Source organism: Gammaproteobacteria bacterium (assembly GCA_029882975.1).
In the GTDB taxonomy this organism is placed as follows: domain Bacteria; phylum Pseudomonadota; class Gammaproteobacteria; order SZUA-152; family SZUA-152; genus JAJDNG01.
This window is the reverse complement of sequence record JAOUJW010000027.1, coordinates 1-57,671: the sequence shown is the minus strand read 5'-3', so window position 1 is coordinate 57,671 and position 57,671 is coordinate 1. Positions and strand designations below refer to the sequence as shown.

At 47.7% G+C, this 57,671-nt stretch carries 47 protein-coding genes and 1 pseudogene; 31 read left to right on the top strand and 17 right to left on the bottom strand.

The genetic code is table 11. The annotated features are described in order from the left end of the window. The first annotated feature begins 329 nt into the window (after positions 1-329). Positions 330-2,744, top strand: coding sequence for a hypothetical protein (locus OEY58_17205; GenBank protein MDH5327198.1), 2,415 nt, complete (start codon positions 330-332; stop codon positions 2,742-2,744). 261 nt (positions 2,745-3,005) lie between these two features. Here the strand turns inward: OEY58_17205 and OEY58_17200 are convergent, their stop codons facing one another. The 8 genes from OEY58_17200 to OEY58_17165 form a co-directional block, all read right to left on the bottom strand. Then, entirely contained in the window at positions 3,006-4,103 is a 1,098-nt protein-coding gene (locus OEY58_17200; protein MDH5327197.1) for a hypothetical protein, read from the bottom strand. A gap of 389 nt (positions 4,104-4,492) precedes the next feature. Next, complete coding sequence (locus OEY58_17195) at positions 4,493-8,305, bottom strand: VCBS repeat-containing protein (GenBank protein MDH5327196.1); 3,813 nt, start codon at positions 8,303-8,305, stop codon at positions 4,493-4,495. 304 nt (positions 8,306-8,609) lie between these two features. After that, the gene (locus OEY58_17190) at positions 8,610-9,944 is read right to left on the bottom strand and encodes a hypothetical protein (protein MDH5327195.1); all 1,335 of its coding nucleotides are present in this window, start codon (positions 9,942-9,944) and stop codon (positions 8,610-8,612) included. 195 nt (positions 9,945-10,139) lie between these two features. Next, positions 10,140-11,582: an FG-GAP repeat protein gene (locus OEY58_17185; protein MDH5327194.1), complete on the bottom strand. Its 1,443-nt coding sequence runs from the start codon at positions 11,580-11,582 to the stop codon at positions 10,140-10,142. Between the two features lie 510 nt (positions 11,583-12,092). Next, entirely contained in the window at positions 12,093-13,385 is a 1,293-nt protein-coding gene (locus tag OEY58_17180) for a hypothetical protein (protein MDH5327193.1), read from the bottom strand. A 277-nt stretch (positions 13,386-13,662) separates the two neighbouring features. Continuing rightward, positions 13,663-14,349, bottom strand: a complete 687-nt coding sequence (locus OEY58_17175; GenBank protein MDH5327192.1) for an alpha/beta fold hydrolase — start codon at positions 14,347-14,349, stop codon at positions 13,663-13,665. 269 nt (positions 14,350-14,618) lie between these two features. Continuing rightward, on the bottom strand, positions 14,619-15,764 hold the full coding sequence (locus OEY58_17170; GenBank protein ID MDH5327191.1) for a glycosyltransferase: 1,146 nt from the start codon (positions 15,762-15,764) through the stop codon (positions 14,619-14,621). Between the two features lie 73 nt (positions 15,765-15,837). Further along, on the bottom strand, positions 15,838-16,374 hold the full coding sequence (locus OEY58_17165; protein ID MDH5327190.1) for a phosphatase PAP2 family protein: 537 nt from the start codon (positions 16,372-16,374) through the stop codon (positions 15,838-15,840). A 193-nt stretch (positions 16,375-16,567) separates the two neighbouring features. Between OEY58_17165 and OEY58_17160 the strand changes: the two genes are divergently transcribed. From OEY58_17160 to OEY58_17085, 16 genes are all read left to right on the top strand, one after another. Beyond that, the gene (locus tag OEY58_17160) at positions 16,568-17,128 is read left to right on the top strand and encodes a sigma-70 family RNA polymerase sigma factor (GenBank protein MDH5327189.1); all 561 of its coding nucleotides are present in this window, start codon (positions 16,568-16,570) and stop codon (positions 17,126-17,128) included. Further along, on the top strand, positions 17,125-17,886 hold the full coding sequence (locus OEY58_17155) for a hypothetical protein (GenBank protein MDH5327188.1): 762 nt from the start codon (positions 17,125-17,127) through the stop codon (positions 17,884-17,886). Before OEY58_17160 ends, OEY58_17155 begins: the two co-directional genes overlap by 4 nt. Before the next feature lie 365 nt (positions 17,887-18,251). Further along, positions 18,252-18,677: a hypothetical protein gene (locus OEY58_17150; GenBank protein MDH5327187.1), complete on the top strand. Its 426-nt coding sequence runs from the start codon at positions 18,252-18,254 to the stop codon at positions 18,675-18,677. Positions 18,678-19,134: 457 nt separating this feature from the next. Then, on the top strand, positions 19,135-19,710 hold the full coding sequence (locus tag OEY58_17145) for a YdeI/OmpD-associated family protein (protein ID MDH5327186.1): 576 nt from the start codon (positions 19,135-19,137) through the stop codon (positions 19,708-19,710). A 300-nt stretch (positions 19,711-20,010) separates the two neighbouring features. Further along, positions 20,011-20,778 carry a cytochrome c gene (locus OEY58_17140; GenBank protein MDH5327185.1) on the top strand — a complete coding sequence of 256 codons (768 nt, stop codon included), beginning with the start codon at positions 20,011-20,013 and terminating at the stop codon, positions 20,776-20,778. A 679-nt stretch (positions 20,779-21,457) separates the two neighbouring features. Then, on the top strand, positions 21,458-22,678 hold the full coding sequence (locus OEY58_17135; protein ID MDH5327184.1) for a hypothetical protein: 1,221 nt from the start codon (positions 21,458-21,460) through the stop codon (positions 22,676-22,678). A 273-nt stretch (positions 22,679-22,951) separates the two neighbouring features. Further along, positions 22,952-23,533 (top strand): hypothetical protein, encoded by a 582-nt coding sequence (locus OEY58_17130; GenBank protein MDH5327183.1) that lies wholly within the window; start codon positions 22,952-22,954, stop codon positions 23,531-23,533. Between the two features lie 220 nt (positions 23,534-23,753). After that, positions 23,754-24,737, top strand: a complete 984-nt coding sequence (locus OEY58_17125) for an HD domain-containing protein (protein ID MDH5327182.1) — start codon at positions 23,754-23,756, stop codon at positions 24,735-24,737. 400 nt (positions 24,738-25,137) lie between these two features. Continuing rightward, positions 25,138-26,154 carry a metallophosphoesterase gene (locus tag OEY58_17120; protein ID MDH5327181.1) on the top strand — a complete coding sequence of 339 codons (1,017 nt, stop codon included), beginning with the start codon at positions 25,138-25,140 and terminating at the stop codon, positions 26,152-26,154. Positions 26,155-26,166: 12 nt separating this feature from the next. Continuing rightward, positions 26,167-26,640 carry a cytochrome C gene (locus OEY58_17115; GenBank protein MDH5327180.1) on the top strand — a complete coding sequence of 158 codons (474 nt, stop codon included), beginning with the start codon at positions 26,167-26,169 and terminating at the stop codon, positions 26,638-26,640. Positions 26,641-26,735: 95 nt separating this feature from the next. Next, a complete protein-coding gene (locus OEY58_17110) occupies positions 26,736-27,275 on the top strand; it encodes a DUF1566 domain-containing protein (protein ID MDH5327179.1) in 540 nt (179 codons plus the stop codon). A gap of 364 nt (positions 27,276-27,639) precedes the next feature. Next, the gene (locus tag OEY58_17105) at positions 27,640-28,038 is read left to right on the top strand and encodes a YbaN family protein (protein MDH5327178.1); all 399 of its coding nucleotides are present in this window, start codon (positions 27,640-27,642) and stop codon (positions 28,036-28,038) included. An 89-nt stretch (positions 28,039-28,127) separates the two neighbouring features. Then, a complete protein-coding gene (locus tag OEY58_17100) occupies positions 28,128-28,466 on the top strand; it encodes a zinc ribbon domain-containing protein YjdM (GenBank protein MDH5327177.1) in 339 nt (112 codons plus the stop codon). A 510-nt stretch (positions 28,467-28,976) separates the two neighbouring features. Continuing rightward, on the top strand, positions 28,977-29,708 hold the full coding sequence (locus OEY58_17095; GenBank protein ID MDH5327176.1) for a methyltransferase: 732 nt from the start codon (positions 28,977-28,979) through the stop codon (positions 29,706-29,708). 311 nt (positions 29,709-30,019) lie between these two features. After that, the gene (locus tag OEY58_17090) at positions 30,020-30,487 is read left to right on the top strand and encodes a hypothetical protein (GenBank protein ID MDH5327175.1); all 468 of its coding nucleotides are present in this window, start codon (positions 30,020-30,022) and stop codon (positions 30,485-30,487) included. Positions 30,488-30,737: 250 nt separating this feature from the next. Next, complete coding sequence (locus OEY58_17085) at positions 30,738-31,475, top strand: hypothetical protein (GenBank protein MDH5327174.1); 738 nt, start codon at positions 30,738-30,740, stop codon at positions 31,473-31,475. Positions 31,476-31,540: 65 nt separating this feature from the next. On the opposite strand, the gene OEY58_17080 is transcribed toward OEY58_17085, so the two are convergent. After that, a complete protein-coding gene (locus OEY58_17080; protein ID MDH5327173.1) occupies positions 31,541-32,317 on the bottom strand; it encodes a dioxygenase in 777 nt (258 codons plus the stop codon). Positions 32,318-32,516: 199 nt separating this feature from the next. On the opposite strand from OEY58_17080, the gene OEY58_17075 reads away from it, so the two are divergent. Continuing rightward, complete coding sequence (locus tag OEY58_17075; protein ID MDH5327172.1) at positions 32,517-33,149, top strand: hypothetical protein; 633 nt, start codon at positions 32,517-32,519, stop codon at positions 33,147-33,149. A 19-nt stretch (positions 33,150-33,168) separates the two neighbouring features. Here OEY58_17075 and OEY58_17070 read toward each other — a convergent pair whose 3' ends face one another. From OEY58_17070 to OEY58_17055, 4 genes are all read right to left on the bottom strand, one after another. After that, complete coding sequence (locus tag OEY58_17070; protein MDH5327171.1) at positions 33,169-34,302, bottom strand: TRAM domain-containing protein; 1,134 nt, start codon at positions 34,300-34,302, stop codon at positions 33,169-33,171. Positions 34,303-34,377: 75 nt separating this feature from the next. Then, on the bottom strand, positions 34,378-35,736 hold the full coding sequence (locus tag OEY58_17065; GenBank protein MDH5327170.1) for a hypothetical protein: 1,359 nt from the start codon (positions 35,734-35,736) through the stop codon (positions 34,378-34,380). 14 nt (positions 35,737-35,750) lie between these two features. Further along, positions 35,751-36,821 carry a hypothetical protein gene (locus OEY58_17060; protein MDH5327169.1) on the bottom strand — a complete coding sequence of 357 codons (1,071 nt, stop codon included), beginning with the start codon at positions 36,819-36,821 and terminating at the stop codon, positions 35,751-35,753. A gap of 292 nt (positions 36,822-37,113) precedes the next feature. After that, positions 37,114-39,252, bottom strand: a complete 2,139-nt coding sequence (locus tag OEY58_17055) for a cadherin-like domain-containing protein (GenBank protein ID MDH5327168.1) — start codon at positions 39,250-39,252, stop codon at positions 37,114-37,116. Positions 39,253-39,563: 311 nt separating this feature from the next. Between OEY58_17055 and OEY58_17050 the strand changes: the two genes are divergently transcribed. The 3 genes from OEY58_17050 to OEY58_17040 all read left to right on the top strand — a co-directional run bounded on the left by OEY58_17050 (position 39,564) and on the right by OEY58_17040 (position 43,737). Continuing rightward, complete coding sequence (locus tag OEY58_17050) at positions 39,564-40,004, top strand: GNAT family N-acetyltransferase (protein MDH5327167.1); 441 nt, start codon at positions 39,564-39,566, stop codon at positions 40,002-40,004. 206 nt (positions 40,005-40,210) lie between these two features. After that, complete coding sequence (locus tag OEY58_17045) at positions 40,211-43,057, top strand: response regulator (GenBank protein ID MDH5327166.1); 2,847 nt, start codon at positions 40,211-40,213, stop codon at positions 43,055-43,057. 116 nt (positions 43,058-43,173) lie between these two features. Beyond that, the gene (locus OEY58_17040; protein MDH5327165.1) at positions 43,174-43,737 is read left to right on the top strand and encodes a Spy/CpxP family protein refolding chaperone; all 564 of its coding nucleotides are present in this window, start codon (positions 43,174-43,176) and stop codon (positions 43,735-43,737) included. Between the two features lie 18 nt (positions 43,738-43,755). Here the strand turns inward: OEY58_17040 and OEY58_17035 are convergent, their stop codons facing one another. After that, a complete protein-coding gene (locus OEY58_17035; GenBank protein ID MDH5327164.1) occupies positions 43,756-44,196 on the bottom strand; it encodes a CZB domain-containing protein in 441 nt (146 codons plus the stop codon). 83 nt (positions 44,197-44,279) lie between these two features. After that, positions 44,280-45,173 (bottom strand): LysR family transcriptional regulator, encoded by an 894-nt coding sequence (locus OEY58_17030; protein MDH5327163.1) that lies wholly within the window; start codon positions 45,171-45,173, stop codon positions 44,280-44,282. A 188-nt stretch (positions 45,174-45,361) separates the two neighbouring features. On the opposite strand from OEY58_17030, the gene OEY58_17025 reads away from it, so the two are divergent. The 5 genes and pseudogenes from OEY58_17025 to OEY58_17005 all read left to right on the top strand — a co-directional run bounded on the left by OEY58_17025 (position 45,362) and on the right by OEY58_17005 (position 50,057). Next, positions 45,362-45,619: a hypothetical protein gene (locus OEY58_17025; GenBank protein MDH5327162.1), complete on the top strand. Its 258-nt coding sequence runs from the start codon at positions 45,362-45,364 to the stop codon at positions 45,617-45,619. 10 nt (positions 45,620-45,629) lie between these two features. Next, positions 45,630-46,658 (top strand): annotated as a pseudogene (locus tag OEY58_17020) (sulfite exporter TauE/SafE family protein). A 99-nt stretch (positions 46,659-46,757) separates the two neighbouring features. Next, positions 46,758-47,552, top strand: a complete 795-nt coding sequence (locus tag OEY58_17015) for a universal stress protein (protein MDH5327161.1) — start codon at positions 46,758-46,760, stop codon at positions 47,550-47,552. Between the two features lie 226 nt (positions 47,553-47,778). Then, on the top strand, positions 47,779-49,056 hold the full coding sequence (locus tag OEY58_17010) for an AAA family ATPase (protein ID MDH5327160.1): 1,278 nt from the start codon (positions 47,779-47,781) through the stop codon (positions 49,054-49,056). Next, a complete protein-coding gene (locus tag OEY58_17005; GenBank protein ID MDH5327159.1) occupies positions 49,053-50,057 on the top strand; it encodes a tetratricopeptide repeat protein in 1,005 nt (334 codons plus the stop codon). Before OEY58_17010 ends, OEY58_17005 begins: the two co-directional genes overlap by 4 nt. Here OEY58_17005 and OEY58_17000 read toward each other — a convergent pair. Continuing rightward, entirely contained in the window at positions 50,032-52,503 is a 2,472-nt protein-coding gene (locus OEY58_17000; protein MDH5327158.1) for a DUF4105 domain-containing protein, read from the bottom strand. The two genes, OEY58_17005 and OEY58_17000, sit on opposite strands and share 26 nt — an antisense overlap. A 97-nt stretch (positions 52,504-52,600) precedes the next feature. Then, on the bottom strand, positions 52,601-54,388 hold the full coding sequence (locus OEY58_16995; GenBank protein ID MDH5327157.1) for a hypothetical protein: 1,788 nt from the start codon (positions 54,386-54,388) through the stop codon (positions 52,601-52,603). A gap of 142 nt (positions 54,389-54,530) precedes the next feature. Between OEY58_16995 and OEY58_16990 the strand changes: the two genes are divergently transcribed. The 5 genes from OEY58_16990 to OEY58_16970 all read left to right on the top strand — a co-directional run bounded on the left by OEY58_16990 (position 54,531) and on the right by OEY58_16970 (position 57,541). After that, positions 54,531-55,010 carry a GNAT family N-acetyltransferase gene (locus OEY58_16990; GenBank protein ID MDH5327156.1) on the top strand — a complete coding sequence of 160 codons (480 nt, stop codon included), beginning with the start codon at positions 54,531-54,533 and terminating at the stop codon, positions 55,008-55,010. Positions 55,011-55,201: 191 nt separating this feature from the next. Next, positions 55,202-55,762, top strand: a complete 561-nt coding sequence (locus OEY58_16985) for a GNAT family N-acetyltransferase (GenBank protein MDH5327155.1) — start codon at positions 55,202-55,204, stop codon at positions 55,760-55,762. Positions 55,763-55,866: 104 nt separating this feature from the next. After that, positions 55,867-56,277 carry a VOC family protein gene (locus OEY58_16980; GenBank protein ID MDH5327154.1) on the top strand — a complete coding sequence of 137 codons (411 nt, stop codon included), beginning with the start codon at positions 55,867-55,869 and terminating at the stop codon, positions 56,275-56,277. A gap of 38 nt (positions 56,278-56,315) precedes the next feature. Beyond that, on the top strand, positions 56,316-56,912 hold the full coding sequence (locus OEY58_16975) for a hypothetical protein (GenBank protein MDH5327153.1): 597 nt from the start codon (positions 56,316-56,318) through the stop codon (positions 56,910-56,912). Continuing rightward, the gene (locus OEY58_16970; protein ID MDH5327152.1) at positions 56,909-57,541 is read left to right on the top strand and encodes a trimeric intracellular cation channel family protein; all 633 of its coding nucleotides are present in this window, start codon (positions 56,909-56,911) and stop codon (positions 57,539-57,541) included. Before OEY58_16975 ends, OEY58_16970 begins: the two co-directional genes overlap by 4 nt. Positions 57,542-57,671 lie beyond the last annotated feature (130 nt).

The following is a 57,671-nucleotide window of genomic DNA, read 5'->3' as shown; positions in this document are numbered from 1 at the left end:
CACACTGTTTTCTGAAGACTTCATACGGTGTTAGGTAATTCAGATTACGGGTCAAGGTCATTCGGGTCAGGTTCGTTGTTTCACAATATAGAGGATTCGTATGACCAGCATTATTAGGAAGCATTGTTAGGACACCCATGTTTTACAGCCCCGCCTCTGTTTTCTAACCTAGTTGATACCGCCAATGCCCATCAGAAAATGTGTTACACTATTTAGCAGATGCTCTGGAGCGATTTATATATAATAATACATCGTTTCACGGAGCCGGATTAAACGTCAGGTCAAATTATGACCATGTGCTTTCCAGCAGTTGAATTGTCAGAGGCCCCATGTTGAATATCGTAAATTCTTATATGCCGCGCACAGTAATTCTCATATTTATATTTTTGCTTAGTGAAAATGCTTTTTCACTCCAATGGTTAACACAAGATATTGAGCTTCCTAAACATCAGTTGCTGATCCCCGATTCATATCTGATCGATTCAAACAACAATCCACATCTATTTACTATCACCGGCGATTCCATACGCCATCTTTATAAACAGCAGAATCAATGGGTCAGTGAAGAATTAATGCCAGGTAGATTCACTTTTACCGGCAATATTCGCGTGGCTATGGATAACATAGGCAATATTCATGTTTTGGCACGAACAAATACCAACCCGGATCGCGTACATATGGTTTATCAAAATGGCAGTTGGCAAACCAAAACCTTCCCGACCGGTATGTTTAGTGGGGGCAGCAAAATAGTGAACAATGACGATGCCTTTAGCCTGGTTACTGCGGCAGGAAGTGAATTGGTCTACTATCGTTATCTCAATAGCACCTGGAATCCTCAATCAATTCCCTGGCCGTTGACCTTTACCTCCAAGTCGATGCTAAAAGCGAACATCAATTCTTCTCAGCAACTGGTCTTTTATTATCTTGACAACATTAGTTTCACCATAAATCGTGCAACTAGAGTGGCTAATGACTGGAATGTAGAGCCGATATTGACTATTGATATGTTAACAAGAACAAACCTCGTTAATGTAATAAATAATATCGAGGTTTCCTCCGAGAACACGGAAGTTATCTGTCATCCTGATCAAAAACCGGGTGATTTGCAGGTGGGTTTGTATTGTTATGAAGAATCCAATGGCAACTGGAACGAGATTTTCAGTGATACCGCCACAGTTCCTCCCGCGAACGCTAACTATGCGCCGCAATTAAAGACGGACGCTAACGGGACAGTACATCTGGCTTATCTTCATGGCGACGCACAAAACACGGTACGTTATCTCGTGCGCGCTAGTGGTATTTGGAGTTCAACGGATTCACCCGGTACTTCGCAAATCTACGATTCGTATTCCAGCCTTGATTTTGCAATCACCCCCTCGAGTCAAATTTCACTTTTTGCGGCAGCAAAAACAATTGAATCAAAAACGCATTTTTCTGATCTCGCTATCTTTTTGCCACAGTTGACAGACTGGCCTGTAGAAAAAATAGAGACGGTGTTATCAAATTTTGGATTCATCCATAACTCACGTGTTTTAAATGTAAACGCAGCCACCCATATTGTTTCTTTGGGCAATACATACCTGCTGCATACCGCCATTAATAATGAAGCGGGTGCCGCCCACACCATTGTGGATAGTCTTAACACTGCATTTACCAATGCATCTGATAGAAAGGTATTTATCAACAGTGGTCCAAATGGATTGCGGATGATGTACGAAGATGACAATCTGTATATTCTGCGACAAACAAACGGACAATGGCTATCGGAAACATTGCCCTATGGCGCGGATTTTGGTGAGTTTCGATATTACGAGCATCAACACGGTGTCGACAATCTCATTTTCACTACGGGCTTACCCGGCCCTTATGGAAGAACAGTTATTCTGGCATCCAATCGTACCGGTCAATGGAGTGAAAACCCCGGTTTATACATGAACTACAATCCGCCCCCAGGTTTTCTTCTAAATAAAAACAATGACCTGAAAGGGTTTGATCTGAACTATTCTGTTGACGGAAAAACGTCTTTATTTTTCGAATTCGATTTCAGTGCGAATTTAATAAACTATATTGATGACTCGGCCGCAACCCTCGATTTTTCGACGTCCTTGCCCAGATCCAACACCACGATTGTTGATGTCAAAATGGACAACGAAAAATATTACGTACTGTTCTATACCGCCAGCACCTATTATCTCAATGTCTACACGGTAAACCCAAGTGACAGTAAACAATATACAATAGGAACTGCGATAGATTCGGCAAAAATGTCGGTATACAACGGCCAGGCCATCATTAGTTATATGGGCAAATACGATGATACCCTCTACCTTGCTTATTATGAAAACTGCAATTATGTCAGCGACACCATCACTACTTTTCCAGCGTCACATACACTCGTTCAGGCCAACGTTCATCTAAATGAAGGAAATTTCGCCACCATCGTTTACGGATCAAGCAATCCTCAAACCTTTCTCAGTTCATTGTCCGTAGCAACAAGCCAGCTGGGCACACCTGTGACAGATTGCCAGGTGACTGATCCTGCCCCAAACCCAGATCCGAGCCCAGATCCGAGCCCAGATCCGAGCCCAGACCCAGGATCAGAGACCACTGACCCCGCACCCGGTGATGGTGGGTCTGGTGGAATCCATTTTGGGTGGTTAATGTTGATGTTATTTTTGTTACCAATACGATTCGCAACAATTAACCGATGCTTCCTCGCCAAGTCCGGCAGTATCAGGCAGTAAACTAGCCCTGTCGACTACAAAACCAAAGGGCTGCTTGTGTATAGCCCCGCCAGAGCTTACTACTTGGTTCACAACGTTTGGACGTTAAAAAAACTTGCGCCCTATTCTACAAAAAAGGGGCATCGAAAAAATGCCCGGTTTTCATCAGGGCTAAAATCTGTAAAACCTGCGAGTATCAGCTTGTGACAGACTCTTGCCTCAACCGAGGTGCTGTCGACGAGCGTTGGCTCTTTTAATTCGGCCTCTTTGACTAGTGGCCCGCTAAAACACTAAATCTTTATAATTATCTTTGCCGGACCCTGTTCTCGTAAGGGTGGCCACTGAGTCGTTATCATCGAATGGCAAAGTCGTGGTTGGAAAGACCGCTGGATTTGGCCGCCAATGACTCCCGGTATCGTCAAATGAGGAAAAAGAAGATGTTCGCGCGATATTTTTAGTGACACGCTGTACCAGATCGTGTGGTTCCGTGCCGATGAGAACAGGCAAAGACAAGTCACAACCCGTTTCCGATATCATGTACTTATTAATATCATCCGGCAGTGGATCCGTGTGGCTTCCTTTGTGACCTGGATCGTACCGAAGCCCGTCGTTGCCATGGCTGGGGTCCCAGTGACCCGGCACATCTCCCAGACTATCCCATGGGGGTGAAGGTGGGTTGCCTAGAAAATCCGAATATCGGGCTAATGCGTTGTATTGGGCTTTCATTTCAACAGATTTTAAACTGTAGTTGCCACGGACTTGCACCAAGGCATCGCGCGCATTTCTGGCCATTCCGGTACTCAGTAAATAGGCAGCAAGAAAACAGCCGGTGCGTCCCGTACCACCACTACAGTGTGTCACCACTTTACCGTACCTGCGTCGTTTTTTTACGGTTGTGCAATAAGCGTGTAAATGCTCCACCGATGGCGCATGCCAATCCGCCAGAAAACAGCTATACCATTCCATATCGGGAAAGCTTTTCACAGCCGCTTTTGTAACGCCTGATCCACCATATTCAATCGAAATAACCGTACGATAGCCTTCTTTATATAGCCAATAGGCGTATACCCAAAGAGGCTGTGTACGATTTTCGCAAAACTTTCTCATGCCGGCCATGTTTGTCTTAGCCAGCATTTTGTGGCCATCCGGTTTAGCAATAATTGTATCTAAGCCGCGGTAAAGCAGGGCCAGTGCATCTTTGTACTTGCAAACTTTGTCATTGTTGATACGCGATGCAGCTTCCACTATAGAAATAGTGTTGAGGTATGGCCTTTTTAGTTGGGCCTCTAACTTAAGACACAGATCTAACATTTGATAGTCATTCTTGTAATTGGGGTTACACTTTTTAACAAGTGCTTCAAATTGCGTATATAAAGACATGGTCCTTTCCTTTTTTTGTGCTTGAACTGTAAAGTTATGAAATCCTTGCCGGCCGCCAATGTTCACGGCTCTGTTACTGTCACTTACGTAACAATCCTTTGAACGGATTCAGAAATGATGAAAAAATTAAATTATTTGGATGTAAGGGGGGGATAAAACCTGTAGATCAGCCAATTAATGGGAAGCAGTGGACACACAGGTTTTAAGTAGCCTGGATGGAACCGGTGGAATCCGGGGGGACTTAAGATCTGGAACGGGTACCTTATGCTTTTTCAACAAGCTGCTAGGGGATTGTGTAGTCGGCGGTGAATTTATTCCGGAGTGAAATTTGTCATAAAAAAACCGGGCTGTGCCAGACAGCCCGGTTGGTTTGTGGTGTGAATAGCGAATTATAAATCCAGTGATGATTTACGTCGTCGAGTTAGCAACAGCGCAACTGCAAGTACCAGCAGCAGTAAACCAGGATCGAAGGCACCACCACCACCACCGCCACCACTACCACCGCCAGCAGCAGGGATATGCTCGATTTGTACCTGGCTCAATACGGGGGTGCGTACCGGCGACAGGGAATGCAGCACAGCCATCCAGCGTAAATCATTCGTGCCCGCATCCGGGAAGGTAAAAAATTCCCCGGATTTCACTTGATGCCATTTTGCACCACCGTTGTTAGACAGGTAGTAAGTGATCCCGGTATTTCGCGATGTTGGGGTGTTGCTGGTTTCCGTCGCGGTCAGTCGCACTACCGTGATATTGGTTTCGCTCGCATTAACCTGGCCTGAAACAACCTGCCCGCCGTGGGTCAGGAAGGCCACAGTGCGATAGAGTTTGTTGATCTGATTGTCATTCCCCACCACCAGGTCGAGGTCGCCATCGCGGTCCACATCGGCGAGGCTGACTGCATGGGTACTATCTGTGTCTGTGCCAATGTTGGTGCCGGCGGCAAAGCCGCCACTGCCATCATTCAGGTAGAGTTTATTGGTTTGACCACTATTGCCTGCCACCAGGTCGAGGTCACCGTCACCGTCCACATCGGCGAGGCTGACTGCACGGGTACTATCTGTGTCTGTGCCAATGTTGGTGCCGGCGGCAAAGCCGCCACTGCCATCATTCAGGTAGAGTTTATTGGTTTGGCCGACATTCCCCACTACCAGATCGAGGTCGCCGTCACCGTCCACGTCCCCAAGACTGACTGACGAGGTGACATCTGTCTCTGACCCAATGTTGCTGCCGGTGGCCGAAAAACCGCCGCTACCATTGTTCAGATAGAGTTTATTGGTTGTTATGTTGTTGCCAGCCACCAGGTCGAGGTCGCCGTCGCCGTCCACATCCCCCAGGCTGACCACGTTGGTGAGGTCTCTCTCTGTACCGATATCGGTGCCTGCGGCAAATCCGCCGCTGCCATCATTCAGATAGAGTTTATTGGTTTGACTATTATTGCTTGCCACCAGGTCGAGGTCACCGTCACCGTCCACATCGGCGAGGATGACTTCAGAAGTAAAGTCTAACTCTGTGCCAATGTTGGTGCCGGTGGCCGAAAAGCCGCCATGGCCGTCATTCAAGTAGAGTTTATTGGTTTGGTTGAAATTGCCCGCCACCAAATCGAGGTCGCCGTCGCCGTCCACATCGCCAAAACAGACTGACGTGGTGGCATCTGTCTCTGACCCAATGTTGCTACCGGTGGCGGAAAAGCCGCCGCTGCCATCATTTAAATAGAGTTTATTGGTTTGACCGTTATTGCCTACCACCAGGTCGAGGTCACCATCACCGTCCACATCCCCGAGACTGACCGCGAGAGCTCCATCTGTCTCTGTGCCAATGCCGGTGCTGGTAGCGGAAAAGCCGCCATGGCCGTCATTCAAGTAGAGTTTATTGGTTTGGTTGAAATTGCCCGCCACCAAATCGAGGTCGCCGTCACCGTCCACATCCCCGAGACGGACTGCCGTAGTGCCATCCGTTTCTGAGCCAATGTCGGTGCCGGTGGCCGAAAAGCCGCCGCTGCCATCATTCAAATAAAGCTTATTGGTTTGACCACTATTGCTTACCACCAGGTCGAGGTCGCCATCGCTATCTATATCGGCGAGGCTGGCTGCATGGGTGGAATCTGTATCTGTGCCAATGTCGATGGCGGTGGTAGCGGGAGAAAAGCCACTGCCATCATTCAAATAAAGTTTGTTGGTTTGACCCGTATTGCCCACCACCAGGTCGAGGTCGCCATCTCCGTCCACATCCCCGAGGATGACCGCGCGGGTGGAATCTGTGTCTGTGCCAATGTCGATGGCGGTGGTAGCAGGAGAAAAGCCACTGCCATCATTCAAATAGAGTCTATTGGGCGTGCCAATGCTATTATCAAGCCCCACCACCAGGTCGAGGTCACCATCTCCGTCCACATCCCCGAGGATGACTGTCCGGGTGAAATCAAAGCCAATGTCGATGCCGGTAACCGAAAAGCCGCCGTTGCCATCATTGAGATAGAGCTTGGTGGTTTGCCCGCCCGGCCCTGAAAAGTGATTGCCTGCCACCAGGTCAAGGTCGCCATCACCGTCCACATCCCCGAGGCTGATTGCGGAGGTCTCATCTGTCTCTGTGCCAATGTTGATGCCGGTGGCCGAATAACCACCGTTGCCATCATTCAGGTAGAGTTTATTGGTTTCACCCGCATTGCCCTCTACCAGGTCTAGGTCACCGTCGCCATCCACATCCCCGAGGCTCACCGCGAAGGTTCTATTTGCGTCTGTGTCAATGTCGATGCCAGCGGCAAAGCCGCCGCTACCATTGTTCAAATAGAGTTTGTTGGCTTGAAAGACATTCCCCACCACCAGGTCGAGGTCACCGTCACCGTCCACATCCCCGAGGGCGACTACGAGGGTGTTATCCGTCTCCGTGCCAATGGCGGCGCCGGTTGCCGAAAAGCCGCTGCTGCCAGCATTTAAATAGAGTTTATTGTTTACAATAGAATTCCCCACCACCAGGTCGAGGTCACCGTCACGGTCCACATCGGCGAGGCTGATCCCGAGGGTGTTATCCGACTCTGAGCCAATGATAGTGCCGTTGGTCGGAAAGCCACCGTTGCCATCGTTCAAATAGAGTTTATTGGTTTCACCAAAATTCCCCACCACCAGGTCGAGATCGCCATCGCGATCCACATCCCCGAGGCTGATTGCGAAGGTGCTATCGGTCTCTATGCCAATGTCGGTGCCAGTGGTGGAAAAACCGCCGCTACCATCATTGAGATAGAGTTTATTGGTTTGGGTGTTGTTGCCCACCAACAGGTCGAGGTCCCCGTCTCCGTCCACATCAGCAAGACTGACCGCATGGGTGGAATCTGCCACTGCGCCAATGGCAGTGCCGTTGGTCGGAAAGCCGCCACTGCCATCATTCAGATAGAGTTTATTAGTCTCATTTTCATTTCCCGCCACCAGGTCGAGGTGACCGTCACCGTCCACATCCCCAAAGCTGACTGCTCGGGTTAAATCACCGTCTGTGTCTATGTTGGTGCCGGCTTCAAAGCCGCCATTGCGATTATTCAAATAGAGTTTATTTAAGCCTCTATTCCCTACCACCAGGTCGAGGTGGCCGTCGCCGTTCACATCCCCGAGGGTGACCGCAAGGGTCTCATCTGTCTCTGTCACCTCGCCAATAACGATGCCGGCGTTCGGAAAGCCGCCACTGCCATCATTCAAATAGAGTTTATTGGTCTCATTTTCATTCCCTGCCACCAGGTCGAGGTGACCGTCACCGTTCACATCTCCGAGGGTGATCGCCAAGGTCGCATCTGCCTCTGTCACCGCGCCAATGATAGTGCCGTTGGTCGGAAAGCCGCCGCTGCCATCATTCAAATAGAGTTTATTGGCCTGGCCACGATTCCCCACCACCAGGTCGAGCTTGCCGTCGCCGTTCACATCCCCGATGCTAACCGTGAAGGTGCTATCCGTCTCTGAGCCAATATTGGTACCTGCGGTGCTGCCGTCCGGCAAATATGCCAGACGTTGCTTGCGCCAGGCCAGAAAAACCGCCCGTTCTTCCGTGGACCAGTTGGCCGTGGTTTTGGTCTCGTCCATCAGCGCCTGATCGCTAAAATCTTCCGTAAAAGGCAGGCCGGGGGTTGCTGCCTGCACCGCCATTGCAGGTAACAGCAAAAGACAAAAGAGGGTGCATATAAGTTGCACAATGCGGTCTGTGACCAGTTTTTTTGGGTAGTTCATCGAATTAGATCCTCATTATTAAAGTTATAAAGTCCTTACCGGCCGTTTAGGTTCACGACCGTTACTACCACATACGCAAACATCCTCTGAAAGGATTCAAAATTTGGAAACAAAAACCTGCGGAGATCAGTCAGTGAGCTGAGTTCCGCAGGGTGGAAGCCATAAGTCTATTACCCGACAATGTTAGTTTGGTTTTCCATGCCAGATCAATCGCTAAATACCCTTTGTTGGGTCAGAAACAATTACTCTCTGACACCGCTCTGACTACGATCGGCTAGGTGGCGATCTTGCAGCACCGCTCCGGCTAGAACCCGCGCGGCGTCTTCAATCCCGCAGCCTGTCGGGCAGCCAGCTGATCGGTTCGTTCCTGGGTGCAGAAGTGGGGTTCGTCGGGGGGCAGGTGCTCGCGCAGCGAGTCGAAGTCCACCACCTCTACACAAGGGGTGTCGGAGCACGACAATTTGTAGTCGTCGTCCAGCCCCTGCCATCGGGCAAAAACAAATGCTGTTGACGCACCTGCGGGATCCAGCCAATTAGCGACACCGGGATCTTTGCGGCTCAGCACTATCCGATAGCGGCCATCGCTACTGGGCCGCGCTTGTGCCATGGTGAGGCTGGTCTGGCGGTGGCAGTAATCCAGGCTGTTAAACCAAAGGTCACCCACCTGAATCGCCTGGTAGCGGGCGCAGGCTTTTTTCAACGTGATGATGACGGCCTGGTCCGCGCGCATCGGGAACACACCAAACGAGCTGTATTGGCCCCGAAGTTTCGTCTCGTCGGGTTTGCTCATGGCGCCTGTTTGTGACTTCCCTAGCAGCTTTTTAACCACGGCGATCCAGGCCACGACGGACTGAACGAGGTATTTCGATGCCATCCTGTATTGCTTTTCAACGAGGGCTGGAGTGGGGAGGGGGCTAGGCTCGCCGCGGTTGTCGACTCGCTCGATGTACCAGGTGCCACCCACTTCGTTTTCCCAATCCATGAAGCTCTCGCGTATCAGGATGTTCGCCGCCTTCGACTCCCCGTTGGTGTTATTGAGCCAGTTCCCATCACCAGGGTCTGTGTCACTGATTGTGATCATGAACTCGCCGTTCTTGTGGCACAGCTCCGGCAAGGAAAGAAAGCTTACGGGCTCGGGGTTGGGATTACCGGTGAACTCAGGGGCCAATTGGATCTGCAGGTCCGCGCTCGTGCCCAGTCGGCCACGAATAATGTAGGTGCCTGGGGTCTTTATGTTGGCGAGGTAATATCGGTTGTCAGGATTTATAAGACCAAACTGATTGTGCTGATTGATCAGGCGAAACTCCGGCTGATCTGTATTATGCAGGATGAACCCCTGGTCCAGGGCCGCCGACAGCTGGTGCTTCAGCTGCAGCTCCGCTGCCGCGCGTTCCTCCATAGGATTCGAACTCGCGGTCATCCAGGGTGCCTTAAACATGATCTTCCGCGCCATCTCAATGGCTTGAGCCAGCTGCGCAGCACCCCGGCCAACATCGGCGTCTTTGGTCTTGCTATGGATAGCCGTCTTTAAAAACCACGTACTGGCAGTGATCAATCGCATGATCAAATCAGCCAATAGCTCAAAGGCAGGTTTTGCCGTGGTGAAGTTTCCGGCGTGTAATTTGTCTTGGTATCTCATCGGTTTAAATCCTCTTTAAAGTGCTGTTACTACCACTTACGTAACCTTCATTCGCTGGGATTCAAAACCTTTGAAAATAATTTGAAAAAGCCGGCCTCTTTAATACTGAGATGAAAACAAAAAGCCCTACCGATGTCAGTCAGTGACTGATATCGGCAGGGCCGTTATGCCTAACACCATGAGACATGCAGTGCCCTATTGAAACACATACACCGCCCCGGCATTTTCGGTTCTACCATCGTCATCGCCGTCTTCATTGGGAGCCCCCACGGCTACAGTAGCGGTAGTCAGCGCAACGCTAGTGCCAAACTGGTCATCCGCCTGAGCATTATCGGCCTTGAGGTAGGACTGCTGGCTCCAGATAGCGCTATCACGGGTAAAGACATACACCGCTCCGGCATCCGTGGTGTTATCAGTGGGGCTATCTGCGGTGCTGCCGGCATCGCCGTCTTCAAAGGGCGCCCCGACGACCAGGGTATCGCCAGCCAAGGCCACACTGGTGCCAAAGCCGTCGTCTGCCTGCGCATTACTGGCTTTGACGTAGGCTTGCAGGTTCCAGCTTGTGCCACTGCGGGTAAAGACATACACTGCCCCGGCTTCATTGGCACCCTCGTTCAGGTTTGCTGCCGTACTGTTTGTATCACCGTCTTCACCGACTGCGCCCACTGCCAGGGTGTTGCCGGACAGGGCCACGCTGGAGCCAAACTGATCGTTGGCATCCGCATTGTCGACTTTTATACGCTGCTGCTCGGTCCACGTATTGTTATCACGGACAAAGACATACGCTGCCCCGGAATCATCTTCGCCACCCAGGTCATTGCCGTCTTCACCCACTGCTGCCACCGCCAGGGTGTCGCCGTCCAGCGCTACGCTAGTGCCAAACCGGTCACCCGCCTGGGCATTGCTGGCCTTGAGGTAGACCTGATCGCCCCAATTACCGTTAATACCAAGGGTATAGACATACACAGCCCCTGCCCCAGGGGCAGTATTGTTATTGGCGCCAATTCCGCTGCCGCTTCTGGCGGCTTCATCGGGCGCTCCCACCACCAGAGTGTCACCGAAGAGCGCGACGCTTTCGCCAAAATGGTCACGCCGGTCGGCATTGGTGGCCTTGAGCAGGGCGTCCGGTCTCCAAACACCGTCGGTACGGGTAAAAACATACACCGCCCCGGAGTCCGTGGCGTTGTTATTCGTATTACCTAAAGTGGAGCTTCTACCGCCGTCTTCGAAGGGCGCGCCTACTGCCAGGGTATCGCCGGACAGGGACACGCTGGCACCAAAATTATCGCCTGCCTCGGCATTATCTGCGGTAAGACGGTCCTCTAGAATCCAGGTAGAGCCACTTCGAATAAAGACATACACCGCCCCGGCATCGTCCGCCACACCGTCTTCATTAGCGACTCCCACAACCAGGGTATCGCCGGACAGGGACACGTTAGTGCCAAGCTGATCATCAAAGCTTGCGTTATTGACCTTGAGACGAATCTGATTTGCAACGTCTTCCGGGAGCACGGTAACACCATCACTACCATCACCGCCGCAAGCAGTAAGGGAAAGTATGATAAACGCCGCAAACAGCTTAAGGGCCGGTTTTAAAGCGGTTGACGTTTCTGCATTTACTTTTTCTGAATATTTCATTGTATTAATTCCTTTTTAAAAGTTGTAATGAATGTCTCGTAGGGCGTTGACGTTAACGTCACCGTTACTACCATTTACGTAACAATCCTTTGGATGGATTCAATTGGTTTCGATAAAATTTCAATATCTGCGATGCAAGGTACGTTTACGCGGATCAATCACACTTACTAACACATACGCAACAATCCCCAGAATCGATTCAATAGTTGTGAGAAAAGGAAAAGGAAAAGGAAAAGGAAAAGGAAAAGGAAAGGAAAAGAGAGGAACAAGTAGCCCGTATGTAGCGTAGAGACTGTGAAAGTAGTTTCACAGTCTGCTAGTGGTCCGTTTGGTAATAAGGTGACTTCAGAGGCCCCGGAGGGCCAAACAAAGGTTCTTGGCGGCGTTACACTCGCTTGAATTGGGCCCGCCAGTCCTGCGCTCCTGTGCCTTGCCAAGAACCCTTGTGTGGCGGCTGAAAGTTACCTTATTTACCAAACGGACCACTAGCGAAATACAGGTAGTGCGGACTTACTCGTTAAAGATCAGATAACGGTTATTGTTTCCATCAGCGACAATCAACTGATTCCCGCTTTGAGAAATACCGCTGGGACCATTCAGGGTCTGGGCACTGGCCTGACCATCTTCCGTTCCGTCCTGATCAAGATCATTCCGTGTTTTATGCGTAAAATCGCCCTGTCCCAGCACCACATCGGCCGGGGTGAAATTGGCGGTCGGGAAGCTGTTCCAGATTAATACGCGATTATTATCTGTATCGGCCACAAACAGTTGCTGGCCGTTTGAATAGACCCCGGTTCTGGGCCCACCCAGGGTACGGGCACTGGGCGTGCTATCTATGGCGTCATCCTGATTGTCATCATTGGCTGTACTATGCGTGAAATCTGACTGTCCCAGCACCACATCCGCCGGGGTAAAACTGGCTGTGGGAAAGCTGTTCCAGATCAATACACGGTTATTGAAAAAGTCCACGACCGCCAGGCGCTGACCGTCACTCCATACCGCTCTCGGAGAACGCAATGTCCTGGCACTGGGCGTGCTATCGGCAATACCATCCTGATTATCGTCATTAGATTGACACATAGTAAAACTATTCTGACCCAGCACGATATCGGCCTGTACATTATTCGTGGTCGGGATACTGTTCCAGATCAGGACACGATTACCTGAAGTATCAGCCACGATCAGCTTACCGTTCACGGCCCACATGCCTTCAGGGGTATCTAAACTCGTATTCTCACAAGGCCCGGTGAAGCTCGTAGTAAGATCTGCATGCCCGACAACAACGTCCGCCGGGATATTCCCGGCTGTGGGGATCGTGTTCCAGATCAACACGCGGTTGTTGTTATACTCGGCCATGAACATCTTGCCACCATCAAAGGCGACCGTCATCGGGTTATCGAACTCAGTCGCACTGGTGCCCGAATTATTCGATATCAGGTCAGTTTGTCCCAGAGCAAAATCCGCATTTTCATCATTCATGGTTGGAATCGTGTTAAAGCCCAACAGGCGATGATTAATTGTATCAGGAAGATACAAAATCCCGTTTGCGACCCCAGGATTACCTTCATTGGTGCTAGTGGTATTAGCATCCACCGTACCACCCTGATTCCCAGCGTTGTCGGTAAAATTGGCCTGACCGATCACTACCGAGGCGGCCTGGAAGTTGGTCAGATTAAGGAACGGCGTCTCATCGACGTTGGGTGCATCGTCACCACCGCCACCACAGGCAGTGAGGGATAACAGGGCAAAGGCAGCCAGCAGGTTCAGGGCCGGTTTGATGGCGTGTAAAGTTTGGTTTCTCATCGTATCAATCCTCATTAAAAACTTTCAAATTCTGACTCGCCGCTCATGTTCACGGCGCGGTTACTGCCACTAACGTCGAAACCCAAAGGAGGCTGGCAAAATGCATTGACCCACGATACTAGTCTGTAATCCCATGCCGGAGCAATCACAATATAATAAACACACCGCAGGAGCATAAACCTCAGGGTCGCGCACTATTTGAGTGCACTAATCGCGACTATAATTCGCTCCTATGATGGTGGATTTGTATGCATTCCCACGCAGGAGCGTGGGAACGTTACCCAAGGCTACACACTTGCTCTTTCCTCGCTTTATGAAAGACCTGTCCGGAAAAATTAAAATTTCCAGATTTCAGGTAATTCACGGTATGCTCAGCGACTCTTGGTGAGAACAAAAGCCCGGCGTGGCTTTCGTTCAGCACCAGGTGATCCTTTAGCCATGGTGCCTTTGTTTCGCTGACCGACACGCCACCATCATTGAGCTTCTCAAGCTTGGCTACCCGGCGTCCCAGCCCTTCTGCCTTGCAGCCGGCGATCTGGCTGATATCAAAGTCGCCGGTAACATTCACACCGCGACTCAAAATATCGAAACTATGGCCGAGCATAATCCGGCCTAAGCCAAATGAGCCGAACGATCTGGCGGCCTCACTCCCGGCGATGGGAGACCCCAACAGCACCAGGCGTTTGAAATGGCTTGGCTGGTATTGCTCCAGAGTGCGTAGCGCCAGTAGTCCACCCAGACTGTGCGCCACAATCGAAAAAGGCTGTCCCTCAAAGGTGTCGATGAGCCTGTGCAGGGCGTCCATATTGGATTCCACCGAACAGCGCACGTAGGGGCAAGAGAATATGGAGACTGCAAAACCCGCTTTTCGCATAGCGCGCGCCAGGAACGTCATAAAATAGCCGCTGGTCCATAGGCCCGGCATGAGTACTACTCTTTGCACTGCAGGTTCAGTTTTGTTCATCGAATTCATTCCTCTTTAAAGTGTTAAAATCCTTACCGGCCGCTATGTTCGCGGCCTTGTTACTAACACATACGCAACAATCCTCAGAATGGATTCAAGCGTTGCGAGAAAGTGAAAAGAAAAAGGGAAAGGAAAAGAGAGGACGCGTAGCCCGTATGTAGCGTAGAGACTGTGAAGAAATACGGGGACTCCCGGATTCCATTCGTTTCATCCAGGCTACAATATGGCAAACAAAAAACACGGTCGTAGGAGCGAATCAATAAACATGTTCAGATGTGCTCCCTCACCATATCGGTGGCGCAATGCGCCTCATGCTTGGCGATAACGTCACTATAAAAGCCAAGCATCTTTCGGGTGAAGCACTGTTCTGACCAGCCTTGTGAAAACTGCTGAGCATCTTCGGATAGCGATGCCAGAAGCTTCTCATCTTTAATAGTTGAAACGATCTTTGTACTGAAGTCGAAAACCTCCTCCAGCGCATGGATAGCACCCATTTCCGGTTCAATAATATCGCGGGTACCCATAACCGCCGTCGAAATCACCGGCACACCCAGGGCCATGGCTTCCAACAAGACCAGTCCCTGTGTTTCCGTTCTGGAAGCAAAGACGAAAATATCACCGGCGCAATAGCAGTCCTTCAATTCCGTGTCTCTGTCCAGGTAGCCGATAAAGCGGACATTCGCTTGCAAGCCCCGCTCCTTAACCAGCGCATGCAGATGTTTTTCGGCAGGTCCCTCGCCCACGATCACAAGCAGGATGTCGGGAATTGCCTTTGTAACCTCTTGCAGCGCATGAATCAGGAAATCGATGTTTTTTTCATGGGCCACCCGTCCTACATTAAGCAGCAGCGGTCGATCCTTTTCGATACCGTACTTGTTACGAAAGGCCGCGCCGTCACCGCCCTTGAATCGGCGCAGGTTCAGGCCGGTCGGAATAATCTCAGCTGTTGCCTCAACACCGTAGCCACGAAGGGCCTCTAACATGGCGCTTGATGGTACAACGATGGCATCAACACTGTTGCACTGTGACTTGGAAAAACGGCGAGCCACACTTTTCATCAAAGGTTTGGGGAGAAAAGGAACATAGTGGTACAGATATTCTTCAAAAAAGGTATGGTAGCTCTCGACCTTGGGCACGCCGAGAATGCGCGCCAGCTTCAATCCTGCGTAATGGGCAACAAACGGTGTCTGGATGTGAATAATATCGATGTCCATCCTTTGCAATTGCTTAACCAGACGATAGATATGGTGCGCCTTCATCATTCTGTCTTCTTTGTCCAGCGGTAGTCCGCGTGAGGGTATTCTGATGATCCCTGCTTCATCGTCGGTGGTCTTGCCATAGTCCGGTGCAATGACGGTAACTTTATGGCCCTTTGCCTGCAGTGCGGCTCTATAAGTCTTGATAGAGGTAGACACACCGTTTACCCGAGGAAAGTAGACGTCCGTTATCATTAAAATGTGCATGAGAATAAGTTCCTGTAAGGTCGGGTTAGAAGCAAAAGCTGAGCAAGGCGACGGCGGCCCCGATGATGGCACCAACGAGCACATCGCTAGGATAGTGCAGACCGAGAACCACTCGCGACAAGGCAATAAGCAGCGTCATGGAAACCAGTAATGGAGCAAGTAGCGGATAATAAGCCAGGGCAACCATGGTAAACGCGACCGCATGCAAGGTATGACCGGAGGGGAAGCTGTATAAGTCAAGCGGAGCTGTTCCGCGACGGATATTGTTCCACTTCAAATAAGGGCGTTGTCGTACCAGCTTATTTTTTAGTACCTTGTAAAACACCACGCAGACCAGCCCAACGGCCGCCATATGCAGACTGGCGATTGGGCCATTAACGGAATCGGCAATTGGAATAATTGTCATCAAAACATACCAGAACACGCCATTGCCAAGGCGACTGATTATTGCGAAGAACGGTTCGACATAAGGCCGGTCACCCATGTGATTAAAGAAGCAGCATAAGGTTTGCTCCAGTTCATCGAGTCGCTCAAAACGAGCATTGTATTTTTCGATAGCCATTGTTTTGATCTCATCCTGTGCGCGCTCGCTAGAGCGCGTGTGTTAAGTTTCTGCATGTCATTCCCACTTACGCAGAAACCCGCAGGATGGATTCAAAATTTTTAGGAATGAGCTGAATTCAACTGGAGCATCCGTTGAACCCCGTTGATCTGTCTGATAAAGTTCGGTGATTCACGTATCTATCTGGTACCCCATGCTTGATCAATCTATAGACAGTCAGGATCGCTTACTTCAGCTCATCGCCCAATGTGCGCTGAAGGATCAGGATGCCTTTAAAACACTCTACCAACTCACTTCCGCGAAACTTTTTGGCGTTGCCCTGCGTATATTGAAGCAAGAGGCCAGAGCCGAAGAGGCGCTGCAGGAAGCCTGCTTAAAGATCTGGCGCTACGCGGCGGATTACAATGTTCAGCGCGGCAGGCCCATGACCTGGCTGATCAATATCGTGCGTAATCAGTCACTTGATATGTTAAGAGCCAGTACCTCCAGGCAAGAAGCCGATCACACGGAATGGACGGATGAGTTGGAGGACACAGTCAGCCATAGCGGTGACTCGGAAGCCGACGATGAACTCAATCGATTGATGAATTGCATGGAGTTATTAAATGAAGATCAACAGAAGTGCCTGCTGATGGTTTATCACCAGGGCTTCACGGCATCCGAAGTTTCCCAACAGGGTAAATGGCCCTTGGGCACGGTGAAAACCTGGGTGCGTCGTGGGCTGGCCAGTATTCGGGAGTGCCTGAAGATATGAGCGATCAGGAAATGTCAGACATCGAAATGCTGGCCGCAGAATATGCGCTGGGCAGCCTATCCGGCACCGATCTCGAACGCTTTAAACAACTGATGAACGAAAACCCGGAGGCGCAACGCCTGGTGGTGAAGTGGCAGGAAGTGCTCGTACCGCTGAATGCGCAAACGCCTGAAATAGAACCGCCACCACGGGTGCTCGACACGCTTATGCAGAAAATTGCTGCCCCCGAGTCGCGATCCACGTCGCAACCTACGTCGCAAACAAAAACATCCTGGTGGCAGAACTTAAGTGTCTGGCGGCCCTTGGCTCTGGGTAATGGCATGTTGTCATTAGGTCTTGCCGTGTTTATCGGGTTCCAGGTGATGCAACCCACTACAGACACGGACGTCACGGCCGGCGATCTGGTCTATGTTGGTGTGCTCGAAGATGCCACACAGAAACCGAAGGTTGCCGTACTGGCTTACAACAAACCGTTCCGGCTGGAAATTAAAAGCAAGAATAAACTGGTACCGGAACAGGGGCGAGAGCTGCGACTGTGGATGGTTGACAAGAACAGCAATCAGACCGTTTTTCTGACCAGCGTGCAAGCAGGTCAGACGCGTATAGATGTAGACGAGCCGCTGTGGGAAAAGCTTAAAACGGCCAAGCAGCTGGTGGTCAGTGCTGATCCGGTCGCGTCTGAGAAATCGCAGCCTTCCGAGCTGATATTGTTCAAAGGTGCATGTGTCAATCTCAAGAATTGGTCTGCGGGTTCCTGATTCGCCACATTCAATCTGGAGCTTTTAAGATCTACGGCAATATAAATCTGGAAAACCGGGGTCAGTGTTCTGCCCCGGGTTTTGATGTAAACAAATATTCCTCAACCGGTATTGGATCGCAAGTTTTATTTTTGTGTCGACAATTCTTCCGCTAGAAGATCATATACAATTCTTACCCTTCGGTGGGTGTTCAGTTCCCGGTGGGTGGTAAACCAAATCGGGAACTCAAGAGGATCTAAGTCCGGCAATGCCTGTTTAACCAACGGTTCCGCGTCACCAACCTCCTCGGGCATGATGCCAATCCCCAGACCCGGTTTTCCACTCAACGTGTAGATGCTGACCGTCTACTGAATTAAGAGGAGCCAATGAAAAAGCCAGGATGCTCGAATATATCAATTATGCTAAAGCTGATCGGTGCTTCTCCATTTGTAGCGGGGTTGATAGCATTTTATATGGTATATGTAGACCTTGACGCGGGATTAAATACATCCTGGTTTGTTGGTTTGTTGGTTTGTTGGTTTGTTGGTTTGTTGGTTTGTTGGTTTGTTCAAGGCATAATGTTAACCTTATTTGGAGCGCTAACTTGGGGCTATAGGGCGTTCCTTTACTTTGACAAAGAAAAAATTTCTATCAACAAAAGACATTTATTTGTCTGGCAATCCATTAAAACTATATATTACTCTCACTTTCTTGATATTTTCGTTGACATGAGAACAGCTACACCTGCCATAGGCGGTAGCACTGAACCATATATATTGCGTGACTTTTCGAGGTATGTTCAAGGAGTTTGATTTAAGCTATCTTAATTTTGATAGGCGGGTTTTGTCTGAGCAGAGTTGGGATACATTAATGCAAACAGCTAGTAGTATCTCGGAAATATCAGGGCTTTCTATACAGCACAGTGATAAAGTAAAGAGTTATAAATCGCTAAGTTAAACTGTAAAATAGTTGCTATTAGTGCGGATTACATATCTAGGGGTGTTCTGAATATTATGAAATTAATAAACGGATAGTGGAAAGGAGTTGCCGGGTAGGATCCGGAGTCGATAAGTAACTGATCTAATTAACTATCTCGGTGTATATAATAACTCGATTGTTCAAGGAAGGTGCATTAGGTAACTAATCGGGTAGTCTTGGTTACGTGGACACAGAAACACCAAGGGTCAATATCGGTAGGTGCATACCCTGCCGGTTGTATCGTAACCAAAACTACGCAATGCCGAGACAAACACAGAAATAAGGTTTGCCATGCCTGAACCCGATTTAAAGAGACTCATGACCTTTACGTCACCGAAGGATCTCGGTCGGTGGCTCGAGGTGAATCACGCCACCGAAACTGAACTGTGGGTGAAGATATTTAAGAAAGGGACTGGTATTCCGAGTGTGACTTGGGAGGATGTCGTGATTGAGTCATTGTGCTGGGGTTGGATTGATAGTGTAAAAAAGTCGTTTGATAACCAAGCCTACATCCAAAGAATTACTCCAAGGAAAGCTCGAAGCAATTGGTCAAAAAGGAACAGAGAACATGCAGAGCGGTTGATAAGCGAGGGCCGAATGAAAGCGCCCGGGCTCGTCCATGTTAGTTCCGCCAAGGCGGATGGTCGATGGCAGAACGCCTATGTATCAAGTGAATTACAAGTACCTGCGGATTTCGTGGCGGTATTGGACAGTAATCCGAAGGCGAAACGGTTTTTCGAAACACTCAATAGATCGAGTCGTTATGTCATCGCTTACGGACTGACGAGCGCTAAGAAACCCGAAACCAGACAGAGGCGATTTGCCAGATTTATGGGCATGCTTGTCCGCGAAGAGAAACCCGTATAACAACCCAATACGGTGGGTCGGTGGTTCTATCTTGGGTAGTATTGAATCCTGTTCGTCGCCGCCTGCCGATTGCCAGAGCTAAGTGACTGGCTTTAGGGTGGCTCTCATTAGTGTCATTGATCGACTTAATCTTAGGTTCCCTGGATATGAAACCCACAGTTATCGTGCAACAGTGACTCTTTTAGGCATATCCGAAATCTTGTCAGAATTGTGTCACACTCATTGAGTGACTCTGGTTTACATTTTCAACTACATTTTGTCTATACTTCTGTATGTCTACGCTTGAAGGAAGAGGATAAGATGAGAGACAGATGCCTATTTTTAGTTCTGGCGCTCTTGCTGACACCTGTAAGTGCCAGCGAGGTTGAAGAATTGATTGTTGGTGGGCGTATTTACGATAAATGGTGGGTTGATGCCGGGCTGACGCCGCCTGATAGTACGCATACGGCATATAAAGACGGTAAGAAAAGTGGAAACACCACCTGGCGCTGTAAAGAGTGTCACGGTTGGGATTACCGCGGTAAAGACGGAGCCTATTCAAAGGGCAGTCACTATTCCGGCATTAAGGGAATTCGGGAAGCTGAAGGCCGATCGGTTGAACAGATACGTCGAATTCTAGAAAATACTCAGCACGGATATGGCAAGTATCTGACTGGCGAGCATCTAAACGCAGTGTCCCGATTTGTCAGCAAAGGACAGATTGATATGACTAAATACATCTCATACGATACCAAACAAGTTAAAGGTGATGCGAAAGAGGGTAAACGTCACTACAAAAAATATTGCCTGGATTGTCACGGTAAAGCAGGAGACACTATGAACCTTGCTTCCGGAAAAAGTAAGGCCGAATATGTTGGGACCATAGCCAACAAGAATCCGTGGGAAACATTGCACAAAATACGCTTTGGTCATCCCGGAGCTGTAATGGATATGAAAAGGATGCACAATAGCCGTCAGCATCACAGTTCCATGCGAAAGATGTGGGAGCATATGCCGCCTATGCTGGGCGTGTTGAGCGAAAAGGAACAGGTTGATCTGTTAGCGTACCTGCAAACTTTGTCTATGTAAAAGCAGTCCAGTCAAAATAACCATTTGGATAACACAAAAGAGTAAAGTCCACTTTACTCTATTATCCATGACATTCCATTTAGATCACGTTAAAGCATCCGTCGGTACGTCTTGCTCTCGACTCAATTTTTTCAAAGGCGAGGTATTATGGCGGCTTAGTCTATTGTGATGTCAATTGGAGATCCATATAGGCATTGGAGTAACAGGACCTCAAATGATGAGCTGGAACAGTGGAGCAGATATCTCGCTGTTTAAAAAGGCGGACATTATTTGTTCAGCGCTCATGTATTCTATGTCCACAAATGATAGGTGTTCAGATGGAGCGAGTCATACAATTCGTCCAGGTTGAACTGACTCTTGGGCGGTAGCCGTCGGTACGTATTAACCACAAACGCGTACACGTAAAAGGAGGGCAGTTAAATTGCACCAGTAGGTTGGAGTTAAGGCTAACACATTTGTTTATTGTTCAATCATTTTTGCTGTGTAGCGCTCAAAATCGCTGAGTGAATCGGGTAATCAGTTTTTCGCGTAAAATATTTGTTTGTATTACTATGTTAATCCGTTAAGCTATAGTTTCCTAGAAGAAGGGTACAATTACGATCCGAAGCTGAGAGGTAACGGTTTTAGAGAGTTTTATTATTCACTAATCGGAAGTAAAAAAACTATAGTCGAGGTTAATATGCATGCTACTAGATCTTTAATAATAGGCACTAGTTTGTGTCTGTCCACTTCAGTTTTAGCGGTCGAAAATGCTGGATTGAATGGACAACCGTTTCAAACCTTGAGCGAGCTGATTGAAGCGAATTCAGTAATTATTAGTCAAAATGCTGACGCGATCAGTAACCTGGAGAAAATGGTATCACAGCTAAAGAGTGACATTGCTGGTATTCAACAAAAACTCGATGCGCTATCTGGCCGAGTCTCTATAAATGAGAAGGATATTGCGGCGCTACTCGTACAAGTAAATAGCAACTCAGCATCACTAAATTCGCTGCGGTTGGACTTGTCCAATCTGAAGAATGCAACTGAAAAACTAGCCATTGAATTGAAAGCAGAAATAGCCTCGGTAGACGCATCAATTCGTGTTCTTATCGACAATAATAATACCTTGATACAAAATTTGCAGGTATTAGTAGAGCAGCTAAAGCAAAAAGTCGCGGAAAACACCTCGGGCCTGGACCCGTTAAGCGCTCAAGTATCTTTGTTGTTGGTTCAAGTAAGTAGCAATACTAATAGCATTACTTCACTGCAAGCGAGTCGTAATGAAATGCAAAGCCAGCTTGGTAGCTTGGAGCAAAATATAGAAAATCTGTCGAATTCTTTGAAAAATGTCATATCTCGAGTGGAAGCGTTGGAAGGAGGTAATTCCAACGCGTTTTTCGATTTTGAATCGGGCCCTCAAGGTTGGACAGTAGGCGGGTTTGCATTTACTTCCATAGGTTTTCCGTCGAGGGCACCAATGTGGGAGTTAGCATCGTCGTTGCCTGGATTTATAGGTAAAGCCCTACCTAGTACCTGGTGGACAAATCCAAATGTCGGAAACGATGGTGCAGAGAGAAGCTATGTTCAGTCTCCGGTACTTACCGCATTTAGCGATACAATATCAGTAAATTTTGACTCATTTAGCTCAAACGAGGGTGGTTACCCAACTGTGTTTGACGTGGAGCACGTGCAAGTGTCCATAAATGGCGGGCCATTTTCAGATATACATGGTCCGACCCCCGAGCTACACACTGGAGCAGATGCAACGTTCAGAAACATCACTTTTGATGTGGCTGGCGTGGTGTCGGGGGACACAGTGGAGATTCGTTTCCTCTACGATACTGCAGACTCGTGTTGTGGTCCGGGTGACATTACGGGATGGGCATTTGATAACGTTCTTGTTACTGGAGCGAAGTAGGGCTGGCCAAATGAACAGGTAACCTCGGGGCCGGAGAGGATTTTCGTAAAGTTTTCTCCGGCTCTTCCGGTTAATAAGTGGTTCTCTGAACCTCTAAGTCACGAATCCGCTCCTTGCCTATATGGTTTATGAGCGGTACGGGGTTTTTCGTTAAATGATAAGTGTACGAAGGAGCTGGAGGAGGTATAAATGGTATGTATTGGAACAGACAAACAACGGCTCCACTTAACGTGCCGCCGCGGGTCAGTACCTTGCAATGCGGCCCGTAGATTTGTGAATGCACTGGTTAAACTGTCGGGCTTTCAGGTTTTTTTGGTATTAGTTTCTTTGAATTGCGCCGTTGGCGCAGAAATGGAAATGTTAAGTAAGCTCCCGAATAGACTTGTCGACTTTCATGACAAGAAAGTAGAGAAATTCGACGATGCTCGATACGGTGCGTCTGCTGGATACTCTTATTCCGATAGTAAGAATCTAGCTCACTTAACCATTATCTTATTTGATGCCGGATATGGCCCAATAGAAGATGGAATAGATTCGAAGATAACTAACCGAGCATTCGATGCGGCGATTAGAGACATTGAATATTATGAACAAAAAGCAATATATAAAAATGTCAGGATAGAGCAAAGGACAAAAAAGAGATTCACTGCAAAATTCAATACATTGTATGCATATTTAAAATACGAGGTGGACACAACGGGCAATTACGATTATGAAGAGGTAGAGTCTTACTTAATTATGACGGGAATCAATAAATATATGCTAAAAATTAGAATAACCGGGAACCATAAAAAAATTGATGCAGTCTATATCTCTAAACTAACCGAAGTAATTCTCACGCATTTAAGCAGTTAAGTCGATTAAGGCAAATATCAATCTTCGAGCCCACGTGTATTAATCAATTCCAATTGAAAAAGTATAAATTTATAAGTAGCATACAGTTCAGCGGTCTCTGCTTTTTCGTTTCACGCGGATGTATCCTTATGCTAGTAACGAGTTATGATCAATGGCTGTAAAGACGCTCCATTTTTGCTATCAGTTTAGCCTGTAACAGACACGGGGAGGCTAAAATATCATGCAATACATAGACGAATTGTACGGAACAGTAGAGATTAAAGAGCCTGTTTTGCTGGATTTAATGTTAAGTAAAGCCATGCAAAGAACGAAGGGTATTTCGCAACATGGAATAACTGCATTGCTTTGCATAACTCCACCGTTCAGCCGGTTTGAACATTCTGTGGGTACCATGCTTCTTGTTCGACGGCTTGGCGGGGGAATCCATGAGCAGATTGCAGCCTTGCTTCATGATGTCAGTCATACCGCGTTTAGCCATGTAATTGACTTTGTTTTTAACGATCACAGCCGACAAAGCTATCACGAAGAGAAAAAACAGGACTTTATTGCTAACTCAGATATTCCTGGGATCCTAAACTGCCACAACATGGATTGGCGTGAGTTTATGGATGAAGAGAGGTTTTCGCTGTTGGAGCAACCGTCACCTGCACTGTGCGCTGATAGATTAGACTATTTTTTTAGGGATCTGGAGTACCTGCGGTTGTCCAGTAATAAGGAAATTCAAAGAGCCATAGATTCTTTAGATGTTATAGACGGGCGTATCGTAGTGAACAACGCGGAGACAGCGCGTTGGTTGGCATACACATATATAGAAACCGATAGAACCAGCTGGTCAAATTATCGTGAGGTAGGTCTTTATCAACTTACTGCAGAGGCAATTAAGGCCGCTCAGCACTTCGGGGTCTTACAAGAAACGGATCTTTGGGGTACAGACGATGAGCTGTGGCACAAACTAACGTCATCAGACTTGCCCGAGGTAAAATGCTGGGTTGATTTGCTGACACCGGGTACGCGTTTCACTTGGAATAAGGATGAGCCAGTATTTAGCGTTACAACCAAAGTTAGGAGTATAGATCCACCGGTTGCAGACGGAAAATCCGTAACGGTATTTTCAGATCTGGATCGCGCCTTTGCGACATATAGGAAAGAATATATATCCGGCAAGCAGGGGCTTTGGCCTATGGGGGTTGTTACGGTACCCTAAAACCAGCCATTATAATTGCAGGTCTTTCTTGGGCCATTTGCGCACTGGAACAGCTAAGCGGTATCCCAATTCCGGAAGTTGCAATTGATGCTTTGTGTATTTTAAAAACCAAATGTTGCTGCTTGTTTGTTCTATTTGTTCCCCGCATTTATCTGAATTGTTTGTAAGTAAAATCTGATTCTAGGGCCCGAAGGGTTGTTCCTAAACCCATGTGCATTGTATTTTTCCCTTTAAACCAATCGGATAGAAATCAGCATTAAGTATGCGGGTAAAATCTCATAAGTGTATGGAAGGTGTTAACTGCATTGACAAGTTTCTGAAGTGAGCTTAACTGAAATAGGAATTAGAATGATTCTAATTCCAGATCAGGTTCGATTTGCATAACTTACAGGGGGGAGTCATGAAGCGAATTTCCAGGCGACAGTTCCTAGGGTACTCGGTGAAAACGGGTGCAGCCACAATGTTTGCGGGTATTTTTGCACCCAGCGCCAGCAGTTTTTTCGGATTGGGTGGTGTGGCTGAAGCAGCGTCAAAGAAAGTGAAGCCTTTCAACTTTGCAGTACTGACTGATGCGCATCTATACGATATAAAAGGACACAAGTTTGATGATATTCTTAAGAAAGCCGTAGATGATGTCAATAAAATTAGACCACTACCGGATTTTCTTTTATATGCTGGCGATCTGGGTCAATCCGGGAAAAAGGAGGAATTGGTAAAAGGAAAGAAAATCCTGGATAAGTTGAAGATGAAGTACAAAATCATACCCGGTGAGCACGACTATTATCTGGATATGGGGAAAGCGTGGCGTGGCTTGTTTGGAGATGAGCACTGGTCATTTGATCACAACGGCGTCCACTTTATTGGGATGAATTCCATTCTCATCCCGGACTTTTGGTCGGCCAGGAAACTCACTCCCAAGGAACGTATGGGGTTATTAGAGGAGTTGGAGTGTCATCAATGTGGTGCATGGGGAGTGGGTGAACAACAACTGTCATGGTTGGAACAGGATGTTAAAAAAGTATCCGCAGGTACTCCGGTGGTGATAATGACGCATTCTCCATTGTGGGAATATTATCCGCGCTGGAACTTCAATACTTATGACGCACCTGAGATCCGCAAAATTCTCAGCAAATTTGAAAAAGTGGTTTCTATTCACGGACATGTGCATCAGATAGTCTACAATGAAATTGACAATATTAAGTCCTGTGGATTGTTATCAACCTCATGGCCTTGGCCCTACCCGCCTGTAGAACTGAAGTATCCTAAAGTTAAACAAAACCGGTCCGATCCCGGCGACTTTGAAGATGGATTAGGGACGCACAATATCGCCCTGGAATCCAACTTTGACGCCAATATGCAGTGGAGGGCATTTTCCGATCTGCTGCCTGACAACATCAAAAAAGGGCTTAAAGTTTAACGGAGGAAAACAATGATGATACATTCAACGATAAAACGAACCTTGGTGGCGATATTAGTATTGGTGCCCTTTGTCATTGCCAGTGTGGTACAGGCGAAGTCACCCAGGACCGAAAAGCAAATTTCTCAAGAACAAATGGCTTTACTGAAAGCGGTCGCAAAAGGGGATGCGCTTTGGCATAACCCAAAACTTGGGACAAACGGTTTGGCTTGCGGAAACTGCCACCCCGATGGTTCGGCCACCAATCCTCACACCTTTCCAAAATATCAGACCAACCTCGGTAAAGTGGGTACTCTGCGGGAAATGATTAACTGGTGCATTTTGGTTCCGATGCAAGGCAAAATGCTAAAGCTGGATAGTGATGACCTGATCGCTATGGAAGCTTATGCCACCTATACTCACCGAGGTGTAAAAATAGATCCAGCGAAGGACGAACAGCACGGTGCCGTGCCGGTAAAATCCGGGCCAGGTTATCCAAGCAAGTAAAGCGTGTAAAAAAAAACCAAGAGTCATCGGTAACTCTCGATGTCTCTTGGTTTCCCAACAGATGTCAGGGATGTCAGTATCAAAAGGTGATATTCATGTTATCTGCTATGTTGACGAAGAAGTTCTTTATATTTATCGCTGCGTTTTCTTTACAGACAATGGTACAGACTGTCAATTCCTGGCCATACGAGTGTGAAGGAAATATTCCAGAAGAGGAGCGTTTCTATTGGGACGACGACGGTACGGTTACAGACTTGGTGTCTGGGCTGACGTGGATGCGTTGCGCCTTGGGTCAAAGTTGGAATGGCTCAACCTGTACTGGGGAATCAATAGCAATGCCGTGGGACATGGCACTAAAAAAAACACATGAATTAAATTCAATTGGAGGGTTTGCATCTTACCGGGATTGGAGGCTGCCAAAACTGCCGGAGCTGGCTTCAATCGTTAACAATAATTGTAAATATCCGCGGATAGATTTGAGTCTATTTCCCAATACCGCTTCTGTTGTGTTTTGGAGCACAGACCGTAAACAAGGAACTAAAGCGATATATATACTCGATTTTGGGCGTGCCGGTGTTGGTATTACGGAACCATCGGAATCCAATCATGTAAGACTGGTGCGGGGAAGAGATTAGAACAAACAGAGTCTACTATCGAACACATAATAATATGCTCTGGAAGGCTCCTCCACGGTCCATTCAGAGTCCCCTCACATATTCAATATACTACCAGGTTGAAACATTTTATAGGCTCCCGTTTGCAAGTACCTTGTAATCAAATCAACCATTGAATCTCTGCTAACCACGACAATTTACGTTCCGGCGATTGCGCGCATTGCAATTTTGGGTATTATAACGGCTACTATTCAGTTACAGCTTAGCCACCGCGGTCACTAGCTGTTGAATTTTATACGTTAACATAGATAAAGCAAAATAATAGAAATCCATGTTAATAGCGGAAACACGCTTTTGCTCTTACTAATACGTATTAAACTCTAACTTGCTGGAAGAAAATCGCATCGATAAAAAATTGGGTTACATGACTCGTTGGGCCGCTTTAATTTTGGCTTACCTGTTTCTGGGTTTGGCCATCGTTGGCTTGTTTTTGCCCGGCGTACCAACGGTTCCTTTTTTGCTTTTAACGGCGTGGTTTGCCGCCAGGGGCTCTGATCGATTGCATGGCTGGTTATACGCACATCCTCGATTAGGCAGGTTGCTAATCGATTGGGAGCAACAGGGGGCTATTTCAGGTACAAGTAAAGTATTAGCCGTATTAATGCTGATAGTAAGCTGGATAATCATTTATAATCGAGTAGAAAATGTCTGGGGTCTGTTGGGGATGTCGGGTTTGTTTATCGCAATAGCTGTTTTCTTGATAAGTAGGCCCAAGCCAAAATAGCTTGTGTTTTGCTAAATAAAAGCAAGGATACATCGGTCTGTGTAATAATTAACCAGGATGACAGAGGCCATTTTTAAAGAGAGAGCTGTATGAGTGATATTCCAAAATGTCCTAAATGTAATTCAGAGTATTCGTATGAGGATGGGGCTATATATGTCTGTCCGGAATGTGCACATGAATGGGCGAAAGATGGCTTGTTGGCTGACGCTAACCCGACTGGAGTTGTAGATTCCAACGGTAACGTGTTACGTGATGGTGATTCGATAACCGTCATAAAGGACCTGAAAGTAAAAGGAACATCCAAAGTAGTGAAAGTGGGGACCAAAGTGAAGAATATTCGAATCGTTGCGGGTGGTCACAATATCGATTGTAAAATAGATGGTATCGGCGCCATGAAATTGAAGTCAGAGTTTGTAAAGAAAGTATAAATCTCCTCATAAAAGCGTTCTTTTTAGACAAATCTATCGGGCTTAAACGCTGGAATTACCGACTGGTTTAATGCGGCAGTGCAGGCGCAATTAGCCCGCTGTCGTCGTTTATAATGCTTGAATTCAAAAACAGGAGCCGTCAACCCCTGATTTTGCTATAATCACAAACATACCAGGTGCATAGTTGCATCTTTGGCACCAATCATAAAGGTAATCAGAGACTTATATATTTCCTCCTTTTTCAGCCTTGGTAACCCAGCTGGAACTCACGCTTAACGGGATTTCTTTGCCAACGCTTTCCGTGGGGCGAGTGATTCGGGAAAAGCGATATTATCTCAGACTAAAATCACGATAGGTCGTCAAACTACCAATCTTAAAAGATCAGGAAAGTATTCGCCCTAAGCACTTTTCTTGGGTATTTATAGTGTGAAATCACACATTAACATAAATAGTAGGAGCATCATGCAGAAACGACATAGAATACAATTTCCACGGCAAGAATCATCCAATTTGAAACAGGATGAAACCTATTTCTACCTGCAAGGACCAGCTGGACAACGCAAAATCAGATTTCACGACTATGATGAAATTTATCAAGTGCAGGGATTATATGAACAAATTTTCTATGATCGTTTGAAGTGCACTTCACCAAGCAAGGTCACCAGTATTCTTGAATCGTCAGTAAAGCAGTCTAAAGATAACTTTTCAGAACTGCGTGTGTTGGATTTAGGCGCCGGCAACGGGATGATGGGCGAGGAGTTGAAAAAACACGGTGTGTCACGCTTAATTGGTGTGGATATCATCTCCGAAGCATATGAATCAACCGTGCGAGATCGCCCCGGTTTGTATGACGCCTATTATGTCGAAGATTTTACCAACTTGGATAAAGATAGAGAAGAGGATATCGCGTCGTGGCAATGTGATTGTATGGTTACTGTCGCAGCGCTTGGTTTTGGGGACATTCCGACCCAGGCATTTATAAAGGCCTTTAATATCATAAAACAAGAAGGGTGGATTGCATTTAATATTAAGGAATCGTTCTTTGATAGCACGGATGAGTCCGGTTTTTCAATCATGATCAGAGAGCTGATTTTTTCTAAATACCTTGATGTTTATCATATCGAACGATATCGGCACAGGTTGTCAATTGAAGGAGAACCGCTTTATTACTTTGCAATCGCAGGCCGTAAGAATGCGGATGTGCCCACGGAGTTTCTTGAGTCAAAGGGCCTGGTCGCCTGATCGACATGCTATGGTCTCGGCTTCGTACTTTTTAGAATCAAAGGAGTGGATATCCCACCATGCTTTCGTCGAGGACTCGGAGTGAGCCGGCTCAGAGGGCATGTGGCCCGAGCCGGTTTGTCGTTAGGGAATCCCGTAGGGTAGAATTTTGCATAAACCGAGATTCACAACTATCTTTTCTTGTATTTAGCTGTATTCGGAACGCACAGGGGTGGCGTTTCAAATGCCGTGTACACGCTCACTGGAGTCAGGCTTAGACAGCAGTTTGCGTGCAGAGCGAGTTCTGAATGGAGCTCTATATGGATCTCTAAATGGATGAAAGCTTAGTCATAATATTGATCGTATTACTTATTGCAGCGTCGCTGTTGTACTACCATATTTACGTTAAGAGAACAAAAGTCAACTATCGCACCAAAGCCGGCCTGTTTAACATACTATTTGTTATCACTCCGATTCTGCTCCTGGCGCTGTATTACCAATCCGGCGCAGAAAATCGATTATCCGAAGTAGGTTTTGTTCCACATCCAAACTTCCAGTCCAGCGTGGGGGTAGTGACAGGGACGGAAAAAGAGCCAATCTGGGTGTTTAGTTATCGTGGCAATAAAAGTGAAATTATGAACTTTTATAGAGATACTGAAAATCATGGGGTTTGGCGCTTGCTTTCCGACCGGGAAACGGCGCTTACTTTTTATAACCACGGCAAAAAGATGAACCTGATGATCGATGATAAGTACGTTTTTTTTATGCTCTCTGATGAAGCAGGCTCTAAGCAGGATTAGAGATCCACAGCATGTTCCAATGCGTTTGCAATCTGGGATATGCTACAGCTCTCAATTTGGTCCTCCCCACCCCCTCCTTTCCCAACACAATTCGGATATACCGCACATATATGCCCTAAAATAGGTATTATTCACTTGAATTATTGTTTCGGGTCTCACTAAAATTGGACAAACGTGAGGTAGTATAAACCTCGCGAGCCGCGCAGTATGGGCTCTAGTAACCCACTAATAATATAGAAGGAAATATTTTATGCCTTTGCTGGTCTTATCCGTGTTGATTCAAGTAGCCATGGTTGTCCACATACTAAAAACCGGTAGGAATACCATGTGGATATGGATCGTCGTTATGTTACCGGCGGCGGGCGTGATAGCGTATTTAATTATTGAGGTGCTGCCTCAACTTCTCCAGGGGAGAGCGGCAAGAACGGTACAGCGGAATTTGCAAAGCGTCGTTAACCCAAATAAAGATATAAAGAAAGCGGTAAGGAATTTGTCCGCAGCCGACACTGTTGAGAATAATATAAAACTCGCGGAAGAATGTATGAAAAAAGGGATGTATGGCGAAGCCCGGAATCTCTATACAAACTCGCTTCGCGGCTTGTATGTGTACGATCCGGATATAATGCACAGTCTGGCGTGTGCCGAATTTGAGTTGGGGAATGCGAGTGAAACGAAGCGGTTACTTGACGAGTTGATTAAACAAAATCCCGACTATAAAAACCATAACGCGCATTTGTTGTATGCGAGAGTATTGGATAGCCTGGGTGAATTGGAATCAGCCGAGCACGAGTATGAAGCACTCAGCGGCTACTTTCCCGGTCCGGAAGCATCTGTACGATACGCAATTTTTCTGAAGAAAAAGGGTGAAAGAGAAAAAGCTCAGGTAGTGCTGAAACAAGTGCTGGATGCGGCGGATTCGTTGGGAAAAGCCTATAACTCACTTCACAAAAAATGGATTTCCATCGCAAAGGACGAATTTCACAGCTGAATCTGACCCAATTACCAAAGCGGCGAACCTTAACAGGTAGCGATTTGGTCCTAGGGTGAAACGGACTATGTTTCTCCAAACTCATACATGCTCATCCCCAGGTTAGTATAGGTAACAGCATGATGAATGCGTTTTCCGGCCTGGTTCGTGTCTGCTGCTGCCCAGGCAACTACTAATGGGGCGTAGTGTTCTATTGTTGGGTGGGCCATTGGGAAATTGGGTGCAAACCTTTCCGGGGCGATTAAGTGATCGAAATGGTTGGCCTCAATGCTTTGCAGTAACCAGCGTTCAAACTCTTCCACCCAGGCAGCGGGTGTATTGTTGTCGCGAGACAAGACCGACAGATTATGCACAGAGCCCCCCGAACCGATGATAAGAATATTTTGTTTCCTCAAAGTGGATAACGCTGCGCCCATTCGTGCAGCATCTTGCAACGATCCGGCGGGTAAAGAGACCTGTGCTATCGGAATGTCTGCATCGGGGTACATCATTTTTAAAGGTATCCAGGCACCGTGATCCAAACCCCTGGAATGCAATTGATTTTCAAATCCCTGCTTTTGCAGACAATCTTGGATTTTGGCAGAGAGTTTCGGGTCACCTTTGGCGGGGTATTTCATATGATACAATTCAGGCGCAAAACCCCCAAAGTCGTAAATGGTGGACAATTCTGCTCCGCAAGTTATGCCAACAGGTTCGTCCATCCAATGGGCGGAGACGACGATAATGGCGTCGGGGCAGGGACGTTGCTGGGCGTAGTTGTGCCAGGCATTAACTACGGGGTTGGGGGCAAGAATGATGTCCGGTGCTCCGTGGGAAATGAATACGGTGTTAAGTGTGGTCATGGTGCTCACTATAACGATATCCGCCTGTGTGGCACAATAGGTTGTGAGAAAAAATGACTTTTCAGGGAGTTGGCTGCTATTTTACAGGATAATCCTGCTTTTGCACCGATGACCTAATGGTCGGCGCATCATGCAGGTACAATTCTCGGATGCTCATTGATAAAGCAATACGGAAAAATTGTAAACCACAGGCGTTCCCATGCGAATAAAAATTGTAGAGAAAAGTAACGGTGTAGTGGTCTATCGGGAAAAGTACGGTGTCATGGTTGTAGTGCTGTTATTGGCTATGGCATTCTTAGGTTTTGGTATTACATTTATAAAACTGGCGGAGTTTAGTTGGTTCCCGGTGGTGTTTGGAGGGTTCTTTACAGCGGTAGGTTTGTATTTGATCTGCAGAGCGCCGGGCTATTTTTTGCAAATCAAAAAACAGGGCGGTGCGATTTTATTGTCCGCGGATAAAAAGGGTTTGAACTTGTCCCCCATATTGAATATGGAGCCGGTTCATTATGCATGGGCTGAAATCGAACGAATAGTATTGACTGAAAAATTTCGCACCAAAGAAAACAGAAAGCGTTCTTTTTCCTGGAATCTTGCCATTATCTATATTAAACGTGATAGCAGTCAACGGATCCTGGGACTATTAGAGCGCAGCCGAATGCGGGTATGGAAGTCGCCGCAGGGGTTTGATATATGTAGTGTGGACGTGCCCCCTCGCAAACTGGATGCCTTACAACAGGCGTTGTTACGGTTTTCGGGCAGAGGGGTTGAAATCAGCGTTTGTCCCCTCGTGTTATTTGACTATATTAGCGGGGAAGAACGACTGGAGTGTTGATTGGAGTTAGGGCTGGTATTTATACCAATCTACTTAGCAGCGCCACTGTTTCAATATGAACCGTATGGGGAAAAAAATCAAAGACAGCTATTTTTTTAACTGACCAACCGCGTTGCATGAAGCCGGCGACATCACGTGCCCAGGAATCGGTTTTACAGCCTACGGCAACGATTTCATTTGCTTTCAAAAATTCCAACCGTTCGGCAATGTCACCAAAGTCAGAGCCCAGCCCACCGCGGGGTGGGTCCAGTATGGCGGAGCATGAAAGCTTCGGCATGGGTTTTCGTTTGAACCGGATATCGGTGATTTGCTGCTTTAACCAGGGTAAGATATCGGACCGATAGAAACGGATCCGTGGGGGACACTGGATTGGTGCCTGTTGCGGTGCGGATAAATCCACGCAGGATACGTCCCGGTTGTGTCCCAGTTGCCACGATAGATTAGCAGAGCCGCCATATAAATCCAGTAGGGGCTGAGGAGTGATTAATGCCTGCTGAATCCAGTGTTTCAGTTTGAGGTTTTGTTCGTCATTGATTTGGCGAAATCCGGCGGCACCATGGTTTTGGTTCCATACGCTACGTATTCCCTCATCTGCCAAAGCTTCCAACTCCACTTTATAGGGTTTGCCCGACAATGCGCCTTGAGTTCGGACAGACTCCAAAGCTGCATTAATATTGGGATGTGCGATAGGGCATTGATGGATATTGATTATGTTGTGAGTACGAGCAGCATAGTAACCTAATAACTTGTTGTGTCCACGCAGTTGCACCCGATTGCGATAGTTCCAGATTTTGTCAGCCGGATATTCATCAATGGAAAACTTCCCTTTGATGCGATTGGATTTTAGTACTTGTTGTACACCACTGAGCTTGATTTGCCACTGCAATTCATACGGAAGATGTTGCCATTGGCAACCACCACATTGTCCGAACACCGGGCAGATAGGCTGTTGGCGCTGAGGGGACGGTGCCAAAATCTCCAACAACTCGGCGTTGGCGAACTTGGCTTTTTTTTCAATGATACGGGCACGGATGGTTTCGCCGCTGACGGTTCCGGGGGTGAATACCGTTAAGCCTTTTGGTGTGCGAGATACCCCGGCACCGCCCCGGGATATATCTGCTACTATCAGTTCAAGTGTATCTCCAATTTTCATATCGCAAGTACAAGCCCGGAAAATCCGGTATTGTACTGCGGTATGAGAGAGGGAGAAAGTGGAAAACCACCGGCTTCAATTACCGTCTTTACAGGCTACGGGTTTGTTTTCACGTGTATGCTGCCAATACTGGCCAAAGGCTACCCATAATTGCAGTGACGTGTCGAAGTTAATGGCGTGTGGGTATGTGCCGTTAGCGGGTGCCATGGGAAACGTAAGATTTTGGAAGTAGGCAACGTTTTCAGCGGAATACTGCACACATTGGCCGTCATAGCCGAAAATATTGGGCGAAAACGGCATAAATTGACGACCATCCGGGCTTGCAAAGGCGTTTGCATGGCATGACATACAAGAGGAAAGTTTGTTGTCCACAGGACCGGCCAGTCGACCGTTGCAGCCGAAATGCTCTGCCTTCACCATTATGTTGGATTTGTTGAGTACGGACTGGCGGGCCTTAATACTTTCGCCTTTGGGGACCGCCGGAAATGTCCAGGGGTCCACTCCCCATTGCAAACCAACCGGGCTGAGTTTGTCCCAAGGAGTTTTGCCTTTCAGCGCGGCATTGTAGGCAAAGGTTCCATAGACCCAATTGGTGGGAGAGCGTTTGTCCACTACGGCTATATCCAACTGTACCAGATGTACAGCCTGGGGTTCGCGTTTACAGTTGAAGTGGTTGTTCTTTTCCACATGGCGATTGGCCATCCAGCGTGGAGATCCTTTTAGATAAGACACATCTTTGGGGGTTACAGTGGAAAACAACAGTTTCGCCACCAGGGTACCTTCGGGGAATGGCAGGCCGGCCGGTGCCGGCGTACCGGCATACTGGGCCATAACCGGTTCTCCCTTTTTGTTCCACGCCTGACCAATGGCATAAGCGCCGTACTGGTTGTATACCCCAAAGGCCCAGGTTTCAAAACGAGCCTGGGCTGCTTTTCTACCGGCTCCAGGTAGGCCATGCAAGCCGCGCTTTCCAAAAAAATCCGATAGTACGGCGGTACGCTCATTAGTTAACCCATGGATAAACTCCCGTCCCGTGGTGGGGTCGTAGGCCATCCAGGGTATATGAAACCATTCGATACCTTCGCCTGGGTCCACGTTCCAGCCTTTATCATTGCTTAAATTCGGGTCCTGCCCGGTTTTGATATATTCCAATATAGATTGGATATAGCTATTCCAGTGCTTATTCCATTTGGGAACGCCTTTGCTGCTCATGTCAGTGGCAAACATGTCAGCAGGACCGTCCAACCACTTGCATACCGACTTGGGACAAGGTGGGGGAAGCGTGCTCGGGTAGTTGAAGCTAAGTTTAAAACTTGGGCCAGTCCAGCCGGATGGAGGCGTATGTACTGCGTTGCGAAAGGCCGGCTCTGCATCGTTGGCGCCATGTGCGTAAGTCCATGTAACGATCAAAAACACACCAAGTATCTTCTTCACTATTATTGTCTCCTTTAGCGACCCGCCAAAACAGCCCAACAAGCCAGAGCTCCATTGAAACTGCTGTACAGTCCAAAAGCTTCGTAAATAAGTGAGGACCAGTCATCACGAACATGGTCCGGTAAGCCGCCCGTTACCAAGGGGTCGGAGATATTGCGGATAAAGGTAAAGTGTACGTTCTTGCTTTTACACTCATAAGCAATAACCGCATCGTCCATTTCCAGCGTGGAGTATTTGGGGTCTCCGGATTCCGGTGCAATGTAGTAAAAATCTGTGGTTAATAAAGGTTTGTCTTTGCATAAGCGAATCTTAGAAAGCGGGAGAGGTGGGCGTAAGGCGGCGTTGACTAACTGTTCCAATGGATACGAACTTTGCAATTTGTGGTTGAGTTTTTGACACAGTGTTTGCAACTGTTGTGTGGTTAAGATTTCATTGATGTCATAAAAAAGGTTTTCCCGTACTGTCTGCAAAAATTGTTCGGGTACATTCCAAGAGTTGCTGATCGTCTCGTGGTTATAGGGAACCTGGTTATTTTTTAAGCGTGCATTCATAACTGCAGCATTGGTAATGACCACGTCTGCCAGTTTTTCTTCCAATTCTGACCCGCCTGCCGTGCCTATGGAAAATATTTCACTGGGTTGGGCTTGTTCAATCAGTAATTGAATCAAGTGGCTAAGACCGGCGGCGTAAGGTGGGTGAGCCAGATGGGCATCGGATTTCAGTAACAGAACTTTTTTCGCATTGATTTCAACCAGGCGAATGAAGCCCCATAACGGGTTGCCTGTAAAATTGTCATTATTGTCTACCGGAGCATCATAGGCGTAGTGTAGCCAGGCGTCGCGCCAATGTTCCGCGGTAGGGTTGCGGTATGAATCTGAATTTATCATTACATGATCTAACGCAGACCATTCGGCGCTGGTCCAGGTAATGACCACCGCGTCGGCCTTGGGTAAACGGCTGTTGGGACCATGGTAGTCAAATCCCAGTACCCGCGGAGCTTCAGCGTCGATACGGTTCCAATCGACCGGGGGCAGAGGGAAGTGTTTTACACGACGATGCGCCAATGTGTCGGAATATCTGGACATATGCTCTCCTTGCGAATGTATTTACGAAACACACCATGAACAATCCATGACCGGACAACAATAATAAGTCTAAAACAACGGCTTAAAACAAAACACAACAGAAAGGTAACAAATGAAACAAGGGGTTGGTAATGCCAAAGTGTAGAAGTTTTTTTGTGTCACTCAAGGTGCTTGGTGAATTCTTTGGGTTGAGAATTTCTAATCGCGGTTTGTGGGCGTTTGCGGTTGCGACTGAGGGGTAGAGAGAGGAAGAGGGGGGATAAACGGGTATTCTCGTTTATCCCCTCAAGAATTAATTGAAAATGTTACCTATGATTGCAGATGCATTGACATAGGTAGAAAAGTTTTCCAAGCGATTAAAGGCCAGCATCGCAATGGAGCCGTTTCCATACGCCCGAATAAACGTTGTTAGCCCAGTGGTATACTGATAACCGGCCGGTGCTTCATACATGACGTAGGGTGTAGTCCATGCTCCCTCTTTATACATTGAGACTGATATTTCATAGATATTATTGTTTACTACGTGAAGAATATTTTCACTGTCTTCGAATAAAGTGGAATCTGAGTCATAGAAGCTGCCGCTGTAGTTGGTTGCGATACAGCCCAAGCTGGTGATCGCATCTGCGGAAAATACCGAACCGACAGCGATTTCGTCAATACATTTGTTGTAGGTTGTTCCGCCTGTTTGTTGTTGGTAACGGGTTAGGAATACACGTCCGCTCTGGGTGGAGTTAATGTTCAAGCTATGCATTGTGTTACTCTCCCCTACAGGAACGACGGCGCTGCCGGTCAGGGTGGCAAAATCAAATTGTTGAATTTGAATATTGCCATCGGTATGCAGGCTATAGTAGTTACCGTGATCATCGAATTGACCCACTATCGATGCGACGCTTGTCAGCGTGGTATTGACGGTTTGTGCTGCAGTCCAGGTACCTCTAAACGGTAGCGCTTTAAAGTAATGGGTATAATTATTGTTTGCGTCTTTGGTCCAATATTTAAAAACCGCATTGCCATTATCGGCCACAATTGGAGTCGGAGTTGGATTGGCATAAGAATCTACATGCCCGGCCACAACGGTTATGGGTGCGCTCGTGAGGAAATTGGCAGTTGCGGCATTATATACCCTGGAGCGGACATCACCTCCCGTAACACTCGACTCCCAGTCACGCCACATGAATAGAAAGTCTTGGTTGGATAGTGCTATGGTTGCCTGAACTTGTTTATTAATCGGGTATTGTTCCAGAGTAATATCGGCAGAAAAGCTACCGCCGGCAACTGAATAAATATTAGCTTTGACACGGCGAACATCCTGGGCAAGGGTTGCATCATTGGCCGAGTGATACCAGATGATCGCAACGTCACCTTGCTGGTTTTGTCTTGTGCTAAACCATCCAACCGAGTTGGCCAGGGGAGTGTCCGTGGACAAAGGAGTATTGGACCAATTACGGCTGCTTTTGTTGTATTCGTATATCTGTGGTAATCGGTTTCCGGGCATACGTACCAGTATGATCGGTTTGCCTCCGGCAAGTTTAGGCTCGTTTTGCTGCACCGTACCTAATGAATTGTCAAAAGCCTTGACGGTTTCATGCCAGATGCCGGTGTTGCGATCGTAAAATTTTCCCATATAGTCGTTCGTAAAAGTGGTTGTGCCGGTACGATGAGTAATTTGCAGAAAAATATTGCCATTACCATCAACAATACCACGATTAATGTTGTAATCAGTGCCGGTAAGTATTTCCAGGGGGAGCGCGGTTGTGAGGCTGTTGTCGGCCGGGTCAAACTCCTGGTAATTGACACTCGTCGTATTGCCGGAAACAGTCATGTTGAACAACTTCAGTTTTGCGTCAAATTGATCCACGATAACGAGCGATGTACCTGCGAAAACCGGGTCAATCCAAACCCCGGTTGACTGGTCAACTTTGCTTATGTAGTTACCGTTTGAGTCGTTTCGATAAACGGCATAAATTTCGTTAGCAATTTCATAGATGCCGTGCACCCAGGTAGAGTTCATAGTACCGCTGGAATTGGCCAGTACTTTAGCCTGTCCCCAACCTTTGGCGATGTTAAGAGTGACGATTCCCTGCGCAGTAGAGCCGGTATCGTTAGCTACTTTAAAGGAAAATCTGTCAGTGCCAGAGACAATATTTGCGCTCGGTGTGTAAGTGAACGTGCCGTCACCATTATAAGCTACGCTTCCGTATTGGGCGGTAATCGCCGCGTTCCAGCCGACGACGAAAGGGACGCCTTTAGAATCAGTGATGTAGTCAAAAACGGAAACCGTCGTAAAGGGTTGGGTTTTTTCAACTTCAAAGCTTATAGGGCGAATGCTTATGGACGATCCTTCCAGGCCGTCGTTATCTCCACCGCATGCTTGCAGTAAAAATATGGAAATGAGTATGAAAACACGAGTAAGTATTGAACGAAGTGCCATGATGTCCCCCAGGCGCTAGTTCCAGAATCAAGGTAAGTTGTTGATTGTTGGAGTTAAAACGATTGTTGCGATAAGGTTTCTTACTTTACCATAGACTTTAAAGAAAAGTAATCGGTCGTGCATATTCACCCAAATCTATGGGCACTTGCTGCAACATCAGGTTTTTGCTAACGTTTCACAACCTTTGGCTATGACTACGGAAGGTTTGGGAAGGCAGTACGATTTTCCCTGCTTTCCTATCTCAGATTTCCATTCACAGACCCGGCTGGCGACCCAAGTTCGAATCAGTTGGAGTGCATTTCGGGGGATTTATGGTAAAACTAGCACAGACCGAGAATGAGCTGGGCGCCTGTTACGAGACCATGAGAAGTCTCAGAACGGAGGTCAGCAGGCAAGAATTCATGCGTCTGGTACCGGAGATGATGCAACACGGATACCGTTTGGCGTACATTGAGGCAGAGAAGCAAGTTGTTTGTGTTGCTGGATTTCGCATTGGTCTAAATCTGGCCCTGGGGAAACATTTATATGTGGATGACTTGGCAACGCTGGAAACCCACCGCAGCAAAGGCCATGGAGAAACCATGTTAAAGTGGCTGGAAAACTACGCCAGGGAACAGCAATGTCGAGTGTTCCACTTGGATTCCGGGGTTCAGCGTTTCAGGGCCCACAAACTGTATTTCAAACAGGATATGCACATTTTTAGTTACCATTTTGCAAAACAACTGGGTTTTGAATGGGGGAGGACAAAGTAGATAAACCGTTAAGGGACAGGTAGTTAAAATTTAAGGAAATTATTACACCTAAGGCCTCGATTTCGCTAAAAATTCCATGGAAGATGCCAATATAGAAACAAACCGCAAAGGGTTGTCAATTTTCAAGGGATTCTGCGATCTATATGAAATCGAGTAGTGTCATCTCGCTTAGCCTTTTTTGTGGGCTCACATTACTTGCTTACAGTATGTGGACACAAAAAACCGCATTACAGAGCCGCGATTGGGTCGATGCCACTATGAATATTCTGGCCCAAAGTATAGAGCGTGAAGGCGGCGACGTTCAGGCTATTAAAAAGACATTGGTACAAGCCGTTTCCAACACGAAAAAATTTCAATATGCCTATGTGCTGGCAGCTGACGGACAAGTGCTGGTTAACACATTAGACACAGATTCTGCCCCAACCACGCCTACCGTGACAGAAATTCAAGGCTCATTACCCGGCATAACGCCAATGATTCATCCGTTGAGGAATGGCCAATCTTTGGTGTTGGGATTTAGTGGTTTTCACGATAACGATTCGACATGGCGTTGGGCATTGGCGGTGATGCTGGGACTGTGGGCGCTTGTTGCAATGTTACTGCGATTTCGTGGCTCAAAGTCAATATTGGAAGCTGAGATAAGTCCCAAAGATATACAGCTGTTACTGGAAACGGCTTGTGGTGCAATTTATGGCGTTGACACACATGGTAAATGCAGTTTTGCTAATTTTGCCTGTTTGACACTTTTGGGTTATGAAAAAGCCGAAGATTTGCTGGGCAAGGATATGCACTCCGTGACTCATTCTCATCACGCCGAGGATAGTCATTCCTGGCAGCAGTGTCCGATTCAGCGGGCATTAACCCGGGGTGAGCGCATTCGTGTAGATTATGAAGAATTTCTCCGAGCTGACGGCAGCCTTGTGCCGGTCGAATATAGCTCTACCCCACTGCGGCGTGATGGTCGACTGGTGGGTGCTGTGGTGTCTTTTGTTGATATCAGCGAGCGTATAAGTACTGCAAAGCGATTACGTATTAGCGAAGTTCGCTTGGTAGAGGCGCAACGGCTGGCCAAGATTGGGCATTGGGAACTGGATTTGGTTTCCAGTCATCTACATTGGTCTCCTGAAATTTTTCGAATCTTTCAAATCGATTCCAACAAATTTGGAGCATCCTATGAAGCCTTTCTGCAGGCCATCCATCCTGAGGATAGGGATGAGGTTAATGCTGCTTATGTGAATTCTCTACAAACTCGCGAGCCTTACAGTATTGTGCATCGATTATTGCTCGACGACGGTAGTATTAAATACGTTCAAGAGCAGTGTGAGACCAAATTTGACGAACAAGGGAAACCGATATTTAGTATGGGTACGGTGCAAGATATTACGGAACAAGAATTGAATCGCTTGGAGCTCAAAAAACATCGAGAGCATCTGGAAGTGCTGGTGGAATCGCGGACCGAAGAGCTGGCTCAGGCGCGCGATCGTGCTTTGGAAGCTGCCCGGGCCAAATCGGAGTTTCTGGCCAACATGAGCCATGAAATACGTACCCCGATGAACGGTTTGCTTGGAATGTTGAGTTTATTGGAGGACAGTCAACTCAACTCGGAACAGAGCGAACATGTGGAGATTGCCAAGAACTCGGGAGAAACATTACTCATATTGCTGAATGACATATTGGATGTTTCCAAAATTGAATCCGGAAAAATGTCGTTGGAACAAGCTGATTTTAATTTGTGTCAACTAATCGAAGAAGTCAGTGTTTTATTTGCAGGGCGGGCTCACGCTAAAGGTTTGGAAATTGCTTGCGATATTGGGGTGGATGTGCCCGTTATGGTTCGAGGTGATCCGACGCGACTCAGACAAATCGTAAGCAACATGGTCGGTAATGCCGTTAAGTTTACCGATCAGGGAGAGATAGTTATTCGTGCCAAACTTGTCGCTACTTCAGACTCTGAGGACACGATCTACATTGAGGTACAAGACACAGGGATAGGAATACCTGAGCATGCCCGTGAGTTGATATTTGAAAGTTTTTCCCAAGCGAATAGTGCTACCACCCGGACCTATGGTGGCAGCGGGCTGGGGTTGACTATCTCTGCACAACTGGTGGAGCTGATGGGTGGTGAAGTTGGAGTAGACTCAGAGGAAGGAAAGGGCAGTTGTTTTTGGTTCACCGTGAAGTTGGCCAAGTCGGTCTTAAGTGTGCCTGGTTATGAGTTGAATGAAAATCTCCAGCACTTGATGGTATTAATCGTCGATGACAATAAAACCAACCGAATGATACTGCAACATCATCTGGAGATTTGGGATATCCGTTATGACACGGCAGAGGACGGTTTTGACGCTTTACAAAAAATAGAGCAAGCTGAAAAACAGAATAGAGTATATGACTTAATTCTTCTGGACTTGATGATGCCGGGAATGGATGGCACCGAAGTGGCCCGTAGAGTGCGAGCCTGGAAAGGGTATGAAGAGATCAAAATTATTATGCTCACATCCGGTGCCATAGGGTTTGGTGACGATATACAAATAAACTGCACTCTGAGTAAGCCGGTTCGTCAAAGTGTGCTGTTTGACAATATTGTTTCCGTAGTCAGTCAAGGCTATGTGCCTTACTCCCAACGTCAAAGCAAAGCCAATGTGGCGGATTTTGGCGTACAGCGCCGCATTTTGGTGGTGGAGGATAATTTAATCAACCAAAAAGTATTGTTGGGTATGCTGCGAAAGTTCGGTTGCCTAGCGGATGTCGTTGATAATGGAGAGAAAGCCTATCGTCTCATACTGGAAAAAGAATATGAACTGGTATTTATGGATTGTCAAATGCCCATTATGGACGGGTACGAAGCCACCCGTAGAGTGAGAAAATTTGAAGGAAAGAGTCATCATACACCCATTGTTGCCTTAACGGCTAACGCGATGCAAGGCGACAAAGACGCCTGTCTAAACGCAGGTATGGACGACTATTTAAGTAAGCCCTTAAAGCAGGATTTGCTGTTGAAGATTTTAGAGAAATGGTTGTTGAATTCTGATCGTCCTATTGCTAAAGCTAAATAACATTCGGAATTCTCCCTGATTGAAATGCGGGAACTTTCGGCGATGTAGTCGGGACTAATATGCAGTAATCGCCGCTATGCGATTGTTGCAATGCGGAATTAATACGGGGGGCGACAATGCGGAAAAAAGTGGTTCTTATAGCGATGGCAACAGCAGTGCTGAATTGGGCTTCGATATCTTTTTCAGGTGCAGCAGAAAATCACATGCCCTACAAAGGCCAGCAAAAACGGCAAATTAAAGCATTATCATCAGAGGAGATTGATGGTTATTTGCATGGCAAAGGCATGGGCTTTGCTAAAGCGGCGGAATTGAACCACTACCCTGGCCCCCTCCATGTGTTGGATTTGTCCGAGGGGCTTGAGCTTACCCCGGAACAAATACAACGGTCTAAAAGCATATTTAATGCAATGAAAAAGAGGGCAGTATCCCTTGGAGAAAAAATCGTAGCAACAGAAAAACGTCTGGATCAGGCGTTTGCCTCCGGCACAGTGTCTGCAGAGCAGCTACAGTCTCTGGTAACGGAAATCGGGTCCTTGCAAGCTCAGTTACGAATAGCGCATTTGGGCGCCCATTTGCAGCAAAAAGCGGTGTTAACACCAAACCAAATACATCAGTATGATCGTTTGCGAGGATACACTGAAGGCGGTGGTCATAATCACAGCCATTCACATGCCCATTAATACAAACTTGTTCGGGGTTTAGTTTGCGGAAGCGTACAGGCGTACCAGGTTGAGCTGAATATGACCGGATAAGGAACGAAACGGTCCTTTCAGCATGGTAGCAGCTTCGTGTTGCTGTCCCTCATTGTGTTTGAGAACAATCTCGCCTGCCGTGAGGTGAAATTTTTTATGGGTTTGTTTTAGCTCATTGAATTCGGCAAGTTTTCCAAACTGAGCACTGCCGGGGCCATATATCCATTTTCCCAATACACACAGATTGTCAGGTGCAATCTGGTGTACGTCCAGGTCTTCATCGCTGGTATTGTTTAGGTAGTTTTTTAAGCGTTCGTTCCAGGCCAAGTGCGCATTCAAAACTTCCTTTAAGTTGAGGCCGGCAAATTCTTCCTCGCCCTCTTTGAAGCTCAATTGGGCCGAGTTATCACCGGAGAGTTTCTTATTTAACCAATCTATCAGGCTCATGCGATACCTCTTATATTTCGCAATGCATTCTTGGAGTAGGGTATCGTCCCAATAAGCTAAAACATTAGTAGATTCAGATATTCTTAATTATGTAACATTTTTATCAGGGTTTCGGCCACGGGATGATTGAGTTTGTTGCGGTGGCGGGCAATCCACAGGGTTCGCATAATACGGAAACCTTTGACTTTTATATGAAATAATTCGCCTTTTTTGACTTCGTTTTGCACCGCAAAGCGGGGTAGAAAACTCACATGGTTACCTCGGGACAGGATTTCCACGATGGTGTCGGTAGAGCCGACTTCCATTGCGATTTTCAATTGCCCCATACCGATACCTATAAGCGCCTTATCCAAAGCTGTTCGTGCCGAGGAGCGTTTTTCCCGCAATACGAAACTGATGTCACACAATTGTTCCAGAGGTAATAATTCTGTATTCGCCAAGGGGTGGTGTGGGCTGCAAACCAACCATAGCTCATCATCCTCCCATTTTTGCACCAGGACGTCCGGGTGTTCCGGAGCGCTTTCAACCAGGGCCAAATCAACCAGCCCGGTGGCTAGGTGGTCTTGGATGTTGCGGCTATAGGCCATGCGGGTTTGCACTGTGTAAGCGGGATACAGCTCAGCAAACTGTAACAGAATATCCGGCAGTAAGTGTTCGCCGATAGAGAAGGTAACCTCCAAGCGCAAGGTATCCGAGCCCTGTGCCATATGCACCAATTCCTCTTGCAAGGCGGTTTGTCGATCCAGAGTTTGTACTGCCAATAGATAGACTTTCTCGCCCGCCGGGGTCAGTTTCAGACGTCCTGACACTTTTTCAGTAAGATTGGCTCCGTAGCATTGTTCCAGTGCGCGTAGACGTTTGGTAATTGCGGGTTGTCCTACATCAAGGGCTTTGGCGGCTGCACTGACGCCACCCTTTTCCACAACGGCACGCAAGGCGGCCCAGCCGCGAACATCTGGCAATCTACTATATTCCATATAGGAATGTTCTGGTAAATCTATTCATTAGGAAATACTAATTTATTAATTTAGAATGTCTGCTGGGATTTGACAGTGCACTATAAAAACTGATTGTAGCAGAACTTTTGTTCCTCCTCGCTTTTTGTCATTTTCGCTGTCACGAAAAATCATAATTAATTGTAATTGCAAATAAAATAGGAAAAATTATGCGGCGACTGGTACGGAAGATAACACCTTCCATGACTCCATTGTTGATTCGAACCGTAAGCTACGGCGGTCTCAGCGTGGTTTTGTATTTTTTCTTGTATTACTTTAATGGGCAAATTTTGGAGTATTCCCGCAAAGGCCAATGGTTTTTCTTTATTCCTGTCAGCATTGCTTTCGTATTTTCCATTGTACACGGTAATTTCACCGGACATTTTTGGGATCTATTCGGCGTAAAAGCTAAAACCACGAAGAAGTGAGGGGTTCGAAATGGAAGTGAGTTTTATCGATTTAGGCGCCGGGAGTGTGATTTTTCTATTTTTGGTGGGGTTCGTTGGCGGCTTGGTTAGCGGGTTCATTGGCTCCGGTGGTGCTTTCGTGCTCACTCCAGCCATGATGAATATGGGGGTGACTGCGATCATGGCTGTCGCTTCCAATATGGCGCATAAATTTCCCAAGGCCTTGGTGGGCGCTATGAAGCGGCACAAGTTCGGCCAAGTGGACGTGAAGCTGGGTATTGTGTTGGGTATTTCTGCTGAAGCCGGGGTGTTGTACGGTGCCGGAGTGCAGGAGGGCATTCGCGAAGCCTTTGGCAAAGCCGGTTCCAATCTGTATGTATCCACGGTATTTGTTGTTGTCTTGGCAATTGTGGGTGGGTATGTATTGCGTGATGCCTGGAAAATGTATCATTCAGAAAACCCGGATGCCGAGAAAAAGACCAAACTGGCGCAATGGGTTCAGTCGGTACACATTCCCGGTACGATGATGTACTTCAAATCCATCGATGCGCGTATTTCCGTGTTATTTACACTTCCCATTGGGTTTGCCACGGGTATGTTGGCAGCCACCATTGCCGTAGGCGGTTTTATCGGTGTGCCGGCCATGATGTATGTATTAGGGGTGCCGGGGTTAGTCGCTTCAGCCACGGAGCTGGTGATTGCGTTCGTGATGGGGATGGGCGGCACGATCAAATTTGCCTGGGCCGGTTTTGTGGATATCCGCCTGGCGATGATCATCTTGGCCGGGTCTCTCTTTGGGGTACAGCTGGGCGCCATTGGTACCACCTATGTAAAACCCTACATGGTTAAAATCGTAATGGGTGTGATTATGTTGCTGGCCCTGATCAGTCGTGCTGTGGTGATTCCGGTGTATTTGTCGGAGTTGGGTAAGATCGATCCCTTGGCACCTGCGACGGCCACTTTCCTGAAAAATCTAAGTTTTGGTCTGCTGATTTTTGCCCTTGCCGCCGGAGCGGTGATTGTTTTCAATGCATTGTTCAAAGGTATGCGGGAACATCGGCAGAAACTGGCCGCCGAGAATGTCGCTGTAGGTACGTTCTCTGCGCCGATTATTACTCCAGAGCGGCAACTGTCACCCAGTGGACGTTTAGAGCGTATTATGTTGGTAAGCGATGGTACTGAATACAGCGAAAGCGCGATGGATGAGGCGATCAATATTGCCAAACGTTGTAATGCGCAATTGTTTGCATTCAGTGTGTTGGCGACAGCGGATTTAGAATCTCCTTTGGCAGAGCCGGTTCACAAACAGGAGAAAAAAGAGGTGGTGGATCGTTTGCTGGCGGTTCGTGCTAAAGCGGAAGCGGTCGGGGTTGAATGCGAAATTCTGTTGGGCCATGGCGATGACCCCTACACGGAAATCGTGGATCAGGCTGATGCCAGTGCCATGGATATGATTGTCATGGGGCGGCGTGACAAAGCCGATTTGCTAAGGGCCATGATCGGCAGTACCACTGAGAAAGTCATTGGGCATACTCATAGCAATGTGATGGTGGTGCCACGTAATACGGCTATCAAAGGTAATGGTATATTGTTGCCTGTGGATGGGTCTCGCAACAGCCAGGAGGCGGCAGCTACTGTTGTCAATCTGGTAAAACAATGCCCGGCACCGGTCACCATTATTTCCGTGGCAACTGATGAAAGCCAGTTGGATGACGCCAAGGCTTTGGCATCCCAACATCAGGCCCAATTAGAAAACCTGGATGTGAAAGTGGCGGTGGATGTGCGTGTTGGTCGTCCGGATGAAGCAATTATGGCATGTGCTAAAGATCATAGTACTGATCTTATTGTCATGGGAAGTCATGGCCGCACCGGCTTGGAACGCTTGTTGGTAGGTAGCGTGTCCGAACGCGTTATTGGTCAGGCCGAATGTCCCGTGTTGGTGGTTAAGCTGTAAAAGGGGTCTCTCTCGATCTTTTCTATCCCTCACAACCTGATCCGGTGATCACCGGGTCAGGTTATATTCTTCCAGATGCTTCCCCAGTTTCTTGCCTTGGGCTGTCATTAAAAGCGTGTACCTCGTCCCATTTTCTGGTAAAAACAATAGCGCGGTTTGACTTAAGCATTGCAAACTAGGTTCGATAATAATGACTAATACCCCATGAAAAACCTTGGACGAAACAATGAGCGTAGACAGCATAATTAATACCTTGCTAACCGCCCTGGAGAGTAACCCGGACGATTGGGGCATGCGTCTGCATGTGGGTGATTTGTTACTGAAAGCAGAGCGATTTGAAGAGGCAGCGTTACAGTTTGACGCTGTATTAGCGCGCCAGCCGGCCAATTTGCAGGCCCTGCGCGGTGCCGCTGAGGCTGCCGAGCATACCTCTAACGAAGAAAAAGCCCAAGGTTATCGACAATTGCTTGTCGCCTTGGGTGAGCGCACGGAGTTTCCCTTCGCACCTGAAGAAAAGCATCAGTCCTCCTCTAATGTCACTTCTTTGCACGCAGCGAAACCGGCAGGTATGCCGGAACAGCCTCATAAGCTGAGCGTGGTGGAGAATGACGATAATGTCACTGTAGGACCGTGGGAGGACTTGGAGCCGAGAATTACTCTGGATGACGTGGGTGGTATGGAAGCGGTGAAAAAACGTTTAGATATGGCGTTTTTGGCACCGTTGAGAAATCCGGAAATTATGAAAATGTACGGCAAAAGTTTGCAGGGCGGCTTATTGCTTTACGGTCCGCCCGGATGTGGTAAAACGTTTATTGCTCGGGCGCTGGCGGGTGAGCTGGGAGCGACGTTTATGTCAGTGGGATTGTCCGACGTTTTGGATATGTATCTTGGGGAGAGTGAGCGGCGGTTGCACGAAATTTTTGAAACAGCCCGACGCAAAGCGCCTGCGGTACTGTTTTTTGATGAAGTTGACGCATTGGGACAAAAGCGCAGTAATATGCGCCACTCTGCCGGACGCACTATTGTCAATCAGCTGTTGGCGGAGATGGATAGTGTGGGGAGTGATAACCGCAACGTCTTTATGCTAAGTGCAACCAATCATCCTTGGGATGTGGATACCGCGCTGCGTCGCCCCGGTCGTTTCGATCGTATGGTATTGGTGCTACCTCCGGACCGCGAAGCGCGCCAGACCATCTTGAATTATCATTTGAAGGACCGGCCGGTGGAAGGTTTGGATATTACTACCATTGCTGCCAATACGGAGCACTATTCCGGTGCTGATTTGGCACATTTGGTAGAATCGGCCGCCGAATACGCCATGCATGAATCCATCAGCAGTGGGATCGCCCGACCTATCAATATGGATGATTTTAAGCAAGCCGTGCGTGATGTACTGCCCAGTACCAGACCCTGGTTTGAAACGGCCAGAAACTATGCCATGTTTTCCAATGAAGGTGGTGTGTACGATGAGTTGCTTAACTATCTGCAGACGCATAAGTTATGAGTGACGCGGAAGGCGTACTATTAGCGGATCGGGCGGTGGATCAAGCTCAGGCCCTTATCGAGCTGGGTCGCTATGAGCAAGCACTGCCTTTATTGAGCCAGGCACTGGCACAAGCACCGGATGACGATTGGCTTCACTGCCGAATGGCGGATGCCTACTATTTCTTAGATCAACACGATAATGCGCTGAAACATGCCAGAAATGCCTTAGGGTTAAACCCTAACAATGTCTACGCTTTGTATCGCTTAAGTTGGCTTCAATTGGCATTTCATGATTTTGATGGTGCTTTGAAAAGTGCCACGGCGGCAGCCAATATCGAGCCTGATGACGGCGGTATTTTGTACACACTGGCCTGGACTCAATACCACAACGGCCAGTTGAGCCAGGCTCTGGTCACGGCGGCGCAGGCGTTGGAACTGGACCCGGAAGATGCGGATTTGCACCGCTTGTTAGCCGATCTTACCCTAAATGCCGGCAAATATGCGCAGGCGGAAAGCCACTACCGTGAAGCGTTGCGTCATAATCCGGAAGATGCCTTAATACACAGTAATTTGGCTAAGAGCCTTCAGGCACAGAACAAAATAGCGGAAGCGGCAGAGCATTATTTGGCGGCGGTCAAGATTGATGCCGCCGATGAAGATTATCGCAATGAGCTGTTCGAATTGGTGCATCATGAAATCATGGATCAACCTTTGCAGAATCGCGACAAGGCTCTTAGTCGGTTAGATCCGGCGGTGCGCTATTTTTATGAAGATCAATTGAACCGTCGTGGTTTCATGGGTAAGCTGCGCATCACCAGTATTGTTTCTTTATGGCTGTTGGCTTTAGGTGTGTTGATGGCTTTCTTTACCTGGGTCACCGGAGATAACCCGGTAAAAATGATTCGCTTTGTCTTAGTGGTTGCGTTCATCTACATGTTGCTGTTCTTGGCTAAGGTGGCGCTGCAGTTTGTGCGACAACGAAAGTCGAAAGCAGTTACCACCAATTCATCTCCAGATTGATGTGTACGCGGGTCATATCGAACCCGCCGACCTGAGTTGCATCGTCATGATTTGCGTTTCGTTGTCGACTCACCCCCATATTGATCAGCAATTTGTCTTTATCTCGGCTTTCCCGACTGTTGAAACGGTAACTCAAGTGGCTTTCCATATCCCATTCTGCATTGATGTTGTCCTGAAAAGGCAGGCGATAATCCACTCGAGTACGCCATTTCCATTGATTGTTTGATCCGAAGGACATTAGAGCCTCCATGTGCAAAGGGGCCATAAGTCGAGTGTACGCGTGATGCGGTTGTAAATGACGATGCAATTCTATACCGACAGACGTATAAATATAGTCTTGATAATTCTTGGATGAGGCCAAATTAAACAGCAGTTCGCCACCCAGTAAGGTCCCGTGCCATAAGTCCTGGGTTCTATCCCCGCTGAGTTTGAGCAAACTTAAACCCAAACCCAGTCGCCCGTCTGTTGTGAAATATCCGGGAACAGAGTTTAAACGTTGCTTGAATTTTCGAATCTGTAGTGTCGTTACCCCCCAATCCAATAGACGACCCTCAGGGGAAACACTGAGATGGGTATTCGCCAGGGCTACCTGCCCGGCTTTTTGCATAGCGATACTGGAGTCAGAGCCCATGTCCTGTTTGAACAAAGCACCTTCTAACTGCAATGCCAGGGTGGATACGGCCGGGCTGTCGAAATGCTGTAGGCCAAAACTGTGAGTTAATAGCTTGGTATGGGGGGTTCCGTTGTTATGAATTTGCTGCTCTCGTTCCAAATAGGCGGCGGACAGAGTTTCGTCCATCGATACTTGTAGCAGGGGATAGGATAGTCCCCTGTCCAGTAGGCCTGCTTGTTTTTCCCTGGCCAGGGCAACAACCTCACTGGTGTAGTTCTCACAGTTTAATTCTTTATAGGCGTAAGCCATTTCCGCTTCTTGCACCAGGCTGAGAAACTGATAGTACTGAGGCCAGGTTGCAGATGCCGTGGACGCGGTGCGGTGAACCGCATCGAGTGCGCGGCTGCGTTTGGAGTCGTTGTGGCTGCGTAGCGCTGTGATATCGGGCCAGGGGTTTGCAGAATCCAGTTGGGTGAGTCTATTGTAGGATTGCTGCATCAATTCCTGGGCCAAATAAGCTTTGTGGCGATAACTGTAAAAAGAGGGAAATACCGGTTTTGCCAGGCCTTGTCGTAGGAACAGTCCCACCAGCGCATTTGGCGGGGATACCAAGGGATCGAACTGCGCTATAACGGCATTCCCTAAGCCTTGGCCGATTACCTTAACCAATACGGAGGCGCAGTTTTGGTTGAAAAAAAAGTACTGTGCTCTGTAGTTTTTTTTGGCTTGATACAATCGTCGTAACAGGGAGAGTTTCTGTTGTTCCGATAATTGCAATTCATATCGTAGCAAATTACGGTCTTCATCCACCGTATATTTTTTTACCGCCAGCCCCAAGGGTTGCCGGTCCATAACTGTGAGAAAGCCACCCGCAAGACCTTTTAAGGACTGAAAAATGGAATCCAGTGCGTTAAAGTCTTTACTGCCATCATTTACCAGATTGAACCAGTTGCGTTTGCATTGCTGTGGAACCAGTCGGTCCGGTTCCTCGTTGGGATTTCCGCTGGACTTTACGACGTCGCCTTTCTCAGTGTCAGCCAAAAAGGAAATCACTAAATCTTTCGGATTTTCGATGCCCAGACGATCAGCTTCCGGGTTATTGTTCAATTTAATACGCAACAATAGATGGCCGGCAACTTCCGAAGCATCCGCAGTTCCGGGTGTGGCATACAACAGTTCAAAACCTTTTACGGTACGGGTGTTGATGGGGCCAAGCTCTAAGCGTTTACCGCTGACAATGTCAAAAAATTCCATATCATCTAAAAACCCTTGATCCATATCCCGACAGGAGAGCCCCCTGTCCAAGGGGGACTGGAATCCCGAAAAATGTAGTTTCAAAAAGTGATATTTTTCAGGAAGGCGGCATTTAATCGAAGCTTCCATTGTGCTGGGGCGCGGTAAAATAAAAGCCAGAGCGCTGCTGACAAAGTCTTCCTGGGGATTTTTCAGTCCTGCCGGCGTGGCGTAACCCCGGGAGTCTTGGTTGTCGGCCACATAAGAAAACCAGCGGCGTTTCCAGCCGCTGATGCGGTGCCAGGCCTCGCTTTCGCTGGCTTTATGCTGTTCGTCATACTGGTGTAGAAGGGCGGTCAGAATACGGGTTTGAATCAATTCATAACCGGCGTCTGCAGGGATAGAAATATCGACTGCGGCTGGTATGAAATTTCGGTGGTGATGAATTGTGAGTTTGGGTGGTAGAGAATGGAGAAGGTCGACCATGCTTTGCAACTGATTAATGTTCCAGTCCCACGTGCTCAATTCCAAACCGTAACTGCGTAAGGTGGATATTACATTTTTTTGATCTATAGTCCCTGCCTGGGCTATGGGTGTCACGCTTAGGCTCCATGTCGCACATAGGCTCCCTATTAAGGCTGGCAGCCATTGCGATGACAAACGCCGAAAACACATGAGGATATAGTCCAGGCGCAACTTAGGTAGCATGAAAGCCAAAGTGAGTCCGCAATGAGGGGATGATATACATCATCAAGCGTTTTAATTGAGAGCGGCTTGCCTGTTTGGGTGCCGAATTAATGATTGTACGTGCCAAAAGCGTTGGCGCTACGTCAAGCTCTCCGGCCATGTGCTGCAGTAAAGGACCGGTAAACGCGTACGCTTCCTTTATCAACTGGTCGGAAATATCGGGATCCATCAGGCGGACCTCGTAGTTTTTCCAGGTGATTTGAGTCGTATCTTCCAGGGTCGCATCCAGTTTGGCGCTGGTCTGTTTGGTGGATTGTCGCATACCCTTTGCGGCTTCTGTGGTTGCGTCAGCCGTTTTACGCGCTGTTTTAGCGGTATAGGCTCCGGCGTCGGCGGCCCACTCGGTGGTTTGCTCGGCTGTATTTTTAGTGACTTCAGTGGTTTGTTCGCCGGTACGTTGTGTAAATTGCACCGCCGGTTTAATGGCGTGCTCATAGCTTGCCTCAGCGGTTTCACCGGTAAAGCGGCTGGCTTTGTTGGCCATCTCTGTGGTTTGCTCGGCCGTATTTTTGGTGACCTCAGTGGTTTGTTCGCCGGTACGTTGAGTAAATTGCACCGCCGGTTTAATGGCGTGCTCATAGCTTGCCTCAGCGGTTTCACCGGTAAAGCGGCTGGCTTTGTTGGCCATCTCCGTAGTTTGTTCCGCTGTGTTTTTGGTGACCTCGGTGCTTTGCTCGGCGGTGCGTTGAGTGAACTGCGCTGCCGGTTTGATCACATGCTCATAGCTTGCCTCAGCGGTTTCACCGGTAAAACGACTGGCTTTGTTGGCCACTTCTGTGGTTTGTTCAGCGGTTTTTTGGGTGATCTCCGTAGTTTGTTCGGCCGTGTTCTTGGTGACCTCGGTGCTTTGCTCGGCGGTACCTTGAGTGAACTGCGCTGCCGGTTTGATCACATGCTCATAGCTGGCCTCAGCGGTTTCGCCGGTGAAACGACTGGCTTTGTTGGCTACCTCTGTGGTTTGTTCAGCGGTCTTTTGGGTGACCTCCGTAGTTTGTTCCGCTGTGTTTTTGGTGACCTCGGTGCTTTGCTCGGCGGTGCGTTGAGTGAACTGCGCTGCCGGTTTGATCACATGCTCATAGCTGGCCTCAGCGGTTTCGCCGGTAAACCGACTGGCTTTGTTGGCTACCTCTGTGGTTTGTTCAGCGGTTTTTTGGGTGACCTCCGTAATTTGTTCGGCCGTGTTCTTGGTGACCTCGGTGCTTTGCTCGGCGGTGCGTTGAGTGAACTCTACTGCCGGTTTGATGATATGCTCGTAACTGGTTTCGGTGGTTTCGCCGGTGAAGCGGCTGGCCTTATTGGCCACCTCCGTGGTTTGTTCGGCCGTGTTCTTAGTAACCTCGGTGCTTTGTTCTGCGGTCCGTTGAGTGAATTGTACCGCCGGTTTGATCGCATGTTCATAACTGGCCTCAGCGGTTTCTCCGGTAAATTTAGCGCTTTTATCGGCTATACGAGTTGTTTGTTTTGTCGTTTTCTCCGTGGCCTGAGTGGTGTACTCGGTTGCGGGTTTGGTGGAGTGTTCATACGAGTTGCGTGCCGTTTCCGCGGTCACCTCCGCAGAGTTTTTCGTGAATACAATGACTTTGTCCACAGCAGGCTTGGTGCTACGCTTATAAGTATTGCCAAAAGAGTTGGCCGAAAAGTCGCCGCTGGCGGTGAAGGGGCCGGCGCTGACGCCAAGTGGAGCAATCGCCACGCACAGTAGCATAATGGTTTTGGGTGGTAATCCAGACGACAGCATACAGTACTAATCTCAGCCGATTGTATAACGTAAGTATAGGCATGGTAGAGTATGTCTGAAACCGATCAGACAGGCTAGTATATATAGGTAGTAGTAGGGTTGTTACCATAGTACTTTGGTATTATGGTCGGGTAAGAGGAATATGGCAGATATACAAATAGCCTATCTTGCAAAGCATCAGCAAATGATTTTGCCTCTGGCGCAATGGATCTATGCACATTGGCGTCCCTTAGGCGTTGATGGAAGTTTAGCTGACAGAAAGCAGAAGCTGTTGGCTCATTGCAATATGTCCGAACTGCCTTTAGCTTTAGTGGCTCACAAGAAGAATCAGGTAATGGGCACAGCAGCATTACGTGTGGAGGACCTGCCTGGGCGCGAGGATCTTACACCTTGGTTGGGAGGCGTGTTTGTGGGCGCTGAATTTCGAGGGCGGGGAGTCGGACGGAAATTGTGCGTTGCCATAGAGGAAGAAGCCAAGCGCCGGGCAATGGCGCGGTTGCATTTATTCACTCTGGATCGGCAATCTTGGTATGAGTCCATGGGTTGGCAAATAGTGGAGCCCTGTGAGTGGTGTGGTGAGCTCGGATCTGTCATGGTGAAGGACTTGTCTTTCGGAAAGTGAACGATATTTCTTTACTGATGGGCGATATGCCAAAATGACCTTATATTCAGGCAGTCCTTAGGTGATGGGTAATGTACCGAAATAGTTTCCTTAGCTACCATTTAAAGGCCGGCTATTGTCTTTGGATTGGCTTCAAACGCAGTCGAATAAACATGGGTTAGTGAATTGACAAAGAGAGATAAGGGAGCCAGATGATAGAGTCTTTTCCGGAATTGACCACGGAACGTTTGCATCTGACGGAAATCCACGATTCAGACCTTGGATCGGTATTTGAGCTTTTTTCTACGCCAGAGGTGGTCAAGTATTATGACTTAGAGGTCTTTCAGGATGTCGTGCAGGCTGAAAACCTGTTGCAGTTGTTTCACTCCCGTTACCAATCGGCGTCGGGAATTCGCTGGGCCATTCGGCTACCTCAGAACGGAAAACTCATAGGTACATGCGGATTCAACTCGTGGAATGAAGCTATGCGCAATGCCAGTATCGGATACGATCTAATGCCAGAATACTGGAGTAAGGGCTTTGCGACTGAGGCTGTAAAGGGAATAGTTCAAGCTGCATTTCTGGGGCAATTGCCTTGTGGGTCGTTGCACCGTATTCAGGCCGATACCATGCCCGGAAATCAGGCTTCAGAAAAAGTGTTGTTAAAGTTGGGTTTCAAGGAGGAGGGGGTTCGACGAGACTGTTTATATATTAAAGGCCAATACGTCAATCTAAAGTGCTTTGGGCTGTTGAAATCTGAATTCAGGAATTAAGCGCTCTACGATATCCTTATTCGTACGGCACTGTTAAGAAATGCATGTCTGTCGCTGTGATAGAGATTATGATAACGTGACGCTTTTTTACATGAGGATCTGCGATGTCGGTTTCTGCTTTAACAAAGGGCGTTCATCACATTGGTTTGACGGTTTTCCGTTTGGAAGACAGTGCAGCGTTTTTTACCTCTATTCTCGGTTGGAGAGAGGTTAAGCGTAGAGAAGATTATCCCGCCATTTTTGTTAGTGACGGTTCCGTTATGATTACGTTGTGGCATACAAAAGTTGAACCTTTTGTAGTGTTTGATAAGAATAAAAATGTAGGGTTACATCATTTGGCCTTAACGGTGGCAAGCGAAGAGAATCTCATGGCCGTGTATGCACGTCTTATGGCGCATCACGTATCTATTGAGTTTGCCCCGGAGTTGTTGGGGCAAGGGCCTGCCCGGCATATGATGTGCTATGAACCCAGTGGTAACCGGATCGAGTTCATTTGGCCGGGGACAAACGGATAGTCGCTCTACCCATTTGAAAAAGGGTATTGAGTGAAAGGATGGAACTGCTGTTTTTTAAAGGAATTTTTACCACCACAGCGATTGTCTTGACCGTTGTCGCTTTTGTTCCTTATATTCGCAGCATTTTGTCGGGACGAACCCGACCGCATGTGTTTTCCTGGATAATTTGGGCCGGCACTACATTTGTAGTGTTTCTGGCCCAGCTGGCGGCAGATGGCGGGATAGGCGCCTGGCCCATTGGAATCTCAGGTGTGATCACCTTGGTGGTGGCACTGCTGGCTTATCATAAGAAAGCCGATGACAGCATAACGGCAGCCGACTGGCTATTTTTTCTGTTGGCCTTATCGTCATTACCCTTGTGGTTTGTTACTTCAGAACCGCTATGGGCGGTTGTGGTGTTAACATTGGTGGATTTGCTCGGGTTTGGTCCAACTTTTCGTAAAGCTTTTCATTCTCCTATGAATGAAAGTGTTGGTTTTTTTGTTATCATGCTTCTACGCAATACACTGGTGGTGCTGGCTTTGGAACAATACTCCTGGACCACGGTGTTGTTTCCTGCAGCTGTGGCGCTGGCATGTTTTGCTTTGATCATCGTAATTATTCATCGTAGACGTAAGCTTTGGGAGCGCACATGATAGATCCCACTCCGGTTCTTGTTGAGAGTTTGTACTGGATAACCCTTATTGCCGTTATAGTGTCATCGGCCTCCGGTGTGCTCAAGGCCGGATTTAATCAATTTGATTTGTTTGGTGTTATTATGATTGGTCTGGTTACCGGGCTGGGGGGGGGGTCTCTGCGTGACATGCTGTTGGATAGGGACGTGTTTTGGATTAAGGACCAGATGTTTTTTATTGCTTCCTTGCTTAGCGCCGTGGCGATGTTTATTGTGGCTCGAAAGGTTGCTATTTCTCCGAAGTTTTTCCTGATTCCTGACGCAGCCGGATTGGCTACTTTTGGTATTGCCGGGACATTGGTTTCGTTAATGGTGGGAGCGCCCTGGTTGGTTGCCAGTTTTATGGGGGTGATAACCGGAACTATGGGGGGTATTTTTCGTGATGTGTTGAGTAATGAGAAGCCCGTGGTCTTCCAAAGTCAGCTGTATGCTACTGTATCCTGGGGCGGTTCTTTGTTATTTATCGGACTATTGGCTGTCCACATGGATGCCACTGTGGCGGCGATCGTGTCGGGTACGGGAATATTTGTTGCGCGTTTATTGGCGATTCGTTTTGATCTTTGTTTACCTCGGTTTCGTTTTAAATCTTAGGGGACCTCTGATTAATTCCTGAATGAGCAGAGATGAGGAATAAATTGGTAAGTGCGAGGCGAAAAACGCAGGGAATATCGGGAATATTTTCAAGTTTTTCAACGAAGCAATTGACAATTTAGGCCTCATA

Excerpts from the sequence above, each read along its gene's own strand:
- OEY58_17205 (MDH5327198.1), top strand. The coding sequence starts at position 330 with ATGTTGAATATCGTAAATTCTTATATGCCGCGCACAGTAATTCTCATA.
- OEY58_17200 (MDH5327197.1), bottom strand. The coding sequence starts at position 4,103 with ATGTCTTTATATACGCAATTTGAAGCACTTGTTAAAAAGTGTAACCCC.
- OEY58_17195 (MDH5327196.1), bottom strand. The coding sequence starts at position 8,305 with ATGAACTACCCAAAAAAACTGGTCACAGACCGCATTGTGCAACTTATA.
- OEY58_17190 (MDH5327195.1), bottom strand. The coding sequence starts at position 9,944 with ATGAGATACCAAGACAAATTACACGCCGGAAACTTCACCACGGCAAAA.
- OEY58_17185 (MDH5327194.1), bottom strand. The coding sequence starts at position 11,582 with ATGAAATATTCAGAAAAAGTAAATGCAGAAACGTCAACCGCTTTAAAA.
- OEY58_17180 (MDH5327193.1), bottom strand. The coding sequence starts at position 13,385 with ATGAGAAACCAAACTTTACACGCCATCAAACCGGCCCTGAACCTGCTG.
- OEY58_17175 (MDH5327192.1), bottom strand. The coding sequence starts at position 14,349 with ATGAACAAAACTGAACCTGCAGTGCAAAGAGTAGTACTCATGCCGGGC.
- OEY58_17165 (MDH5327190.1), bottom strand. The coding sequence starts at position 16,374 with ATGGCTATCGAAAAATACAATGCTCGTTTTGAGCGACTCGATGAACTG.
- OEY58_17160 (MDH5327189.1), top strand. The coding sequence starts at position 16,568 with ATGCTTGATCAATCTATAGACAGTCAGGATCGCTTACTTCAGCTCATC.
- OEY58_17155 (MDH5327188.1), top strand. The coding sequence starts at position 17,125 with ATGAGCGATCAGGAAATGTCAGACATCGAAATGCTGGCCGCAGAATAT.
- OEY58_17150 (MDH5327187.1), top strand. The coding sequence starts at position 18,252 with ATGAAAAAGCCAGGATGCTCGAATATATCAATTATGCTAAAGCTGATC.
- OEY58_17145 (MDH5327186.1), top strand. The coding sequence starts at position 19,135 with ATGCCTGAACCCGATTTAAAGAGACTCATGACCTTTACGTCACCGAAG.
- OEY58_17140 (MDH5327185.1), top strand. The coding sequence starts at position 20,011 with ATGAGAGACAGATGCCTATTTTTAGTTCTGGCGCTCTTGCTGACACCT.
- OEY58_17135 (MDH5327184.1), top strand. The coding sequence starts at position 21,458 with ATGCATGCTACTAGATCTTTAATAATAGGCACTAGTTTGTGTCTGTCC.
- OEY58_17125 (MDH5327182.1), top strand. The coding sequence starts at position 23,754 with ATGCAATACATAGACGAATTGTACGGAACAGTAGAGATTAAAGAGCCT.
- OEY58_17120 (MDH5327181.1), top strand. The coding sequence starts at position 25,138 with ATGAAGCGAATTTCCAGGCGACAGTTCCTAGGGTACTCGGTGAAAACG.
- OEY58_17115 (MDH5327180.1), top strand. The coding sequence starts at position 26,167 with ATGATGATACATTCAACGATAAAACGAACCTTGGTGGCGATATTAGTA.
- OEY58_17110 (MDH5327179.1), top strand. The coding sequence starts at position 26,736 with ATGTTATCTGCTATGTTGACGAAGAAGTTCTTTATATTTATCGCTGCG.
- OEY58_17100 (MDH5327177.1), top strand. The coding sequence starts at position 28,128 with ATGAGTGATATTCCAAAATGTCCTAAATGTAATTCAGAGTATTCGTAT.
- OEY58_17090 (MDH5327175.1), top strand. The coding sequence starts at position 30,020 with ATGGATGAAAGCTTAGTCATAATATTGATCGTATTACTTATTGCAGCG.
- OEY58_17085 (MDH5327174.1), top strand. The coding sequence starts at position 30,738 with ATGCCTTTGCTGGTCTTATCCGTGTTGATTCAAGTAGCCATGGTTGTC.
- OEY58_17080 (MDH5327173.1), bottom strand. The coding sequence starts at position 32,317 with ATGACCACACTTAACACCGTATTCATTTCCCACGGAGCACCGGACATC.
- OEY58_17075 (MDH5327172.1), top strand. The coding sequence starts at position 32,517 with ATGCGAATAAAAATTGTAGAGAAAAGTAACGGTGTAGTGGTCTATCGG.
- OEY58_17070 (MDH5327171.1), bottom strand. The coding sequence starts at position 34,302 with ATGAAAATTGGAGATACACTTGAACTGATAGTAGCAGATATATCCCGG.
- OEY58_17060 (MDH5327169.1), bottom strand. The coding sequence starts at position 36,821 with ATGTCCAGATATTCCGACACATTGGCGCATCGTCGTGTAAAACACTTC.
- OEY58_17055 (MDH5327168.1), bottom strand. The coding sequence starts at position 39,252 with ATGGCACTTCGTTCAATACTTACTCGTGTTTTCATACTCATTTCCATA.
- OEY58_17050 (MDH5327167.1), top strand. The coding sequence starts at position 39,564 with ATGGTAAAACTAGCACAGACCGAGAATGAGCTGGGCGCCTGTTACGAG.
- OEY58_17045 (MDH5327166.1), top strand. The coding sequence starts at position 40,211 with ATGTGGACACAAAAAACCGCATTACAGAGCCGCGATTGGGTCGATGCC.
- OEY58_17040 (MDH5327165.1), top strand. The coding sequence starts at position 43,174 with ATGCGGAAAAAAGTGGTTCTTATAGCGATGGCAACAGCAGTGCTGAAT.
- OEY58_17035 (MDH5327164.1), bottom strand. The coding sequence starts at position 44,196 with ATGAGCCTGATAGATTGGTTAAATAAGAAACTCTCCGGTGATAACTCG.
- OEY58_17030 (MDH5327163.1), bottom strand. The coding sequence starts at position 45,173 with ATGGAATATAGTAGATTGCCAGATGTTCGCGGCTGGGCCGCCTTGCGT.
- OEY58_17025 (MDH5327162.1), top strand. The coding sequence starts at position 45,362 with ATGCGGCGACTGGTACGGAAGATAACACCTTCCATGACTCCATTGTTG.
- OEY58_17015 (MDH5327161.1), top strand. The coding sequence starts at position 46,758 with ATGTTGGTAAGCGATGGTACTGAATACAGCGAAAGCGCGATGGATGAG.
- OEY58_17010 (MDH5327160.1), top strand. The coding sequence starts at position 47,779 with ATGAGCGTAGACAGCATAATTAATACCTTGCTAACCGCCCTGGAGAGT.
- OEY58_17005 (MDH5327159.1), top strand. The coding sequence starts at position 49,053 with ATGAGTGACGCGGAAGGCGTACTATTAGCGGATCGGGCGGTGGATCAA.
- OEY58_16995 (MDH5327157.1), bottom strand. The coding sequence starts at position 54,388 with ATGCTGTCGTCTGGATTACCACCCAAAACCATTATGCTACTGTGCGTG.
- OEY58_16990 (MDH5327156.1), top strand. The coding sequence starts at position 54,531 with ATGGCAGATATACAAATAGCCTATCTTGCAAAGCATCAGCAAATGATT.
- OEY58_16985 (MDH5327155.1), top strand. The coding sequence starts at position 55,202 with ATGATAGAGTCTTTTCCGGAATTGACCACGGAACGTTTGCATCTGACG.
- OEY58_16980 (MDH5327154.1), top strand. The coding sequence starts at position 55,867 with ATGTCGGTTTCTGCTTTAACAAAGGGCGTTCATCACATTGGTTTGACG.
- OEY58_16975 (MDH5327153.1), top strand. The coding sequence starts at position 56,316 with ATGGAACTGCTGTTTTTTAAAGGAATTTTTACCACCACAGCGATTGTC.
- OEY58_16970 (MDH5327152.1), top strand. The coding sequence starts at position 56,909 with ATGATAGATCCCACTCCGGTTCTTGTTGAGAGTTTGTACTGGATAACC.